This window comes from Iamia sp. SCSIO 61187 (assembly GCF_019443745.1).
Taxonomy (GTDB): Bacteria; Actinomycetota; Acidimicrobiia; order Acidimicrobiales; family Iamiaceae; genus Iamia.
On the sequence record NZ_CP050948.1, the window covers coordinates 3,681,215 to 3,736,788 of the forward strand.

A 55,574-nucleotide genomic window follows, 5' to 3' on the forward strand; every position below is an offset into this window, starting at 1 on the left:
CCGACGTTGCCGGCGGCGAAGCCGCCCGAGGCCAGCACCAGGTAGCGGACGAACTCCCGCCGGGTGACCTCGTCCTCGCCGGCCGAGGTCAGGGGGAAGTCCTGGCGCCAGACGGGGTCGGGCACGGGTGTCCACCCGTCGCGGTCGCCGGAGGCCGCAGGACGATCGGTCATGGCCGGGCCCTCACGACGGCCCCTCCTCGTCGAGGCCGAAGGGGTCGTCCTGCCAGGGCCGGGCGCCGCTGGCCGCCACGACGTCGATGGGTCCGGGCCCGTCGGCGACGGTGCGGACCTTCGTGGCCACGGGCTGGCGGCCGAACCAGAACTCGTTGACGAGGGTGCCGGTGCGGGTGGCGGCGAACTCGTCGGGCGTGCCGAACCACAGGGCCTCGCTGGGGCAGACCGATGCGCACATCGGCTTCTGCCCCACCGACGTGCGGTCGTAGCACATGTCGCACTTCATCATCTGGTCGATGGCCGACAGGTACTTGGGCACCCCGAACGGGCAGGCGAGCACGCAGTTCGAGCAGCCGATGCAGCGGGGCTTGAGGGCCGACTGCACGACCCCGTCCTCGTTCTGCTTGATGGCGTCGGCCGGGCACACCTCGGCGCACGTCGGGTCCTCGCAGTGCATGCACACCATCGGCGCCGTCTGCGTGGTGGTGGCCCGGTCGATCTCCTCGAGGTGGATCATCGTCGTGCCCCGGTGCGTGCCGCACTCCTCGCACGCCTGCACGCACGAGCGGCACCCGATGCACCGGCTCTGGTCGATGACGAAGATGCTGTCGCCGAAGGCACCGGCCGTGGTGTGCGTGGCCGGGGACCGCTTGACGCCGATCGAGACGGGGACCGAGACGCCGCCGCTCACCCTCCTCCCTCCTCGGGCTCGGACGGTGGCGTGCGGGGGGCGTCGCCCCCGGTGGCCCCGCCGACGAGGTCGACGTCCCGGTCGTCGACGACCACCGTGCCCGCCGGCCCGACGCGCTCGAGCCGCACGGCGGAGACCTTGTACTCCGGGATCTTGGAGAGCGGGTCGAGGGCCCGGTTGGTGAGCTGGTTGGCGGCCTGGCGCCCGGCCCAGTGGTACGGGATGAAGACGGTGTCGGGCCGGATGGTCGACACGACGGTCGCCGGCAGCGTCATGGTCCCCCGCCGGGAGGTCACCCGGACCACGTCGCCGGTGACGATCCCGTGCTGGTCCGCCAGGCGGGGGTGGATCTCGCAGAGCGGCTCCGGGTACTGGGCGACGAGCGGGCCGATCCGCCGGGTCTGCGTGCCCGACAGGTACTGGCTGACCACCCGGCCCGTCGTCAGCCACACCGGGTAGTCGTCGTCGACGACCTCGGCGGGCGGCCGGTACCGGACCGGGTTGAAGCGGCCCCGCCCGTCGTCGGTGTAGAAGCGACCGCCCTCGAACAGGCGCGGCGTGCCCGGGTGCCCCTCCGACGGGCAGGGCCAGAACACGCCCATCTCGTCCTCCACCCGGTCCCAGGTGATGCCCGAGTAGTCGGCGCTGCCGCCCTTGGAGGCGACGCGCAGCTCCTCGAAGATCTGCTCGGCGTCGGTGTACGGGAAGTAGTGGCCCTTGCCGAGGCGGCGGGCGATGTCGCAGAGGATCTCCCAGTCCAGCCGGGCCTGGCCCGGCGGCGTCTTCGACGGGTTGAGCTTGATGACGCGCCCCTCGACGCTCGTCGAGGTGCCCTCGTCCTCCTCGTGCAGCGAGCCGGGCAGTACGACGTCGGCGTGGAACGCCGTCTCCGAGAGGAAGAAGTCGATGACCGAGTAGAACTCGAGCTTGTCCAGGGCCTCCTTGGTGAAGGTGGTGTCGGGCAGCGAGACGACCGGGTTGAAGCAGATCGACAGGAGGCCCTTGATCTCGCCCCGGTGGATCGCCTCGACGATCTCCTCGGCGGTGAGGCCCTTGCCCGGGATCTCGCTCTCGGCGCAGCCCCACACCGAGGCGACGTACTCCCGGTGCTCGGGGTTGGTGATGTCGCGGTTGCCGGGCAGCTGGTCGCACTTGTGGCCGTGCTCGCGGCCCCCCTGGCCGTTGCCCTGGCCGGTGATGGTGGTGACGCCGCAGCCGGGCTTGCCGTACTTGCCGGTGGCCAGGCCCAGGTTGATGCAGGCCCACACGTTCTCGACGCCCTTGGTGTGGTGCTCGAGCCCCCGGGCGTGCATCAGCATCCCGGTCTCGGCCGTGCCCCACAGCTCGGCGGCCTGCTCGATGCGCGCCGCCGGCACGCCGGTGACGTCGCTGGCCCACGCCGGCGTGTGGTCGGCCACCGCCTCGGCCGCCGCCTCGAACCCGGTGGTGTGGTCGCGGATGAAGTCGTGGTCGAGCCAGTCCCGCTCGATCAGCACGTGCAGCATGGCGCCGAGGAGGGCGGAGTCGGTGCCGGGCCGCAGCCCGAGGAACAGGTCGGCGGTGCGGGCGGTCGGCGTGACGCGGGGGTCGGCCACGATGAGCTTGGCCCCGTGGTCGCGGGCCCGCCAGATCCAGCTCGTCGTGATCGGGGCGCACTCGGCGATGTTGGCGCCGATCACGAAGACGACCTCGGCCTGCGGGATGTCGCTCCACGGGTTCGACGCCCGGTCGATCCCCAGCGCCCGCTTGTTGGCGACGCCCGCCGAGACCATGCAGAGCCGGCCGTTGTAGTCGAGGTTGGCCGTCCCCAGGGCGAGGCGGGCGAACTTCCCGATCATGTAGGACTTCTCGTTGTCGAGCGAGACGCCCGAGAGCATGGCGAAGGAGTCCGGGCCGTGCTCGGCCTGGATGCGCCGGATCTCCGAGACGGTCCGGTCGAGGGCGTGGTCCCACGAGACCGGTCGGAACCCCTCGGGCCGCGAGGCGTCCCTCTCGAGCGGCTCGACCAGGCGGTCGGGGTGGGCGTTCTGGAGGTACCGCTTCACGCCCTTGGGGCAGAGCTTGCCCTCGTTGAAGGGGAACTCGTACCAGGGCTCGAAGCCGACCACCTCGTCGTCCTTGACCTTGAGGACGATCCCGCACTGCTGGCCGCAGAAGCAGCAGTGGGTCTTGACCTCGCGGTCCGCCTCGACGCCGGCGTCCCACCCGCCGACGGGGGTCTCGTTGAGGTGGGGGCCGTACCGGGCGACCAGCTCCTCCTCGGTGATGGGCGGGCGGGCCATCAGCCGAACCCGCCGACGGCGCGCGACTGCGCCAGCGCCACCAGCTTCCGCCGGCACATCGGGCAGGTGTCCTGGTAGCTGCCGCCACCGGCGGCGAGCGAGTAGTCGAACCCCATCTGCGGGAGGACCTCCTTGAGATCGGTCATCTGCAGGGCGGACGCGAAGTCCTCGCCGCAGCGCGTGCACGTCTGCTGGGCCCCCTCGGCGCCCTCACGCTTGTAGTAGGCGACCCCGAGGTTCGCCGGGCGCTGGAAGATGTGGAACAGCTTCCCGAACGGGATGTACATCAGCCCGAGGATCACGGTCAGGGCGTGGACCGTGTTGAGGAAGACGTAGAAGCGGCCCTCCATCCAGATGTTCGACGCCGTCAGCGACAGGCCGGTGACCGACACGGCGAACAGCCCGGCCAGGGCCAGGAAGTCGTTGGACCGCTCCGTCGCCAGCGCCCCCGGGTCGCGGAGCCGGCGGGACAGGAAGATGAACACCCCGGCGAGGACGAGGACCGCCGAGATGTCGAGCAGGTGGAAGGTGATCCAGCCGAGCACGCTGCGGCTGTCGAAGCTGAACGTCGACACCTCGCCGACGACCGTGCGGTACTCCCGCCCGTCCTGGCCCACCGACTCGAAGTGGAGCAGGCCGAACACGAGGGGGAACGTCACCAGGCCGGCCAGGATGCAGCCCCAGAACACGAGCTGGTGGGCGAGCCACCGGCTGCGGGACCGGCTGCGGATGAACGACTGCACCAGCAGGTTGGTGACGACGAGGCCCGGCAGGGCGCCGGCGTTGCGGGCCCGCTGGCCGGGCCGGCGGAAGGCGTCCCACCCCCGCCGGTTGAGCCGGGCCGTCGGCGGGCGACGCAGCCAGATCAGGTAGCGGTAGACGATGGCGAAGATGGCGAAGAGGGTGCCGAACAGGTAGCCCACCAGGGCGGCGTCGAACCACCGCAGGTTCCCGCTCCCCAGCACGGCGATGGCCAGGGCGACGACCACCGCCAGGACGCCCCACGTCGCCGCCCGGCGATCGATCGTGGCGAGCTGGCTCATGCGGCGGTCCCTGGTCGCGGCCGGGGCGCCCACCCGGAGGTGGGCGCCCCATGCCTACACGGCCAGGACCGACCGCGCTGGGCGACGGTCGCGTCACCCGATGGTGAGGTCGGTCTCCATGCCGGACTCCCGGTGGCCGGGGATGCTGCAGAAGAGCGTGTACGAGCCCGGAGCCAGGGCGCTGACGTCCAGCTCGGCCTCGCCGCCGGCGTCGAGCGCCGGGGTGGCCAGGTCCTGGTCCTCGACCGTGAGGTCGTGGGCCGCGGTCCCCTCGTTGGTGACCGTCAGCGACCCGCCCTCGGCCACCGTCACCGGCGCCGGGTCGATGGTGAACTCGGCCAGCGACACCGCGACCGCACCGCCCCCTCCGCCGGACCCGCCGGCGGGGATTGCCCGGTGCTCGTCGATCGAGCGGGCGGCGAGGCCCATGGCGAACACGGCGATGATGGCCGCCGCGAAGGCCAGGACGAGGGCGATGACGGCGATGGCCTCGAAGGTGAGCCCGGGGCCGCGTCCGTCCGGTCGGGCGGGCGGGCCGCCCGGCGCCGCAGGGGCCGCGGTGGCGGCCTGCTCCTCGGTGGGTGGGGTGATGGTGCTCATGCGGGCTCCTCGGAGACGACGAAGACGGAGACCATGCCGAACATCCCGTGGGGGCTCTCGGCGTGGGTGAGGATGTGGCAGTGGAACGCCCACGTCCCCGGGTTGTCGGCGACGACGGTGGCGTCCCACCGCTCGCCGGGGGCGACGGTGATGGTGTCGCACAGGAACGGCTGCGGGAGGGGGTAGCCGTCGCGGGCGAACACCTCGAAGGTGAGCCCGTGGAGGTGGACGGGGTGGACCATCGTCCCCTCGTTCATGAACCGGAACCGCACCCGCTCGCCCAGGTTGGCCGTGTAGGCGTCGGTGGCGGGGAAGCCCTTGCCGTTGATCGTGAACCCGCCGAGGGCGTCGTTCAGGATGTAGAGGTAGTCCCGGTCGTGGGTCGGCTCGTCGGCCGGGTCCTTGGGCTCGACGATCAGGGCGCCGAGGAGCCCGGCCGAGACCTGCTCGGCGGCGTTGTGGTGCGAGTGGTACATGTGCGACCCGTAGGGGCCGGGGACGAACTCGTAGGTGTAGGTCTCGCCCGGCTTGATCGGGGGCTGGGTGAGGAACGGCACGCCGTCCTGGTCGTTCGGGACGCGCTGGCCGTGCCAGTGGACGCCGGTGCTCTGGGGCAGCTCGTTGGTGACCACGATGCGGGTGCGCTGGCCCTCGACCATGCGCAGGGTCGGCCCGGGGACCATCTCGTTGTAGGCCATCGCCTTCTCGATCTGGCCGGGCGTGACCTCCCAGTCGATCTCCGAGCACGTGAGCTCGAAGACCCGGGTGTTGCCGTCCATCGTCCACTCGGCGTCGACGGCGCCCTTGCCCTCGGTGATGGGGCTCTCGATGTTGGCGAGGAACTGGTTGATGCCGTCCTCGTGCATGGCGTCCATCTCGTCGACGTTCGCCGGGGCCTCGGTGCTGTCCGTCTGGTCGCCCATGTCCATGCCGGCGTGGGCGTCGGCCGCGCCCGCCGAGGTGGTGGCGTCGCGGGGCCAGGCCGCCAGGGCGGTGCTGCCGACGATGGTGGCTCCCCCCACCCCACCGGCGACGAGCCCCATGAACAAGCGGCGGTCGACCGTCCTCTCGCCGGCGGTCTCGCTCTCCGTCACATCGTCTCCTTTGGTCCTGCGCCACCGAGGGGTGGCGATCACGGGGCCCATCGTCACGGACGGCGTCCGGCGCTGCTCAGGGCCAAAGGTCCCGAGCGGACGTGACTTCGGCCGCATCGGTCGCGGGGCCGCCGGGGCCGCGCCGCTGGTCGTCGGGCGGGACCGGCGTCGGGTCCCGGGGCTCAGGCGGGCAGCCGGCCCGGGAGGGGCCGGGGCGCGACCTCGCTCGCCGACCACCGGAACGAGAACACGTGCTTGGCCATCCCGGCCATCACCGCGGCGGCGTGGGCCTTGGCCCGCTCGGCGAGGGGACCGGCCCAGCGCTCGTCGACGCACCCCACCCAGAGCGAGTACCAGCGGTCGCAGTGCTCGCGCTCGATGGCCGCGAGGCCGTGGAGGTGCCGGTGGACGCCCATGAGGGAGCCGCGGGGGCCGTCGACCCCCAGCAGGATCGCCACCCAGTAGTCGATGAGCACCGGGATGTGCCGGGGCCAGTCGACCTCGGCGACCTCGCCGAAGACGGGCTCGAGCAGGTCGTCGAAGACGATCTCCCGGTAGAACGACGTCACCAGGTCGCTGATGGCGCCCCGCGTCGCCAGGTCCGGCGTCTCTCCCCTCAGCGCTCCCCCGTCCGGCACCACCGCACCTTATCTAGCAGACGCTAGAGAAAGCGAGGGTCGGGCCCGGCGACCCCCCGTTCACCACGGCTCGGTCCCGGCGACGGCCCGTCCGGCGGCCAGCAGGTAGGCGGGGTCGGGTCGCAGGGCGTGCTCCTGGAGGCACGCCTCGGTCATCTTGACGGCGTGGGGCGCCCGGTTCTCGACCGCCCGGGCCACGAGCTCGGGGGGCGCCAGGGGCTCGCCCGCGGGGCTGCGGGTCACGTCCACCGGCCGGTCCGGGGTGAAGCAGGCGAGGATGCCCGCCCCGACCTGCCAGGCCGCGGCGTACACGTGGGCGACGGTCCGGGCCGGGACGTGGGGCAGCAGGGTGCGCGCCGCGACGATCGGCGTGACCGTGTGGACCAGGGCGTCGGTCGGCGCTTCGGGGTGGGCCACGAGGGCGCGGGCGAAGGCGAGGGTCAGGTCGCCGAGCGGGTCCGGGGTCCAGGGCGGGCCGAGGGACTCGACCGCGGGGGCGAAGCCCTCGAGGCCGGCGAGGGGCTCGAAGAAAGCGCGCTCGACCGGCCCCCACGGGCCCGTGGCTCGGGGGATCCGGGCCATGGCCTCGGCGAGGGAGGCGTCGCCGTCGAGGCGGATCCGCCCCGGCAGGGGCTGGTAGGTGCCGGCCCAGAACGCCAGGCCCATCGCCAGCTCGTGGAGGGCCACCCGCGGTGGGTCGACGGCCGGCAGGGCCTCGAGGATCCGCACCGCGTGCGCCGTGCGGAGGAGGCCGTGGGTCAGGAAGCCGCCGTAGCCGTCGACCAGCCGGGGGACCCAGGTGGCCACGACCTCGGACCAGGGTGCCTCGGCCAGCTCGGCGTCGAACAGGTCGCGCCAGTCGCCCAGGCGGGACCGGTCGCCGAGGGCGGCCCGCCACGTGTCGGGGGCGTCGGCGTCGAGCCGGGCGACCCGGGGCGGGGCGGAGTGGGGCCGGTGCCGCTGGCGGTAGGCCTCCACCCACGCCACCACGAGGTCGTCGTGGCCCAGCCCGCTGAGGGCCTCGGCGCCCATGGGGCCGTGCACGGCCATCCCGGGGCCGTCGAGGAAGGCGTCCCCGGGCAGCAGCTCGAGGGCGGCCTCGAGGGCGGCGGGACGGCTGATCCCGGTCGGGTCCGCCGCCGCACGGGGGCGGGGCGGGGCGGCGGGAGAGGTGCGGGGGGCGGGCATCGGGACCTCCAAGGGGGATGGCGCCCACAGGTCGTGAACGCTGGTTCACGACGCACTCTACCGTGAACCTGCGTTCACGCAAGGGGGTCCTCAGGTGCTGATGCGCCGGCCGACCTCGTCGAGCACCTGGGCCAGCCGGCGCCGCGTCGGGCGGGGGTAGCCCGGACCCGACGCGACCAGGTTGTGGACCGCCCCGGCGACGAGGAACCCGTAGGCGCCCTCGTCGAGGTCGGCGGCGACCCGGCCGAGGTCCTTCTCGGCCCGCAGGTACGCGACCACCGTGGCCTCCAGGGCGGCGACGATGCCGGTCTCCCCCGCCGCTGCCTCGATGGCCCGGTCCAGCTCCTCCTGGCCGTGGTCGTCGTGGGCGAGGGCGATGGCGGGCGACGCCAGGAGGACCTCGGCCCACCGCCCCAGGTTCCCCCCCACCGTGCCCGTCCCCGCCGCCGCCACGACCGCCTCCAGCTCGTCGCGCAGGCGGGCCATCTCGCGCGCGATCACGGCCGCCACCAGGTCCGTGCGATCGGCGAAGACCTTGTAGGCCAGCCCCACCGAGCACCCCGCCTCCCGGGCCAGGGCCCGCATGGTCAAGGCGGCGGCGCCGTCGCGCCGGACGATGGCCTCGGCGTGGTCGACGAACCCGGCCCGCGCCGCGGCGACCTCCTCGGGGCTGCGTCGGGCCGGGCTCATTGCCCGCACCCTACCGTGAACCTCAGTTCACGGCCCTGACGGCGCGATGCGGGGACGTCGGGCCCGCCGGAGGAGGCACCACCGGTCAGGGGCAGGCGGGACCGACCTGGGGGACCGGGGAGGCGCATGCCGCCCCCGAGGCGCGGTAGCCGTCGGGGCTGGCGTGCAGAGCGATGCGCAGGTCGAGGTAGCTGGTGCCGGTGCGCAGGCGCTCAGCCCAGTAGTCGCGGCTGGCGACGTCGACGGTCACGAGGATCTCGTTGTGGTACGCCCAGCGCACCCGCACCCGCCGCCCCTCGATCGACCCGCCGATCTGGGCGACGACCCGGTTGCGGGTGCTCTGGCTGATCCGGGTGGTCCAGTAGCGGCGGTCCGGGTCCGAAGGGGTGCGCCCCAGCAGCAGCGCGTAGGCGGCGTCGACCAGCTCGGCGTCGGTGGTGGGGCTGTTGGCGAGCAGGGCGGCCTCGAGCCGGCGGAGACCGTTGACCAGCAGGATCTGCTCCCGCCAGTAGGCGAGGTCGCCGGCCGTCGGCGTGAAGCCGCCGAAGCGCTCGTAGTAGGCCAGCACCGTCGCGTCCCGGGACTCGACGCCGCGGGCGAGGCCGGCGACGAACGAGGTCCGTCGGGCCGGGAGCTGCGGGGCCCACGTGTCCACCTCGGCCGTCGTGGCCGGGCGGCGGGCGAAGGACGCGTGGGCCCGGCAGACGAACGCCGCCGCGTCGCTGGCGGCACACGCCTCGGGCTCGGCCGCGGCAGCGGACGGCCCGGTCCCGGTCCCCAGCAGCGCGCTGACGGTGAGGACGACGCACAGCGCCGCGGTCCACCTGCGGGTCACGTGTCCTCCGTTCGCCCGGGTCGCTCGCCGGATCGACCGTACCCGACCACCCCCTCGCCCCGGAGCCGGCGGGCGCCGTTGGTACTGTCCCGGGGTGCTGAAGGTGGGGACGCGCCCGACGATCGCGCTCAGGCTGCTGGTCGCGGGTGCGGTCCTGACCGGGCTGGTGGGCTGCCAGCCGGAGGCGCAGCTGCCCGGGCGCCACGGCGCCGCGACCCCGCCCCTCGTGTACGTCTACGGCGACAGCCTCACCCCGCTCACCGACTACCGCCAGCAGGCGGCCGCCTCCGGCTACGCCCTCGTCGGGGACAGCCAGGGCGGCTCGTGGATGTGCGGTGGCCACACCATCCCGCAGTCGGACGGAACCCGCTGGTGGCCCCGGATCGTCGAGACGATCACCGAGGTGAAGCCCGACTTCGTCGTCCTCCAGTACCAGGCCTGGGCGAACTACGAGCTCCGCTGCGGCGGGCGGCCCGAGCAGTTCCCGTTCGACCCCGCCGACCCCGGCCGGGCCTGGCGCGTCTACCTGCAGATGTTCGTCGACGCCGCCGCGGCCGCCGGTGCCCCGACCCGGCTCGTGGTGGTCGAGTCGCCGTCGGCCCCGGCGTCGATGCCGGAGTGGGGCGAGCCCATGCGGATCATGGACCAGGCCTCCCGGGTCATGGCGGCTCGGCGACCTGAGCGCATCACCTTCGTCCCCATCCGCCACGAGACGACCATCGACGGTCGGTGGACGCCCTACGTCCCGTGCCAGCCCTACGACCCCGGCTACCGGACCGACCCGAGCGTGTCGTGCTGGGACTCCCACCGGTCCGCCGACTGGCCCGCCGGCCAGGTCCGGATCCGGTCCGGTGATCGCATCCACCACTGGTGCCCGTCGGGCAACGGGATCTGCGACGTGTCCTCCCCCGCCGGGCTGCGCATCCGCCGGGCCGTCTTCACGACCCTGAACGACCTGGTGGCCGGGCGCCGCTGACCGGGGCGGCCGCCTTCGTCGACGGCTGGCCCGGTCGGGCAAGATCGGCGCGGACGGAGGAGAGCTGGACATGGCCGTATCGGGTGAGGACGAGGCCCATCGGGCCCGGGTCGGGAAGGGCACCGAGCGCCCCGAGGACCTCCCGCCGGCGGGTGGGCCCATCGGGGTCGACCGCACCTTCGCGTTCGTCGACCTCTCGGGGTTCACCGCCTTCATCGAGGAGGAGGGGATCGCCGCCGCGGTCCACCTGCTCGCCCTGTTCCGCCTCGGGGCGTCCGAGGTCACCGCCCGGCGCGGCGTCCGCGTCGCCAAGTGGCTCGGCGACGGGGCCATGATCGTCGGCGTGCAGACCGGGCCCACGGTGGCGGCCGTGGCCGAGCTGATGGCGCGGGTCGGTGCCACCTCCCGCCTCCAGCTGCGGGCCGGGGTCTCCCGGGGCGACGTGATCCTCTTCCAGGGCGACGACTACATCGGCCGCGCCGTCAACATCGCCGCCCGCCTGTGCGACGTGGCCGGCCCCGGCGAGATGCTGGCCACCGAGGCCGTCGCCGACGAGGCGCCCGGCTGGGTGTGCGAGCTCGACACCCGCAGCGTGGAGCTCCGCGGCGTGGGCCAGGTCGACGGCGTCCGTGCCCTGTGCCTGGCCGAGGACGTCACCCTCCCGCCCGTGCCGGTGACCGACGGCGCCCCGGGCTGACCGCCCGCCGGGCGGTGGGACCGGACACGACAGCGTCACGTCGGGGCAACATCACCGAAACGACGACCCGCGACCATCGTCGGATGCTGGCGCCCCTGGCCGGGTTCACGGTCGGGGTGACCGCCGACCGTCGGGCCGACGAGCAGGTCGAGCTCCTGCGCCGCCGGGGGGCCGAGGTCGTCCACGGTCCGGTGATCCGCACCCTCGCCCTGACCGACGGGGCCGCCCTGGCGGCCGCCACCGAGGCGGTCGTCGCCGACCCCCCTGACACGCTGGTCGCCCTGACCGGCGTGGGGGTCCGCTCGTGGTTCGAGGCGGCCGACGGCCACGACCGCGGCGACGCCCTGCGCGCCGCCCTGGCCGGCACGACCGTCATCGCACGGGGTCCCAAGGCGGCCGGCGCGCTGGCGACGGTCGGTCTCGACACCACCTGGCGTGCACCCGACGAGAGCAGCGCCGAGGTCGCCGTCCACCTCGGCACGGCCCTCGGCGGACGCCGGATCGCCGTCCAGCGCGACGGGGCGGCCGAGCCCCACCTCGCTCGGGAGCTGGCCCGAGCGGGCGCCGACGTGATCGACGTCCCCGTGTACCGCTGGGTCCTCCCCGACGACCTCCAGCCGGCCCGCTCGCTCGTCTCGGCCCTGGCCGACGGCGGCCTCGACGCGGTGACCTTCACCTCGGCCGCCGCCATCTCCAACCTGTTCGCCATCGCCGCCGAGGCCGGGGGCGACGCCCTCGTGGGCGCGGTGCGGGCCGCTCTCCTGGGGCCGGTCCTGCCGATCTGCGTCGGGCCGGTCAGTGCCGCCCGCCTCGCCGCCCACGGCGTCGACCGCCGGGTGCACCCGGCCCGCTGGCGCCTCGGTCCCATGGTGCGGTGCCTGGCCGAGCACCTGTCCGTGCGCCGACGGACGGTGCGCATCGGCGGCCGGGACGCCGTCGTCCAGGGGACGTCGCTCGCGCTGGACGGGCTGCTGCTGGATCTCAGCCGACGTGAGGCCCAGGTGCTCACCGCCCTCGTCGACGCCGGCGGGGCGGTGGTGCCCAAGGAGCGCCTCGCTCGCACCGTGTGGGACGCCGGCACCGATCCCCACGTGGTGGAGGTGACCGTGGCCCGGCTCCGCCGCCGGATGGGACCAGCCGGGGCCGCCCTCCAGACGGTCCCCCGCCGGGGCTACCGCATCGCCGGCTGACCCCACGCGCCGAACCGGTGGTCGGACCCCCATCCGGGGTGGGGTCCGACCACCGGTCCGCGACGGCGGGCGGGGGACTAGGCGGGGACGGGTTCGGCCGCCGTCGCCGCGACCGGCTCGGCGACGGCCTCGGCGGGAGCGGGGACGGTCGCGGGGCGGCCGATCCAGGCGTAGCCGAGCCCGACGATCAGCCCGCCCCCGACGACGTTGCCCGGCACGGTCCACGCCAGGTTGCGGGCCAGCTCGCCGGCGGTCGCGCTGCCCTCGAGGATGCCGAGGCCGAAGATGGTCATGTTGGCGATCGAGTGCTCGAAGCCGGACCCGATGAAGGCGAGCAGCGCCCACCACAGCACGATCGCCTTGGCCGCGTCGGACTGGACCCGGCTGGCCATCCACAGGCCGAGGCACACGAGCATGTTGCAGAGGACCGACCGCCAGAACAGCTGGGGACCGGCGGCCGCCGCCTTGGCGGCGGCGACCGTGGCGATGAGGTCGGCGCCGGGCCCGGTCAGGGTGCCGCCGCCGTGGACGACGGCCGCCAGGCCCAACGAGCCGACCAGGTTGCCGACGAGCGATGCGACCCAGACGCCGCCTAGGTCGACGGCGGAGACCGTCTTGGCCCGCAGCCCCTGCAGCATCACCATGGCGTTGCCCGTGAACAGCTCGGCGCCGGCGAAGACGACCAGGGTCAGCGCCACGCCGAACACGGTGGCCTGCACGATCTTGGTGGCGGCCGAGCCGGTGGCGGCCAGCGGGGCCGAGAGGCTGATCAGCAGCACGACCGCGATCCCGACGTAGGCGCCGGCCAGCGCCGACGACGCCAGGTAGCGGAGCGGGCTCGACCGGAGCAGCGAGGTCTTCGATGACGCCAGGGCACCGGCGTCGTCGAGGGCGACGGGAAGGGGGATGGGCACGGTGGTCTCCTCAGGGGTGGGGGTCTCAGGCGACGGCAGGGACGGCGGGGCGGGCGGACGGGACGGGCACGTCGGTGTCGGAGGGCTCGGGGCCGGTGGCCCAACGGTCCTCGAGCACGGCCTCGAGGGTGGCGGCGAAGGCCTCGATCCCGAGGCGGGCGACCGTCGCCGACAGCGGCTCGCTGCCGTGGCGGTGCGCCTCCCACGTGCCGATCACGGCGTCGACCACGGCCGGGGCGTCGTCGGCGGCCATGCGGCCCACGACCTCGCCCACCCGCCCGACGGAGAGGTCGGCCCCGAGGTAGAGGTGGTAGCCGAGGCGCGTGGCCCCGCCCATCCGGACCTTCGTGCCCGACAGGCCGATGTCGCCGGCCTGGTGCTGGGCACAGCTGTTGGGGCAGCCCGACACGTGGACCCGCAGCGAGCTGTTCCGACGGAGCCCGGGGGTCGCCAGCAGCATCCGACCGGAGTCGGGCGCCGGGGAGATCCCGAGGGCGCAGACCGAGGACCCGGTGCAGGCCCGGATGGCGGCCTCGGCGCTCTCGCCGAGGAACGACAGGCCGCGTGGCGCCAGGGCGGCGCGGATCGCGGCGACCTCGTCGACGGGGACGTTCCGCAGCACCACGTCCTGGTCCCGCCCGAGGATCAGGTGGCCGTCGCCGTGGCGGTCGGCCAGGTCGGCGATGAGCTCGAGCTCGGACCGGTTCGTGTCGCCGAGCGGCAGGGCGATGGTCACCGACGCCAGGCCCGGCACCCGTTGGGGGCGCACCCCTGACGACCAACCGCCCGCCGGGCGGCGGCGGATGGCGGCGGCCCGGTCCCCGGGGGCGAGGAGGTCGACCGGCACCGGGTCGGGGTGGGGCTTCTCCCGCTCGACGGCGAAGGCCGCGGCCCAGGCGGCGCGGAAGGCGTCGGCGCCCATGGCCTCGATGCAGAACTTCATGCGGCCCTTGGTCGGCGTGGCCAGGTCGCCGTGGGCGACGAACACCTCGGCCAGGGCGAGGGCGGCCGCCAGCGCGTCGGTCCGGGGCACGAACTCCGACAGCTCGATGGCCAGGCTGGGGGCCTTGCCCAGGCTGCCACCGGCGAAGACCCGGTAGCCGGGCACGCCGTCGACCACCTCGGACACGAAGGCGGCATCGTTGATGAGGGCGTCCTCGCGGCACCGGGGCGACCCGCCGAAGGCCATGTTGATGCGGCTGGGGAGGGTGCAGTTGAGCTCGGCCGAGCGGGCGACGATGGCGTCGCTGGCCGCCACCGCGTCCGGGAGGCAGTCGAAGGGCTCGTCGAGGGCGACGCCGGCGTCCTCGGAGCACATGACGTTGCGGAGGGTGTGGCCGCACGCCGAGCGGGTCGACAGCCCGGCCTGCTCGAGCTCCCCCAGGAGGTCCCGCACGGCCCGGTCGGCGACCCAGTGGAGCTCGATGTTCTGACGGGTGGTGAGGTGGAGCCAGTCGGACCCGTGCCGGGCGCCGAGGCGGGCGATGGCCCGGGCCTGCGCCGTCGGCAGCACGCCGCCCGGGATGCGGACGCGCACCATGAAGACGTGGTCCTGCAGCTGGGTGCACACCCCCCAGGTCTTCAGCGAGTAGCGGTCCTCCGGCGTCAGCCACCCGTCGCCCTCCGCCGCGAGGCGGTCGAGGTCGACGGGCAGGCCGGCGGCCTTCGCGGCAGGGATGTTCGGAGCGGCCATGGCGGCGACGGTACGGACGCTCCGTTGCCGGAGGCCGTCCGGGCCGTTGCGACCCGGTCACGCCTCGCTCACGCTGCCGCGACCCCCCTGTGAGCGTTCTGGGGTGCATCTCCCCTCCCGACGGGGGAGAATGGGCGGATGCCGTCCACCGCCTGGTCAGGGGCCATCAGCTTCGGGCTCGTCTCGATCCCCGTGAAGCTCTACTCGGCCGTCACCCGCAAGACCGTCCGGTTCCACCAGGTCGACACCCGCACCGGGGCCCGGGTGAAGCAGAAGCGGGTCTCGGCCGCCGACGGGTCCGAGGTCGCCTGGGACGACATCGCCAAGGGCTACGAGCAGGCCGACGGGGAGTACGTGCTCCTCACCGACTCGGACCTCTCGGCCCTCGACGCCAAGGCCACCAAGACCATCGAGATCGAGCAGTTCGTCGACCTGGCCGAGATCGACCCGATCATGTACGACTCCCCGTACAACGTCGTGCCCGACCCGTCGACGCCGAAGCCCTACGCCCTCCTGCTCGAGGCCATGGAGGAGTCGGGCAAGGTCGCCATCGCCCGGTTCGTCATGCGGACCAAGGAGCACATCTGCGCCCTGCGCCCGCTCGACGGGCGGCTGGTGCTGTCGACGATGGTCTACCCCGACGAGGTGAACGACCCGGCCGAGCTCGAGGCCCTCGACGCCGTCTCCGACGTCACCATCTCGGCCAAGGAGCGCAAGGTCGCCGAGGCCCTGATCGAGTCGCTCACCGAGCCCTTCGAGCCCAGCGAGTACAAGGACGAGTACCGGGAGAAGGTCCTGGACCTGATCGAGGCCCGGGCCAGCGGGGCCACCGAGGTCGTCGAGGGGGCGCCCGAGGAGGAGGACGACAAGGTCGTCGACATCATGGCCGCCCTCGAGGCCAGCATCGCCGAGGCCAAGAAGGCCCGGAAGCGCCACCCCAGCGGCAAGGACGAGGCCGCCGCCGAGGAGGCCCCGGCCAAGCCCGCGGCCAAGCCCCGCAAGGCCGCCAAGGCGACGAAGAAGGCGGCCAAGAAGGCCAGCTGAACCGTCACCCCGAGCACTCCCACGGATGGTGCCAGGCACCATCCGTGTCCTCCCACGGATGGTGCCAGGCACCATCCGTCCCCCCGACTGCGCCCGCGCCGACGACGACGTAGCGCGCCATCAGCGGCGCCGGTCCCAGAGGTCGACGACGGTGGTGAGGATGTGCTTCCCGGCGCCCAGCCCGCCGAGGTGGCTCTCGCCGGCGAGGACGTGGAGCTCGGCGTCGGGCAGCAGCCGGACCATGTGCTCGCCGTGGGCGAAGGGGACGATGTGGTCGGCGTCGCCGTGCCACCACCGCACCGGAACGGTGACGTCGCCGACCCGGAACCCCCAGTCCCGGGTGAAGAGGAGGACGTCGGCGAGCGGGGCGCCGAGCTGCTTGCGGCTGCCGTTGAGCAGGTCGTCGAGGAACATGGCCTTGAACTCCGGCCGCCGGAGCAGGGCTCGATCACCGGCGGGCGACAGGCGGGCGTAGAGGTCGAGCACCGGTGACGCCACCGGGCGGGCCAGGCGGACGGCGCCGGTGAGGAGCACGCCGGTGGGGACGTGGGTCAGGGCGACCAGCGGCGCCATGCGGACCCCGAGGTCGACGAGCCCGCCGCCGATGGCGTCGGGCCCCTTCGTGGGGGCCACGCCCCCGAGGACGGCGGCGGCGACCACCCGGTCGCCCATGGCGTGGGCGCCGGCGAGGGCGTAGGGACCGCCGCCGGAGAGGCCGACCAGCGCCATCTCGTCGACGCCGAGGCTGTCGGCGACGATGGCCAGGTCGGCGGCGAAGCCGAGCACGTTCGGGTACACGTGGGCCGTCGACGACCCGATGCCGGGCCGGTCGATGCCGATGATCCGCAGCCCGAGGTCGTGGGCCAGGGCCCGCGCCTCCTGGGGGATCTGGCGCCGGGCGCCGGGGGTGCCGTGCAGCCAGACGACGGCCCGACCGTCGGGCGGCCCGAACTCGGCGAAGCCGAGCCGGCGCCGGCGCCCGACCTCGACCGTGCCCTCCAACCGCGGTGGTGTGACCGTCCCCATGGCCGACAGCGTGGCACCTCCGGCCGGCCTGCGAAGGTTGGGCCATGGCAGACGACGTGTTCCCGGACCGCGACATGAGCCATCGGGACAAGGTCCTCTTCATGCTCGAGCGCGAGGGGTGGGCCATGGACGCCGTCCCCGCCCGGGCCGACACCGACCCGCCGTTCCCCCGCTACGCCTTCACCATCGGGTTCGAGGACCGCTTCGGCTTCCCCGAGCTCTGCCTCTTCGGCCTGGCGCCGGTGGCGTGCCGGGGCCTGTTCGGGCTGGTGGCCGACGCCCTCGCCGGGGGCACCGAGCTGCCGGTCGGGGCACCGTTCATCGGCCTGCTCGACGGGGGCCAGCCGTGCGCCCTGCTCCCGGTGGACGCCCCGTCGTGCGTCAGCCTCTTCCCGTCGCTGGCCGAGCACCACCGCCTCGCCGGCCACGCCGAGGACGACTTCCGCATGGTCCAGCTGACGTGGCCCGACCCCGCCGGTGTCCTCCCCTGGGAGCCCGGTTTCGCCCCCGACCTGGCCCCCATCCAGCTCCTGATCGCCGACCCGCCCTGACCCGCCCTGACCCGATCGTCGCCGGTCACTGGGGGTCAGACCCCAAGTAACCGGGTGATCCTCAGCTCACGCGCCGTCGCAGGGTGACATGGGGTCGGACCCCGGCTGGTCAGGAGCGGTGGACCTCGGCGAGCCAGCCGCCCGTGGTGGCGATGGGGCACAGCAGGGTCCCGGCCCGGAGGGCCCAGGTGAGGGCCCGGTCGACGTCGGGCGGGTCGTCGAGGCGGACGACCAGGCCCCGGCGGACGTGGTCCTGGACCACCTTCCACCCGTCGGGCAGGGCCAGGCCCTCGGCGGCGAGGCGCCGGACGACCATGCTGCCCACGCCGTGGGTCATCCCCAGCTGGGCCGGCTTCCGCCCCCGCCGCCCCTCGGTCGGGGCGATCAGGGTCGCCTGCGGGATGGGCGGTCCGGGGGCCCGGAAGATCGACGCCACCGCCGAGGGGGTGACGGCGGCGGCCTCGTCCTCGTCGACCTCGGGGTACAGGTTGACCCACCCGCCCCGGGCGTCGACGAGCTCGCCGATGGCCTCGATGACGGCGGCCGGGTCGGTGACGGTGAACTCGATCTGCTCGGGGCGCGGGCGACGGGCCACCCGGTCAGCCTCGCACCCGGGGGCGGGCGGTCACGATGCGGCCAGGACCTCGGTGGCCGCCCTCTCCCCCGAGCGCACCGCCCCGTCCATGTAGCCGTTCCACACCGCCGCCGTCTCGGTGCCGGCCCAGTGCACCCGCCCCCAGGGGGCGCGGAGGAGGTCGCCGAAGGAGGTCCACACCCCCGGGGCCAGGTGGGCGCCGTAGCACCCGCGGGTCCACTCCTCGGCCGCCCAGTCGCGCTCGGCGTAGTCCGTGGGCCGCTGGGCCTGGGGACCGAAGAAGCGGGTGAGGGCGTCGACGACCTCGGCCCGCCGCGCCCGCGCCGACATCTCCGAGGCCCGCCGGGCGTGGTCGCCCTCCAGGAAGGCGACGAGCACGCCGGGTCCGTCGTCGTCGGGCGGGGAGTTGTCGAAGGTGATGGTGACGGCCGAGTCGAGGGCGGCGGCCTGCCCGCACAGCCCGTCCTCGCGCCAGAAGGGGCGGTCGTAGCGGACCAGGCACTTGATCACCGAGCCCATCGGCATCTTCTGGAGCAGCTGGTCGCGCCGGGCCGGCAGCAGCGGCGACCAGGCGATGCGCCCGGCGAGGGCCGGGGGCACGGCCACGATCGCCCGGTCGGCGCGCACCTCGCCGCCGTCGTGGCGGACGACGACGCCCTCCTCGCCCTGCTCGACCGCCCGGACGGGTGCGCCGAGGCGGACCTCGACGCCCTGGTCGCGCAGCTCGGCGAGGGCGCGGTCGGCGACGACGGCGCTGCCCCCGACGAAGCGGTCCTGCTGGGCGCCCCGGCGGGTGCCGAGCAGCCGCTCCAGCGACCCGCCCGAGTGCAGGTAGAAGGCGACGTGCAGCAGGGAGATGTCACGGGGCTCGGCCGCGAACACGGCCTCGATGGCCAGCCGCCAGAAGCCCCGGGCCGCGGCCGTGGCGTGGTGGCGGCGGATCCAGGTCTCGAAGGTCGTGCTGTCCAGGCGCTCGGCGCCGCGGGTCGCCCACGGCTCGTCGAGGTCGACCCGGGCGGCCAGCCGGTCGAGCAGGGGCTGCGAGGCGGCGATCTCGACCACGGCCGCGCCCGGCAGGCCGAAGGTCGGGCTGCGGTGCCGGACGATCTTGCCGTCGCGGGCGGTGACCAGGTCGCCGGTGTCGTAGGTCGGGAACGTCTCGACGCCCAGCGCCGAGGCCAGGGCCAGGATGCGGTCCTGGGTCGGGCCGACCCACTGGCCGCCGATCTCCACCTCGAGGTCGTCGTCGAAGCGGTGGTTGACGATGCGCCCGCCGACGCGGTCGCGGGCCTCGACCACGGTGACGGGGCGCCCGGCCCGGGTCAGGTCGCGCGCCGCGGCCAGGCCGGCCAGCCCGGCGCCGACGATCACGACCGAGGGGGTGTCAGGCATCGGGGCTCCTCGTGCCGGGCGGGGCCTCGGCCGCCCCGCCGGAGCGGCGCACCCGCTCGACGAGGCGCTTCAGCGGGCCGGGCAGGCGGTCGCGGAAGCGGGTCGTGGCGACCGGCTTCTCGCCGTGGACGGCCTCCATGTACACGGCCTTGATCGTGCCGCACAGAGGGGTGGCGGCCAGGGCCCCCGGCACCCCGGCGGCGGCCCCGCCGACGAGGGCGGCGAGCATCGTCACCGGGGGCGACAGGTCGACGGCCTCGCCCACGATGGCGGGGGTGATGATGTAGTTCTCGAGGTTCATGTAGGCGACCACGAGGACCAGCACGACGAGGGCGGGCACGACCCCCTGGGTGATGGCCAGGATCGTCACGAAGGAGGTGCCGAGGAAGCCTCCGATCTGGGGGATGAGGCTGACGACCGCGTACCAGACCGCGGCCACGGGCGCGAGGGGGACGCCGACGGAGAGGCCCACGATCAGCACCCACGTCCCCCCGATCGAGGCCACGAGCAGCGACCCGGCGAAGTAGGTGCCGACGACGCGGTAGAAGACGCGCCCCACCGAGTCGGCCCGGTCGCGGTAGCGGGCGGGCACGACCAACCGGGTCCGGGCGACGAGGGACGGACCGTCGAGGAGGGCGACGAGGGCGACGAGCACCACGCCGAGCCCGTTGAGGGCGCCGTTCAGGACGTTGCGGGCGGCGGACTCGACGCCGTCGGCGTCGACCCGGCCGGGCAGGTCCTCGACCCAGCGCTCGACCCGGTCGGCGAAGTCGGCGTCGGCCAGACGGGGTCCGACGACGGGCAGGCCCTCGATGTCGGAGAGCGTCTGGGGGAGCTCGTCGCCGAAGTCCTGGGCCTGGCGGACCGCGGCCGGTCCGACGACGACGGCGAGGGCGGCGAAGGCGAGGAGGAGCCCGGTGCCGACGGCGCCGACGGCCGCCCCGCGCGAGCAACCGGTGCGGCGCTGCACGGCCAGCACCAGGGGTTCGATGGCGAAGGCCAGCAGGATGCCGACGCCCACCACGGTCACCGACCGCTGGGTGACGTCGAAGAAGGCGGCGACCACCGACATGGCGATGATGCCCCCGGCGATCCAGATCGCCGAGCGAGGATCGATCTCGACGGTGAGCTGCTCGGCGCTGGCGTCGGGCACCACCTCGCCGTGGAGGGCCACGGCATCGTCGCGAGCATCGGCCACGCTCGGTACGGTACGCCGCTGTGGACCGCCGGGTGCGCCTCACCGTCGGTCCGGCGGCGATCGCCGTCGTGTTCGGCGCCATCGTCTTCGCCATGGTGGCCGACAGCGTCCTGATCAAGGGTCGGCGGCCGCTCGGGTGGGCGCTGGCGGCGGTGGTGGCGGCGGCGGCGGTCGAGCCCCTCATCGGCCGGGCCAGCAAGTACATGCGCCGCGGCCTCGCGCTGGTGGTCGTGCTGGTGCCGGTGCTGGCGTTCGTGGGTCTGGTGACGTGGGGCGTCGTCGGGGACCTCGACGCCCAGGTCCGCCGGCTCCAGCGGGACATCCCCGAGGTCGCCGCCGACATCGAGGCGGGCGAGCAGATGGGCGGCGCGGCCCGGGAGTTCGAGCTCACCGAGAAGGCCGAGCAGTTCGCCGAGAGCCTGCGCCGGCCGTCGAGCCGGGTCGGGCAGGAGGCCGCCGGGGGGGCGTCCACGTGGGCCCTGACCCTGATCCTCACCATCTTCGCCCTGGGGTGGGGACCGCGGTTCGCCGACGCCGCCCTGAAGCAGGTCCCCGAGGGGCGTCGGCGCGACCGGGCCGCCCGGGTGGTGGGCCGGGCGTTCCTCCAGAGCCAGACCTACATCGAGGTCGCCGTCCTCATGGCCGTCGTCACCGGCTTCCTCGCCTTCGGCGTGTTCCGGCTGATCGACCTCCCCGCCCCGACCCCGCTCGCCCTCGTCGTCGGCGTCGGCACCCTCGTCCCGTCGATCGGCGTCGTCGTGGCCACCGTGCCGGCCGCCCTGCTCGCCGGCGGTCTCGTCTCCCCCTCCACCGGCATCGCCCTGGTGCTCGGCGCCATCGCCGCCCAGATCGTCCACGCCATCGTGCTCCGGCGGGCCACGCGGGGCGCCGCCCACCCCGGCGCCGCCCTCATCGTCATCTCGTTCGTCGTCGGCTACGAGCTCTACGGCGTGGGCGGCTCGGTCGTCGGCTCGTGCGTCACCGTCTTCGTCGCCGCCCTCCTCGACTCGCTCGCCCAGGAGGAGCGCGAGGACGTCCCCATCCCCGCATCGATGACCACCCTGGAGGAGACGACATGACCACCGAGGTCCGCCGGGCCGACGGCCGCTACGAGATCGTCGTGGACGGCGTCGGGGCCGGGCACACCACCTTCCGGGAGGACGACGGCGCCCTCGCCTTCCCCCACACCGTCGTCGAGGACGAGTTCGAGGGCCGGGGCCTGGCCAGCCGGCTGGTGCGGGAGGCCCTCGACGACGTCCGGGCCCGGGACCGGACGGTCCACCCGTACTGCCCCTACGTGCGCAGCTGGATCCAGAAGCACGAGGAGTACCGGGACCTCGTCGACGACCCGGAGCGGTTCGGGCTGTAGGCGTCGCGCCCGCCGCGGTGGGCAGGGAGGCAGCCATGAGCATCGAGGTGACGGAGCACGAGGCCGCCGGGCGCTACGAGGTACGGGTCGACGGCGAGGTCGCCGGGTTCGCCGACCGCACCGTGCGGGACGGCGTGATGGTCCTCCCCCACACGGTGGTGGACAGGCGGTTCCGGGGTCGGGGCCTGGCGGCCGAGCTGGTGCGACGGGCCCTCGACGACGCCCGGGCCCGGGGCCTCAGCGTCGCCCCTCAGTGCTGGTACGTCGCCGAGTACATCGGCCGCCACCCCGAGGACCGAGACCTCGTCCCCGAGGACCAGCGCGCCCGCTACGGCCTCTGACCGGTCGGAGTGGGTCAGACCCACTCCGACCGGTCAGGCGCTGGGCTCGGTGCCGACGATGCCGACGAAGCTGACCATCTCGCCCGGGTAGCCGCCCAGGTTGTGGGTGAGGGCGAGGCTGCGCCCCTGGGCCACGGTGGCGACCTGACGCTCGACGGGGGCCTCGGAGCGCAGCTGGAGCCAGGCCTCGTACATCATCCGCAGCCCGCTGGCGCCGACGGGGTGGCCGAACGACTTGAGCCCCCCGTCGGGGTTGACGGGCAGCTCGCCGTCGAGGTCGTACACGCCGGACTCGCAGTCCTCCCACGCCTGGCCCCGGGCCGAGAAGCCGAGGTCCTCCATGAGGACCAGCTCGGTCGGCGTGAAGCAGTCGTGCACCTCGGCCAGGGCCAGCTCGGACCGGGGGTCGGTGATCCCGGCCTGGGCGTAGGCGTCGGCCCCGGCGGCGGCGATCTCGGGGAAGGTGGTGTAGTCGTACTCCGGGTCGATCAGGCCCGAGCCGTTGCCGGCGACGAGCGACAGCGCCTTCACGTACAGCGGCGTGTCGGTGTAGCGGTGGGCGTCCTCGGCCCGGCACACGACGGCGACGGCCGCCCCGTCGGCCACGCCGGCGCAGTCGAACACGCCCAGCTGCCCGGCCACGGCGGGCATGGCGCAGATCGCGTCGACCGACATCTCCTTGCGGAACTGGGCCTTGGGGTTCTTGGCCCCGTTGCTGTGGTTCTTGCTGGCGATGCGGGCCACGACCCGGCGGAGCTGGTCGGGCTCGACCCCGTAGCGCTCGGCGTAGGCCGGCAGGACCATGGAGAACATGGCGGCCGCGGTGAGGGTCCGGTTCGTCCCGTCGGTGGGGATGGGGAAGGCGTTGAGACCCTGGTAGCCGGAGTCCTTGACCTTCTCGACGCCGACGGCGACGGCCAGGTCGTAGGCCCCCGAGGCGACGGCGTAGCTGGCGGCGCGCAGGGCCTCGGAGCCGGTGGCGCACATGTTCTCGACCCGGGTGACGGGCTTGCCCTCGAGCTGGAGGGCCTTGGCCAGCATGATCCCGCTCATGCCCGACTGGGCCGTCCCGACCCACCAGGCGTCGGCGTCGGCCCGCTCGATGCCGGCCGAGGCCAGGGCCTCGGTCGTGGCGTCGACCATGAGGTCGTCGAGACCCCGGTCGAAGTGCTCGGCGAAGGGCGTGCAGCCCATGCCGACGATGGCGACCCGGTCGCGGATGCCGTGCGATCCCATGGTGTGCTCCTCTCGACCCGGCCTCAGCCGGCCTGCTCGGCGGCGACCCGGACCACCGTGCCGTCGGCCGACCGCAGCGGTCGGGCCTTCCAGAAGTAGTTGGCGATGCCGTCGGCGGTGAACAGGCGGCGGAAGGTCATCTCGACCCGGACGCCGATGCCGATCTCGTCGGCGTCGCAGTCGGTGAGCTCGACCGGCAGCCGGCCGCCACCGTCGAAGTCGACGACGGCGAACACGATCGGCGGGCTGGGTGAGTAGGCCAGGCGATCGACGGTGGAGGTCACGACGGTGCCGGCCACGTCGGCCATGGGCCGGGCCTCCATGTCGTCGATGGCCCCGCCGTGCATGGCCGCCCGGGCCGGCGGCATGTGCACGCCGCCGGAGGTGCGGTCCTCGGAAGCGACGAAGCCGAACTTCCAGTCGGCGTTGCGGGACGCGGCCGACGCCGAGGGCCGGGCCGGCTCGGGGCGTCGGGGCGGCTCGGTGGCGAGCAGGCCCCGCCAGCGCAGGAACGTCGGGTACGGGAGCGGTGCGCCGGCGGCGACCTGGTCGGCGATGGGACGGGCCGGCTCGTGGGCCGCCAGGGCGTCGGTGGCCCGGAAGACGAGGGCGTCGGCGCCGTCGGCGAGCGAGAGGAGGACGACCACGTCGCCCGGGGCGGCCTGCTCGAGGGCGGCGGCCAGCAGCAGCAGCGGCTGGGTCGCGCCGGGGTTGCCGACCGTCGCGCCGAGGTCGTCGGCCAGCGCCTCCTTCGCCACGCCGAGGCCGCGGACCACGGCCTTGGCCGCCCGGGCGTGGGGGCTGGCGATGACGAGGCGGGTGACGTCGTCGGCGGTGAGGCCGGCGTCGGCGAGGGCGGCGGCGAAGGCGGCGGTCCCGAGGGGGACGTAGCGCTTCTCGCCGAAGCGCTCCTCCCACTGCCGGGTGCGCCCGTCGCCCGGGGTGCGCCAGCGGTCGAGGAACTCCTCGGTGCGGGCGGCCCGCCCCACCAGCTCGGCCAGGACGGGTGCGACGGCGGTGTCGTCGCCCACGAGCAGCGCCGCACCGGCGTCGGCCCCGGCGGCCTCGTCGGCGCTGCCGGGCAGCCCGGGGCGCACGTCGCCGGCGACCACGAGGGTCGGCCCGCCGCCGGCGAGGCCGGCCACCAGGGCGGCCACCGACGAGCGGGCGGCGCCGACCATGTCGGCGGCCATCGTCTGCGGTGGGAGCCGGAGGGCGGCGTGGATGGCGGTGGCGTTGGTCTTGTCGGCGTAGGTCGGGGTGGTGGTGGCGAACCAGAGGGCGGCGGGCACGACCGGCGACGAGCGCACCACGCCCCGGGCCGCCTCCACCGCCAAGGTGGTGGCGTCCTCGTCGTAGCCGGCGACGGTGCGGGTGCCCTTGCCGCCCCCGCCGCCGGCCACCGCCGCGATGGTCGAGCGGTCGAGGCGACGGTGGGGCAGGTGGCCGCCGAAGGCGAGGATGCCGCGCATGGGTCGAGCCTACGAGGAGATCTGACGACCCGTCAGATCGACTCCGGGGAGGCTGGCGCCCACCCCTCTGTCGTCGATCTGACCGTGGGCCCCTACGGTGGGCGAGCCGTGCCCTCCCCCGACACCGCACCCCCTGACCCGTCGCGCCCCGACGAGGCCGCCATCGCGGCCGAGGCCGCCCGGCTCCGACGGGCCGATCGGGCCCGTCAGGCGTTCGTGGCCCCCTGGTCGCGGCGACGGGCCCGGCGGGTGGGGGTCGTCGCCCTGGTGCTCGGCATCCTGGGGCCGCTGGCCGGCACCGCCGTCGCCTTGCTCCTCGTCCCCGCCCAGGCGGGCGACGTCTTGCCGCCCGACGAGGACCGCACCGCCCTGCTCGACGTCCGGGCGACGGTGCGCACGGTGGACGCCACGAGCGGGGAGATGCTCGTCCGCCTCGTCGTGGAGCGGAGCGCGACCACGCCCGAGGAGGAGAACGACCTGTTCGCCTCGGGCGCGCTGACCGAGGAGGTGGTGCTGGTCGTCAACGACGACGCCGGCCAGAGCGCGATCACGCTCCCGGCCGGGCAGCCGCCGGGCACGGCGACGGCGACCATCCCCCTCGCCGAGTCCCGGGCCACGCGCTACCCGGTCGACCGGTACCGCGCCACCCTGCTCGTGGCCGCCCTCCGGGACGGCGACCAGGATCGACCCATCCCCGTCCGCCTCTCGGTGCGGTCGAGCGACACCGGCTTCACCCTGGACGTCGCCGAGGAGGCCCTGACCGACGACGCCGCCATCGTCGAGCTCGCCGTCGCCCGGCGCGGGACGGTCATCGGCTGGGCCGGGTTCTTCGTGCTCGTCTGCTGGCTGCTCGCCATCGCCTCGGCCTCGCTGGGGTGGACCACCGTCGTCCACGGCATCGGCTCGCCCGCCTGGTCCTGGGGCTTCCTCATCGGTGTGCTGTTCGCCCTGCCGCCCCTGCGGAACGCGCTGCCCGGCAACCCGCCGTCGGGGTCGCTGGTCGACCTGGCCGCGTTCTACTGGGCGGTCGGCATCGTCGCCCTCACGCTGGTGGCCATGGTCGGCTCCTGGAACATCCGCGTCCGGCGAGCCCCGCAGGAACCCGACTCGCCCACGCCTCGCACCTGACCCGACCCAGCGACCTGACGGGCCGTCAGATCCGGCGGCTACGGTCCGCGTGGTGAAGCTCGGTGACGTGGTGGACCCCGACGACCTGGTGCACGGACGGCCCCTCGACGGGGTGCGCATCCTCGCCCTCGAGCAGATGCAGGCCCTCCCGTGGGCGACCCAGCTGCTGACCCGGCTCGGGGCCGAGGTGGTGAAGGTCGAGGCGGTCGGCACCGGCGACCAGGGTCGTGGGTCGCTACCCGCCATGACCGACCCCGAGGGCCGCCGGGTCGGGGCCACCTTCCTGCGGACCAACCTGAACAAGCGCTCGATGTGCGTCGACCTCAAGTCGGACCGGGGCCGGCAGCTGGTGCTCGACCTGGCGCGCCGCTTCGACGTGGTCGCCGAGAACTTCAAGGGCGGCGCCCTGGCCCGGCTGGGCCTGGCCTACGACGACGTGGCCGCCGTCCACCCCGCGGTCGTCTACCTGAGCGTGAGCGGCTTCGGGAGCAGCGGCTCGCCCTACGCCGACATGCCCGCCTTCGCCCCCATCGTCGAGGCCATGTCCGGCATCTACGAGATGAAGCGCCAGGGCGACGACCCGCCGGTCGTCGCCCCGGTCGGCGCCCTCGGCGACATCGGGACCGCCCTGTTCGGGGTCATCGGCGTGCTGGCGGCGCTCCGCCACCGCGACCAGACGGGCCGGGGCAGCCACGTCGACGTCGCCATGCTCGACGCCATGGTCGCCATGACCGACATCGTCACCAACTTCTGGTCGATGGGGCTGCGGGGCGGCGAGCTGGGCCCGCTCCTGATGCACGGGTTCCGGGCGCGCGACGGCTGGTTCGTCGTCCAGGTCGGCCGCGAGCACCAGTTCGCCCGGCTGGTCGAGGCCATCGGACGCCCCGAGTGGGCCGCCGACGAGCGCTTCGCCACCCGGCAGGGCTGGCTCGACCACCTCGACGTCCTCCGGGACGGCATCGAGACGTGGGCGGCCGACAAGACGTCGATGGAAGCGGCCCGGGCCCTCGGCGCCGTCGGGGTGGCCTCGGGGCCGTGCCTGTCCGACGAGCAGGTCGTCGCCGACCCCCACGTCGCCGCCCGCAACATGCTCGTGGAGGTGCCGCGCACCGACGGCGTCGAGCAGCCGGTCCTGGTGCCGGGCAACCCGGTGAAGATCAGCGGGGTGGCCGAGGGGCCCGAGACCCGCGTGCCGTGGCTGGGCGAGCACACCGACGCCATCCTGGCCGAGGAGCTGGGCCTCGACGCCGACTCGATCGCCGCCCTCCGCGCCGACGGCGTGGTCGGCTGAGAGGGGGACCCCTCCCCGCCGGGAGTCCGCCCGTCCTCGGCCAACTCTCAGGTCGGCGCCGTACCGTCCGACGGAGGAGTGATCATGCACGTCTTCCGCACCACCACCGCCAGCCGGATCGGGTCGGGCCGGTCGAGCAACCAGGACCGGGTCGCCACGAGCGCGTCCCGGGTCGTGCTGGCCGACGGGATGGGCGGGCGCCAGGGCGGCGAGGTGGCGGCCCAGGTCGCGGTGGACACGCTGAACGAGCGGCGGGGCGGACGGCTGGAGGAGCCCCGGCGGGCGATCCTGCGGGCCAACGCCCGCATCCGGGCCCGGGCCGAGGACGGCGGACCGTCCGGCATGGGCACCACGGTCGTGGTCGTCGACCAGCCCGACCCCGAGACCCCCAACGTCGTGGTCGCGTGGGTCGGCGACAGCCGCGTCTACCGGGTCCGCGACGGCGTGGCCGGGGTGGTCACGACCGACCACACCTGGGAGGCCCTGCTCCTCGAGCTGGGGAGCGACCCGGTCGACGCCGCCGAGCGGCGGCACGTCCTGACCCGGGCGCTGGGCACCCACGCCCAGGTGGAGGTGGAGATGTGCACGTTCGAGGTGCGCCCCGGCGACCGCCTCGTCCTCTGCAGCGACGGCGTGCACGGCGCCCTGGGCCCCGAGGTCATCGCCGCCCGCTCCGGGCTCGGTGCGGCCGCCCTCGTCGACGCCGCCGCCGCGGCCGGCACCCGCGACGACGCCACCGCCGCCGTGGTCGAGCTCGTCCCCGCCCACGTCGCCACCGACGACACCGGCCAGCTGCCGGTGCTCACCCCCGCCGGCTGACCCCTCAGGCGGGCGCGACCGCCGTGCCCCGGATCATGGGACGGATCACGGTGGGGGCCTTGCGGGCGCTCTCGCGGGTGATCGACGTGATGCGGAACCCGGCGTCGACGATGGCGGCCTCGGTCCGCCGGGTCAGGCGGCAGCCCCCGGCCAGGTGGGGCCAGAACGGGTCGAGCATCCGCTGGCGCCGCAGCCGCTCGGGCCGGTCGTCGGCGGCGACGTGCTCGAGGAACACCAGCCGGCCGCCGGGGCGCAGGACCCGCCGGGCCTCGGCGAGGACGGCGTCGGGCTCCGGGACGGTGCACAGCACGAGGGTGGCGACGACGGCGTCGGCCTCGCCCTCCCCCAGCGGCAGCGACGACGCCGTGGCCCGCCGGGCGGTGACGTCGACGCCGGCGGGCGCCCGGTCGACCCGGTCGCGCAGCTGGCGCAGCATGAGCGGCTCGGGCTCGGTGAGCACCAGCCGGTCGACGGCCGCCGGGTAGTGGGGCAGGTTGGCGCCGGTCCCCGCGCCGATCTCGACCACGGTGCCGGAGAGGTCGGCGAGCAGCTCGGCCCGCCACGTCTGCAGCCCCGCCTCCTCGAGGGGAGCCAGCACCCGGTCGTAGACGCGGGCGAAGATCCGGTCGCGCAGGGCCATCGCGCCAGTGCACCACAGATCGCCGCCCTGCCATGATCCGACGATGCCCGAGGTCGCCGGCGATCCCCGATCCGCGTTCCACCTCCCCCCCGACGTCACCTACCTCAACTGCGCCTACATGGGCCCGCTGCCCCGCAGCGCCGTCGAGGCGGGCTGGTCGGCGCTGGACCGCAAGGCCCGCCCGTGGACGATCGCGGCGGACGACTTCTTCGTCCCGGCCGAGACCTACCGGAGCCTGGTGGCCGAGCTCCTCGGCGCCGACGCCGACGGGGTGGCCGTCACCCCGGCGGTGAGCTACGGCCTGTCGACCTTCGCCGCCAACCTCCCCCTGACCGCGGGCCAGGTCGTGCTCGTGCCCGCCGACGAGTTCCCGTCCGCCCTGCTGCCCTGGACCGAGGCCGCCGCCCGGGCCGGGGCCGAGGTGGTGCGGGTCCCGGCCGACGGCCCCGACCGCTGCGGCCCGCTCCTGGCCGAGGTGGAGCGGCGGGGCGAGCAGGTCGCCCTGGTCTCGGCGCCCGCCTGCCACTGGACCGACGGCACCCCATTCGACCTCGTCGCCCTCCGCGCCGCGACGCGCGCCGTCGGCGCCCTGCTGGCGGTCGACGTGGCCCAGTCGCTCGGCGTGGTGCCCTTCGACGCCGCCGCCGTCGCCCCCGACGTGGTCGCCGGGGCGACGTACAAGTGGCTGCTCGGCCCGTACTCGCTCGGGTTCGCCTGGTTCGCCCCGGCGTGGCGGGAGGGCCGGCCCCTGGAGCACTCGTGGATCGGGCGGGCCGGCGCCGAGGACTTCGCCGCCCTGACCTCGCCCTCCGACGGGTACCGGCCCGGGGCGCGCCGCTACGACATGGGCGAGGGCTCCCAGCACAGCCTGATGGGCGTGGCCCTGGCCGGCCTCCAGCTGGTGCGGGACTGGGGCCCGGCCGCCACCGCGGCCCACGCCCGACCCCTGATCGACCGGGTCGCCGCCGGCGCCACCGAGCTGGGCCTCACCGCCCCGCCGCCCGAGCAGCGATCGCCCCACCTGGTCGGCCTGTCGCTGGCCGAGACCGGGATCGACGCCGCCGAGCTGGCCTCCCGCCTGGCCGACGACCGGGTCCACGTCAGCGTGCGGGGGACGTCGATCCGGGTGTCGGCCCACCGCTTCAACACCGACGAGGACGTCGACCGGCTGCTGGCCTCGCTCACCCGGGCCGTGGGGCGGGGCTGATGGCGAAGGCGTGCGTGTTCTGCGCCATCGTCGCCGGCGACGAGCCCGCCCACCTCGTGCTCGACGACGACGCGGCCGTGGCGTTCCTCGACGTGCGCCCGCTGTTCCCCGGCCACGTCCTCCTCGTCCCCCGAGAGCACCACGAGACCCTGACCGACCTCCCTCCCGACCAGGTCGAGCCGCTCTTCGCCCGGGCCCGGGCCCTGGCCGGCGCGGTGGAGGAGGCCATGGGGGCCAAGGGGACGTTCGTGGCCATGAACAACCGGGTGAGCCAGAGCGTCCCGCACCTGCACGTCCACGTGGTGCCCCGCACCAAGGGCGACGGCCTCCGGGGCTTCTTCTGGCCCCGCTCCCGCTACGACGGCGACGCCCAGATGGTCGAGGCGGCGGCGCGCATCAGCGCCGCCCTCGCGGTCTAGGGCACGATCCCCCGGCAGGCCGAGGTCCCGCACCGGCACCGCATCGACGGCGCTCCGGGGCCGGAGATCAGGGCGTAGTCCGTGGTGAGCTCCTCCCCCGCCGGGACCGGGCGCCGGGTCACGAGCTCGCCGGTCGTCAGGTCGACGCGGACGGTGGGATCGCACGAGTGGTTGAGGTGGTGGAGCGGCGTCGCCGGCGGGAGCACCAGGTGGGCGTCGGGTCCGACGGTGACGTTGTCGACGTAGGGCCGCGAGGGATCAGCCCCGCGGGCGGCGATCAGCGCGTCCCGATCGGCGGTCGAGACCACCGTCCCGCCCAGGCGGGCGATCACCGTCCCCGCCGGCAGGTCCCGACCCGCGACGGCGCCCGACCCCTCGATGGGCGACGGGCCGATCCGGATGGCGGCCGAGGCCCAGACCTCCGACGGCCAGCCCGCCGGCGAACGGTCACCCACGACCGCAGCCTGCCGCACCCGGCCGCGGCCCGCATCCGCGCCGCCCTGGGCGCGGCGGACCGGTGATCGGGCCCCCCACCTGAGGTCACCCCACCACCGGTCCGGACGTGAGAGCCCGACGGGCCGGGCGACGTTCCGCCGCCGGGGCGGGTGGCCCCTCCCCGGCCGGCGTCGGTCGCCCCGCCGTCCGCCGCGAGACGGCGATGTGACGGCTCGGTGAACTCCCCCGCCGACGGCCCCACCATCCCCCCGGCGGGCGGGCGGGGGGTGTTGCATGGGCGGCGGTGACCGACCATCCCCGTCGGCGGGGGCTCCCGTCCTCCGTCGACGCCACCGACGCCCACCGCCGGGAGGGCCCGTGCCCGATCTGACCTCTGCCTCGACGCGCCCGCGCACCCACGTGCTGGACACCTCCGTGCTGCTCGCCGACCCCGCCTGCCTGGCGCGGTTCGCCGAGCACGAGGTGGTCCTGCCCGTGGTGGTGCTGAGCGAGCTCGAGGCCAAGCGCAACCACCCCGAGCTGGGGTGGGCCGCCCGGGAGGCGCTGCGCGCCCTCGAGCGGCTGCGCCTGGCCCACGGCTCGCTGATCGAGGCGCTCCCCGTGAACGACGCCGGCGGCACCCTGCGGGTCGAGCTGAACCACCAGGACACCCGGTCGCTGCCGCCGGCGCTCACCGCCGACAACAACGACCACCGCATCCTCGCCGTGGCCCGGAACCTGGCCGACGAGGGCCGCGACGTCGTCGTCGTCACCAAGGACCTGCCCCTCCGGCTCAAGGCGAGCATCGTGGGCCTCGACGCCGACGAGTACCGCAACGAGCAGGCCCGCGACACCGGCTGGACCGGGTTCGTCGAGCTCGACGCCGGCGCCGACGCCATCGACGAGCTCTTCGAGGAGAAGGTGGTCGACCTGGCCGCGGCCCGAGACCTCCCGTGCCACGCCGGGGTGGCCCTGACCAACGGGTCGCAGTCGGCGCTGGGCCGGGTCCACCCCGACAAGCGGGTCCACCTCATCACCGGCGACCGCTCCGTGTTCGACGTCCGGGGCCGCAGCGCCGAGCAGCGGGTCGCCATCGACCTCCTGGCCGACCCCGACGTGGGCATCGTCAGCCTCGGGGGTCGGGCCGGCACCGGCAAGAGCGTGCTGGCCCTGGCCGCGGGGCTCGAGGCGGTGCTCGAGCAGGGCACCCACACGCGGGTGATGGTCTTCCGGCCCCTGTACGCCGTCGGTGGCCAGGACCTCGGCTTCCTCCCCGGTGACCGCGACGAGAAGATGGGCCCGTGGGGGGCCGCCGTGGTCGACGCCCTCCACGCCCTCGCCGGCCGTGAGGTCGTCGAGGAGGTGCTGGCCCGCGACCTGCTCGAGGTCCTCCCCCTCACCCACATCCGGGGCCGGAGCCTCACCGACGCCTTCGTCGTGATCGACGAGGCCCAGAACCTCGAGCGGGGTGTCCTCCTGACCGCCCTGTCCCGTCTGGGCGAGGGCAGCCGGGTCGTGCTGACCCACGACGTGGGCCAGCGCGACAACCTCCGGGTGGGCCGCCACGACGGCATCACGTCGGTGATCGAGCGGCTCACCGGCCACCCCCTCTTCGCCCACGTGACCCTGGCCCGGGCCGAGCGCAGCGCGGTCGCCGCCCTGGTCACGAGCGTGCTGGAGGGCAGCGGCGACTGACGTCGGGCCGGCGGTCCCCGCGGCGGGCCCGCCGGCCATCTCTCCTGGCGATCAGAGGTATTCCCACAATCTCTTGCAGAGTGCAGGACAGGGCGAGGGGCCATCCGTACCCTGGGTGTTCGACGCCCACCAGGGAGCCCACAGCCGTGATCGTGACCACGCACGACCGCTCGGACACCGCACTCGACATCCCGGAGACGGCCGATCGCCCGCGGTGGATGGCCGAGGCCATCTGCTCCGGCCACACCGAGCTGTTCTTCGCCCCCCACGCCGAGCGCCCCCCCGCCCGCCTGCGGCGCGAGGCCGCCGCCCGGCAGGTCTGCATGCGCTGCCCGGTGCGGATCGACTGCCGGGACCACGCCCGCGCCCACCTCGAGTACGGGCTCTGGGGCGGCGAGAGCGAGGCCGAGCGGGCCGCCGCCGGCTACGCCGTCCCCGCCCCCATCGGCGGCCGGGTCGCCGAGGCGGTCTGACCCACCGCCACCTGCGGTCGCGCGCATCGCGGTGAGGTGACCGGGACCATCCCCCACCTGGTGACGGATGGCTCGTAGCCTTTCGACTCGATGACACGGCGACCTGTCGTCTACGGACTCGACATCGAGACCGACACGACTGCGGACGGGCTCGACCCCCGAGTCGCCCGTGTGGTGACCGTCGCCCTCTCCCTCCCGGGTCACGACGAGATCTTCAGCGGGCGGGAGTCGACGATCCTGTTCGACCTCGACGAACGGCTGCGGGCGCTGGCCCCCGGCGTGCTGGCCACCTGGAACGGGGCCGCCTTCGACCTGCCGTTCCTCGCCCACCGGGCCGGCGTCCACCAGCTCGACCTCGGCCTGCGGCTGCTGCGGGACCCGACGATCCGGATCCGCGACCCGCTCCCCGGCCTGGCCGGCGGGTTCCGGGGGGCCTGGCACCGCCACGCCCACCTCGACGCCTACCGGATGTACCGGGGCGACGTCGGGCCGGTGCTGCGGGTGTCGTGCTCGCTCAAGTCGATCGCCCGCCTCGTCGGCCTGGCCCCGGTCGAGGTCGACCGGACGCGGATCCACGACCTCTCCCGCGAGGCGCTCCACGCCTACGCCTCCTCCGACGCCCGGCTCGCCCGCGTGCTGACCGAGCGCCGCATGCCCGGTGCCGCCCGCTTCATCGACCGGCTCGACCCTCCCGAGAGCGGCACGACGGCCATCGCCTGACGCGGCCCCCGAGGTCTCGCTGTCACAGGGGGTGGGCATGATGGGCTCGAGGGTCGCGGCCGCCCTCCCCGCCCACCCCCCGAGGCCCACGACCGTCTCGGGGGTCTCGAGGGTCGGGACCACCGACCGCCGGATGCCCATCTTCGTCCGGAGGTCGCCGTGCCCCAGCCCACCTGCTCCACCCCCCGTCCCCTCCCCCCTGCCCTCGTCGACGAGCTGGCCCGCCAGATCGCCGGCGCCCACGTCGACGCCGCCCACGCCAGCCTCGTGCGCCTCCGGCCCGGGGCCGACGGCGTCGAGGTCGGGCTGTGCGCCCTGCCCGACGGCGTGCACCCGGCCGACGCCCTCGTCGGCCAGGTCGTCCCCGCGCCCTGGACGGCGTCGGGCGTGGTGGCCCCGGCCCGGGCCCGATCGCTCGACGGGCCCGACGAGGGCGGCACCCGCACCGTCGTGGCCATGCTCGTCACCCGCGACGGCCACCTCACCAGCCACGCCGTCGACCTCGACGGCGCCGACCTCGCCGGGCTCGCCGCCGGCGGCGAGGCGCCGGTCGGCCGCCTCCCGGACCTGCTGCGGCGCACGCTGGGCCTCCCCACCACGCCCCCGCGGGTCCCCGCCGCCGAGTGGTGGCGGGTCTGCTGGCTCGACGCCGTGGTCACCGCCGCCGCCGGCGCCGGTGGGACGGTCGACGCCGACCACCCGCTGACCAGCACCCTCCCGTCTCCCCTGGTACGGGCTCTGGTCGACGATCCGACCCTCTGCGCCGTCGAGGGCTGGGGCCGGATCCGGGCCCTCGCCGCCGCCCCCGAGCCCCCCAGCGACCCGGCGGCGGCCGCCGTCCGGCGGTCGGTGGCCCCGTTCGTCGACCCCCCGGCGGCGGCGTGGATGGACGACGGGTGCTTCGCCCGCTGGCTGCTGGCCGCCCTCCCCTCGGTCGACGAGCTGCTCGCCCTGGCCGACGACCTGGTGCCGGCCGACGTGGCTGCCCAGCTGCGCGCCGTGGCCCGCCCGGCGGAGGCCGAGCCGTGAACGAAGGGCGGGGGTCCTCCTGGTGGCGCGCCGGATGGCGTCTCGTCGTGTCGGTAGTCTCCGACCTCCATGCCTGGTGCGGACACCGTGGAGATCCCCGGCTACGACGACCTCGTCGAGATCGGTCGTGGCGGGTTCGCCGTGGTCTACCGGGCCCGCCAGGTCCGCCTGCAGCGGCTGGTGGCGGTGAAGGTCCTCACCGGCACCGACACCAGCGACGCCGCCCTCGAGCGCTTCGAGCGGGAGTGCGGGGCCGTCGGCGCCCTGTCGGGGCACCCCAACGTGGTGGCGGTGCACGACGCCGGCACGACCGCCGACGGGCGGCCCTACCTGGCCATGGAGCTGGTGGCCGGGGGCACCCTGGCCCACCGCCTGGCCGAGGGCCCCCTGCCGGTCGACGAGGTGCTCGCCGTCGGCGCCCGCCTGGCCGACGCGCTGGCCGCGGCCCACGCCGCCGGCGTGCTCCACCGGGACGTGAAGCCCGAGAACGTCCTCCTGAGCGACGACGGCACACCCAAGCTGGCCGACTTCGGCATCGCCATGGTCGCCGACACCAACAACACCGCCACCGGCGTCGTGCTGGGCACCGTCCTGCACGCTGCTCCCGAGGTCCTCACCGGGGCCCGGGCCACGCCGGCCTCCGACGTGTACTCCCTGGCCTCCACCATGGACGCCCTCCTCCGCGGCCGGGCCGCCTTCGCCGGCGCCGCGGGCGAGGGGCCCATCCCGGTCATGTACCGCGCCGTGCACGAGCGGGCTCCCGACCTGCGCCAGCACGGCATCCCCGACGAGGTCGCCCGCCTCGTCGAGGCGGGGATGGCCAAGGACCCCGCCGCCCGGGTGCCCGACGCCCGCACCTTCGGCCAGCGCATCCAGGCGGTGCGCGACCACCGGGCCGGCGGTCAGGCCCCGACCCCGATGCCGCACGTGGTGGTCCCGGCGCCGGCGGTGGCGGGCGCGACGGTCGCGGCCGCCCCGCCCGCGGCCGTCACCCGGACCGACGCAGGGCCCGACCGGGGTCGGGCCGGTCTGGTGGTGGGGCTGGTCGCCGCCCTCCTCGTCCTGGCCGCGGTGGTGGCGGGCATCGTCGTCGTGCTCACCGACGGCGACGACGACCAGGCCACCCCGACCACCACCACACCGGTCGCCAGCTCGACCGAGGCGTCCTCCACGGCGTCGTCGTCCAGCTCGTCCACCACCACGACCACGACCACCGCGCCGACCACGACCACCACCTCCACGACGACCTCCACCACCGCGCCGACGACGACCACCGCGCCGGTGGCGAGCGACGAGGCCGAGGCGGCGGCGCTGATCGGCGCTCGCTACCCGAGCTGGACCGTCGTCGACTCCACCGGGTTCCGGGCCAGCGGGGCCGGCGCCGTCGTCGGCGAGGACGGCGCCGGCAGGCGCATCGTGTTCCTCTTCGGGGGTGGCCGGCTGATCGGCACCGACACCAGCGAGCCGAGCCTCGGCCTGGTGGTGGTCGGCGTCGGGGGGAACGACGTCCGCATCGGCTACGACACCTGGCCCGCCGGCTCGGGTCCGCCCGATCCGCCCACGGGGTACGCCGAGGTCCTGCTCCGCTGGCCCGGCACCGACCAGTTCCTGCTCCAGGAGGGCGTGTTCCCGCCCACCGACCCCGCGACGGCCGACCACCGGTAGCCCCGTCGGGCGCCGCCGCATCCCCGATCGGCGAGGGGGCCGTCGGTAGCCTCGGACCCATGACCGCGCCGCTGCTCGACCGGCCGATGCCAGCGCCGGCCACCACGTCGATCCCGGGAGCGAGCGAGGCCGAGATGTTGGCCGAGGGACCGAACCGCCAGCTCGAGCTGGCCCTGACCGACCTGGCCGAGGTGCTGGCCGTCTACCCGTTCCGGTCCTCGATGCCGGTGTGCGACCACTGCGTCGACCCCTACGAGCTGCGGATGCTCGGGCGCCAGCCCGGCCGGATCCCGTCGTCGGTGCTGGACCGTTACGTGACCAAGGCGCTCATCACCTGGGGCGAGGACGTCGACTTCAAGCGCCTCCTGCCCGAGATCCTGACCCGCGCCTGCCGCGGCGACCTCGGCGCCCCCGAGACCCTCGTCGGGGCCCGGATGCGCCGGGCCGGCTGGCTGGACTGGCCGGCGGCCGAGGCGCCCGCCGTGCGCCGCACGCTCCGGGCGGCGTGGCTGAGGACCCTCTCCACCGCGCCCGGCCCGGGGCGCCCACCGGCGATGGCCCGCCTGGGGCTCATCGTCACCGCCGAGGACGACCTCAGCCCCTACCTCGACCTGTGGGAGGACCGGCTCGAGGCACCGGGGAACCCGGCGGCCCGGCTCCACGCCGTGCTCCACCTGGCCGACCTCCTCGCCCCCCTGGCCAACGGGGGCCGGCGCCGCCTGGCCCGGAGCTTCCCCCTCGCCCGGCGGGGCGTGGTGGGCCAGCTCGACCAGTGGCTGCGCCTCCCGGTCGTGATCCGCCGCCTGGCCCACGCCGCCGACGCCCTCGAGCACACCCCCCAGGGCACGCTCGTCACCCAGGCCCGCTCCGGCCTGTCCCGCCTCCGGACCGAGCGCTAGCCGGGGTCGGACGACAGGTCGCAGCGCCGACACCGGGGCCGGCAGGGGCCTACGGGATCTCGTGGTCGCCGGGCCAGAACTCCCGGAGGTGGGCGGCGAACTCGGCGCGAGAACCCCCCTCGCCCGCCAGGGCGTCGAGGAGGGCACCGACCAGCAGCCAGTAGAACGGCGCCGCCGGGGCGGGGACGATCGAGCCCCCGGCCTCGTCGGTGACGTCCTTGGCCACCCGGTAGAACGCGTAGACGAGGTACTCGGCCAGCTCCGGTTCGACGTCGGTGGCCCAGGTGACCTCGCCGTCGTGGGCGGCCAGGCCCTCCCACTCGTCGAGGTAGGTGTCGAAGGCGGAGGCGGCGTCGGAGGGGACGTCGGCGCCGGGGCCGGCGGAGTGCAGCAGCCGCCGCCCGAACTCGACCCACGCCCCCATGCTCGCGGCGGTGACGGGACCGACGACGACCTCCACGGGCACGACCCTACCCAGGGCGCCGGAGCGTCAGGCCCCGGTGCCGCCCACGGCGACCTGGCCGTGGACCTTGCAGCGGGCCCGGTGGCCGGCGGGGCTGACGACGACGGCGAGCCGCAGCCCGCAGGTGGGGCAGAAGCGGGGCGGGTCGTACTCCCACCGGCAGCCGGCGCACACCGTCGACGGGCGCCCGCACCCGTCGCAGTGGGCGGCCCCGGCTCCGGCGGCGGGCACGGCTAGATGACCTTGCCGAGGATCCCGATCGGCATGCGGAGGTCGTCGAGCATCTTGAGGTCGTCGGCCGGGCTGCGCCCCAGGTACGTGAGGTAGTTGCCGATGATGAGGGCGTTGATGCCCGAGGTCATGCCCATGGCCTGGAGATCGCCGAGGGTGAACTCGCGGCCCCCGGCGTAGCGCAGGATCACCTCGGGCAGGCCCAGCCGGAACAGGGCGATCCAGCGCAGCGCCTCCAGCGGCTCGACCGCGGGGCGGTCGGCGAACGGCGTGCCGGCCATGGGCTTGAGGAAGTTCACCGGCACCTCGGCGGGGCCGACGGTGCGGAGCTCGGCCAGCAGCTCGAGGCGCTGGTCCACCGTCTCGCCCATGCCCAGCAGCACGCCGCAGCACAGCTCCATGCCGTTGTCGCGCACGAGCCGGCAGGTGGCGACCCGCTCGTCGAAGGAGTGGCTGGTGACGACCGACGGGAAGTAGGAGCGGGCCGTCTCCAGGTTGTGGTTGTAGCGGTGGACCCCGCCCTCGGCCAGACGGCGGGCCTGGTCGGCGTCGAGGATGCCGGCCGAGACGGCGACGTTGAGCCCCGTCTCCTCCCGCACGATCGGCACCAGGTCGAGGATGCGCTGCATGATCCGCTCGTCGGGGCCGCGCACGGCCAGCACGATGCAGAACTCGCTGGCGCCCAGGGCCGCCGTCTCCCGGGCCGCGGCCAGCACCTCCTCGGTGTCGAGGAAGGGCGTGGCCTTCACCGGCGTGTCGAACTTCGACGACTGGCTGCAGAAGTGGCAGTCCTCGGGGCAGCCACCGGTCTTGGCCGAGAGGATGCCCTCGACCTCCACCTCGGGCCCGCACCACGCCAGCCGCACGTCGTGGGCCAGCGAGGCCAGCGACGGCACCGAGGCGTCGGGGACGTGGGCCAGGGCGGCCAGCTCGTCGGGGGTGAGCATCCTCCGCTCGTCGAGCAGGGCGCCCTCGGCGGCGCGGATGGCCCGGCGGGCCTCCTCGGCGGTGAGCTCCGGGCGCGAGGTGGCGGCGGGGCCCGGCTTCCGCCCGATGGCGACCGGCTGCAGCGTGTCGGACATGGCGGCGAGGTTACGGACCCCGCCGTTCCCGGCACGAAAGTGCACCGCGACGGTGCGCCTCCGTGCGGGGTTCGGAGCAGGACGGGCCCCACCCTTGACCGACTACTCGGAACAGAGTACTCATGTCCGAGTGGCTCCCTGGCGCCGGTCGAACCCCCTGGCCCTGGCCGTGCTGTGCTGCCTCTACGAGCGGCCCATGCACCCCTACGAGGTGGCCCAGACGCTCCGGAGCCGGCAGAAGCACGAGAGCATCCGGCTCAACTACGGGTCCCTGTACGGGATCGTCGAGAACCTCGAGCGGGGCCGGCTCATCGCGGCGCGGGAGACCGTGCGGGAGGGCAAGCGACCCGAGCGCACGGTCTACGCCATCACCGAGCGCGGGGTCCGCGAGCTCGTCGACTGGATGTCGGAGCTGGTGGCCACCCCGGTCAAGGAGTACCCGCAGTTCGAGGCGGCGCTGTCGCTCATCCACGCCCTCCCGCCCGACGTGGCCGGCGACCTGCTGGCCCAGCGGGTCGTGAACCTGGACCTGATCCTCACCCAGAAGCGGGCCGCCCTCGCCGCCACCGCGGCCCAGGGCCTGCCCCGCCTGTTCGTGCTGGAGACCGAGTACGCCATCGCCATGCTCGCCGCCGAGCGGGACCTCACCGACGAGATCGCCCGCGCCGTGGCCGACGGGACGCTCGACGGGATCGACGAGTGGCGGAGCTGGTTCGCGTCCGACTCGACGGCGTTCGACCCCGAGGGCGCCCACGTCGACGATGCCGACGGGGGACCGGCCCGCTCGGGCGTGCGGGCGCCGTGGTCCGACGCCGCCGCCGACCGCCGCCAGGCCCTGGCCCAGGTCGAAGATGCCGTCGCCCGGACCCGAGAGGAGGCCGACGAGCTGCGGGTCCAGGCCAAGCGGACCAAGGCCGCGGCCAAGGACGTCAAGGCGGCGGCCAAGGCAGCCGTTCCCCGACGCAGCCGGAGGCGCCCCTCGGACGCCTAGCCCCACCCCTCGGCGGGACCGGGTCGCGCGGCAACGCGGCCCGGTCCCACCTCACGACACCAAAGCGATCCCGGTCGTCGACCGGCACCACCTCGGTCCGTTGCACCCCCGATGGTAGGTCGGCCCCCGGCCCGGATCGCCCGTCCCTCCACGGGAGATCCATGACACCCACCCACGCCCCCCTCATCGAGGCCCGCGGCCTCACCACCCGCTTCGGCGCCGTCACCGCCCTCGACCACCTGGACCTGGTGGCCGAGCCCGGTCGGGTCGTCGCCCTGCTCGGCCCCAACGGGGCCGGCAAGACGACCTTCGTCCGCCACGTCGCCACCCTGGCCCGGCCGGATGCGGGCACCTTGCACGTCGCCGGCATCGACGCCCTCGCCCACCCCGCCCGGGTCCGCCGGTGCATCGGCCTGGCCGGCCAGTCCGCCTCGGTGGAGCCGGCGATGACCGGCCGGGAGAACCTCCGCATGGTCGGCCACCTCTTCGGCCTCGACCGGGGCGAGGCCGCCCGCCGGGCCGACGCCGTCCTCGACGAGCTCGCCCTGACCGAGGCGGGTGGCCGCCTCGTCCGCACCTACTCCGGGGGCATGCGCCGGCGGCTCGACCTGGGCGCCAGCCTCGTCGGCCGACCCCGGCTCCTGCTGCTCGACGAGCCGACCACCGGGCTGGACCCCCGCAGTCGCAGCGAGCTCTGGGCCGCCATCCGGACCCTCGTCGCCGGCGGCACCGACGTCCTCCTCACCACGCAGTACCTCGAGGAGGCCGACCAGCTCGCCCGCGACGTCGTCATCCTCGACCACGGTCGGGTCGTGGCCAGCGGCACGCCCGACGACCTCAAGCGTCGGGCCGGCGCCGACGTGGTCGAGGTCCGGCCCCACGACCCCGCCGACATCCCCCGCGTCCTCGACCTCCTGGGCCGGGTCGGCGAGAGCGAGGCCCGGGCCGACGACGACGGCACCCGCGCCGCCGTCAACGCCGGGCGCGGCGCCGACGACCTGACCGAGGCGGTCCTCGCCCTGGCCCACGAGGGCATCACCGTCGACGACGTCGGGCTCCGCCGCCCCACCCTCGACGAGGTCTTCCTCGCCCTCACCGGCCACACGTCCACCACCCCCGACCTGATCGAGGAGCCCACCCCGTGACCACGACCCTCTCCCCCGCACCCCCCACGACCGACGGCCCCGCCGCGTCACCTGGCGCCGGCCTCGTCACCGCCACGCTCACCGTCGCCGGGCGGACCGTGCGGCAGTTCGCCCGCACCCCGCAGCTGGTGGTCGTCAGCACCGTCCAGGGCGCCATGTTCCTGCTCATCTTCCGGTACGTGTTCGGCGGCGCCATCCAGGCCGGCGGGCTGGACTACGTCGACTTCCTCGTCCCCGGCTTCCTCGTCTCGAGCATCCTCTTCACCGGTGCCGGCACCGCCGCCGGGGTCGCCGAGGACACCGAGACCGGGGTCTACGACCGGCTCCGGTCGCTGCCCATCCCCCGGGTGGCCATCGTGGCCGGGCGCTCCCTGGCCGATGCCGGGCTGCTCGTCTGGGGGCTCGGGATCACCGCCGCGCTGGGCTACGCCGTCGGGTTCCGCACCGGCGGCGAGGCCGTCGACGTGATCGTCGCCTACGCCCTGATCGTGCTGTTCGGGGTGGCCTTCGGGTGGCTGTTCATCACCCTGGGCCTGGTGGCCGGGAGCGCCCAGGCGGCACAGGGGATGGCCCTCCTGGTGTTCCCCTTCACCTTCGTGTCGAGCGCCTACGTGCCGGTCGACTCGATGCCGGGGTGGATGCAGGCCTTCGCGGACCACCAGCCGGTCACGGCCATGACCAACGCCGTCCGCTCGCTCATGCACGGCGGCCCGCAGGCCGTCGGGCTCGACCACACGACGGGGCACTGGGTCGTGCTGGCGCTGGTGTGGTCGGCCGCCCTGCTGGCGGTGTTCGTACCCCTGGCGTCGTGGCGCTCGGCGACCCGCTGACCAGTCCGAACCGGGGGGTCAGCCGCGGACGAGGTCGGCGATCGTCCTCATCTGCTGGGGCGGGCCGGCCACGAGGAGGGTGGTGATGCACGTCTCGCGCCAGCGCTCGAGGTCCTCGCGGATCTTGTCGGCGGGGCCGATGAGGGCGACGTCCTCGACGAGCGCGAGGGGGACCGAGGCGATGGCCTCCTCCTTGCGCCCCGACAGGAACAGCCCCTGGATCTCCTCCACGGCGTCGGCGTGGCCCATGCGGCTGAACAGGTCGGCGTGGAAGTTGACCTCCTTGGCGCCCATGCCCCCGATGTAGAAGCCGAGCGACATGCGGACCTGGTCCGCCGCCTTCTCCACGTCGTCGTCGATGACGATCTGGACCAGGTTGGCCACCTCGAAGTCGTCGGGCCCGCGCCGGGCGCCGGGCCGGCCCCACCCCTCCTCCAGGCTCGTCCGGTACAGGGGGTCGAGACCGGGCGACATGAACATGGGCAGCCAGCCGTCGGCGATCTCGGCCGCCAGGGCCACGTTCTTGGGCCCCTCGGCCCCGAGGTAGATCGGCAGGTCCGCCCGCAGCGGGTGGGTGATCGACTTGAGCGGCTTGCCCAGCCCCGTCGTCCCCTCGCCGGTGCGGGGCAGCTGGTAGTGCTTGCCGTCGATCTGGACGGGCTCCTCGCGCGCCAGGACGTCGCGGACGACCGAGATGTACTCCCGCGTCCGCTCCAGCGGCCGGGGGTAGGGCTGTCCGTACCAGCCCTCGACGACCTGGGGGCCCGACGCCCCGAGCCCGAGGATGAAGCGCCCGCCGGTCAGGTGGTCGAGCGTCAGGGCGCTCATGGCCGTGGCCACCGGGGTGCGGGCCGCCATCTGGCACACGGCCGTGCCCAGCTGCAGCCGGGTGGTCTGCGAGCCGTACCACGCCAGCGGGGTGAAGCAGTCGGAGCCGTAGGCCTCGGCCGACCACACCGAGTCGAAGCCCAGGTCCTCGGCGGTGGCGATCTGCTCGGCGACCCCTGACGGGGGCTGGGCGAACCAGTACCCGAGGACGAGTCCGAGCTTGAGGTCAGCAGCCATGGGCAGGACCGTACCGCCCCCGCCCCGTGTAGGGTAGAACGCGTTCTCGTTTTCGCCCGTCGGAGTCCCCCCGCATGAGCCGCTACCCCTTCCCCATCCCCTTCGGCTGGTTCCAGGTCGGCCTGCCCGAGGACGTGCCGGCGAAGGCCAGCAAGGCGCTCTACTACTTCGACCGCCACCTCGTCGCCTGGCGCGACGAGGACGAGGTCCTCCACGTCATGGACGCCTTCTGCCCGCACCTCGGCGCCCACCTCGGCCACGGGGGCACCGTCGACGGGTGCCGCATCCAGTGCCCGTTCCACGGCTGGGAGTTCGACGGCGAGGGCACCAACGTCGACATCCCCTACTCCACCCGCACCAACAAGCGGGCCCGGATCCGGACCTACCCCACCCTCGAGGTGAACGGGAAGTCGCTGGTGTGGTTCCACCCCGACCCCGAGGTCGGCCCGCTGTGGGACATCCCGCCGTTGCCCGAGCTCGAGAGCGGTGAGTTCTGGGGCCCGATCCGCACCGAGCACACCGTGCTGGCCCACGCCCAGGAGCTGGGCGAGAACGCCGTCGACTCGGCCCACTTCCGCTACGTCCACAACGTGGCCGAGGTCCCCGAGATCACCGCCTACGTCACCGAGGGCCCGGTGGCCGAGATGAGGTCGCTCCAGAAGTTCCCGACGCCCCGCGGCGTCGTGGAGGGCACGATCGAGTCGCTGGGCTACGGGCCGGGGGTCTCGATCGTCCGCTTCTCCGGGATCATCGACACCCTCGCCGTCAGCTCCACGACGCCGATCGACGCCGGCAGCTGCATCACCCGGTTCGACTTCTACACCCGGTCCCTCGGCGATGCCGAGACCAACTCGAACGTGGCCCAGGCCTTCGTGCGCGAGGTCGACCGGCAGTTCATGGAGGACATGCCGGTGTGGGAGCACAAGGCCCACATCGCCCGCCCGGCGCTGGCCGACACCGACGGGCCGTTCATGACCTTCCGCAAGTGGTACCAGCAGTTCTACGCCGAGGTGGAGCCGGACACGGCGGTCGACCCGAACCTGTACCCGCCGCCCCACTGGCCCGACAAGATGGACGAGACGCCGGCCAAGGCCACCGCCTCGGCCAAGCACGGCGCCAAGGCCGACAAGAGGGTGGCCGAGGCCGAGGCCGGCGCCGTCGCCCAGCAGCTGACCTAGCCCTCGCCGAGGCCCACCCCGGAGCTCGGGTGGTAGGCGACGGCGGTCGACGCGAACGTGGTCGGGTCGAGGCGCTCGAGGGTCTGGTCGGTGAGGAGCATCGGTGTCCCCGACACCACCAGCACCCGCGCCACCGTCGGGGCCGGGGCGGGTGAGCAGGCGAAGATCGAGCCGTTGAACTCCTCGCCGGGGGCGAACCGGGCGACGAGCGAGGCGTCGACGCGGAAGCACCCGTAGCGGGGCCACTCGACGGTCCGGCGGTCGGGGTCGTCGCAGCGCAGGGCGACCCCGCCGGGCCCCAGCGCGGCGCGCGCCTCGGGGTCGGTGACCTCGACCGCGGGGCACGGCGGCGGCTCCTCGGGGGGCTCGCTCGCCGCGGGCACGGCCACCTCGGTCACGCCCCCGCCGACGTCGAGCACCACGGCGTGGTTCGGCCCCCGCTCGGCCGACCACCGGGCGTCGTGCACCCCCCACAGCGCCAGCCCGCGATCGGGCCAGTAGGTGAAGGCGTGGTGGTCCGCTCGGACGCTGTCGGTCGACCAGGGTCGCTCCCAGCTGCCGACGATGGCCGGCGCGTCGGGGTCGCTCACGTCGAGCAGCTGGGCCACGACCCAGCTCCGGGTCTGGCGATCGTCGCCCTCACCGACCTCGTCGCTGCGGGCGCCGACCATGAGGGCGCGCCCCTCCGGCAGCGGGTGGAAGTAGCCGACGTCGCCCGGGACGGTGACGGCCCCCGCCCGGCGGGGTGCGGCGGGGTCGGTGACGTCGATGACCGAGACGGTCCGGCCGAAGAAGCCGGCCGAGACCAGCACCCGGCCCTCGACGAAGCGCACCGCGGCGACGGCGCCGTCCCCCTCGGCCAGGTCCTCGACCTGGGAGGCCACGTCGAGGGCACCCTCCCCGTCCGGGGTCAGGACCGTCAGGTCGACGACGGCGTCGGGCTGCTGCTGCCAGGGCGTGCCCTCGGTGGTCACCACGGCCAGCGAGTCGCCGATCTCGCCGAAGGCGAACTGCCCGACCGTGGACCCGTCGACAATGCCCGACCCGTCGTAGGACGGCGGCTCCTCGTCGGTGAAGCTGAACTCGTGGACGGCGGTCTGCCAGTCGTCGAAGGTGAGGGTCTCCCGGTCGATCGGGTCGACCCACACCTCGGAGCTGATCGCCACCCGGTCGAGCCCGGCGTAGAGGGTCCGGCCGGGCGCCAGGATCGACGTGCCGGTGGGCGCGAACCGGCCGGTGCCGAGCGGGAAGGTCACCATCGAGGTCATGGCCACGCCCGAGAAGGTGTCGGGCACGTGGACCCGCTCGCAGGGAACCAGGCGCTGGCCGTCCTCGCCGTCCCGCTGCCACTCGGGGATCCAGTCGTCGGCGCTCGACCCGGCCACGATGCGGCGGTTCTGGTCGAGCGCGGTCGCCACCGACGGCGGTGTGGTCGGCATCACGAACCCGAGGTCGGCCAGGTCCGACGTGGTCACCAGCCGGATCTCCCCGTCGACGAGCCGGGCCGCCACCAGCCGGCCCTCGACCCGGACGCGGTCGGTGACGGTCGGCGCCGCCGGGTCGGTCGCGTCGACGAAGGTCACCGTCAGGAAGTCGACCGACGCCCGGGTGGCCGAGGGATCGCCCTCCACGGGCTCGGACACCTCGACCTCGGAGCCGAAGACGGCGACCTTCCCGTCGGCGACCAGCAGCTCGCTCACCTGGGCCGGGGGGTCGTCCTCGCCCGCCGGCCCGGGGGTGACGTCGAGGGACGCGAGCACCTCGAGGGTCGTGGCCTCGGTGATGCGGAGGTTCCCGCGCCCGTCGAGGTCGTAGATCAGGTCCCCCTCCGCCTTCACCAGGTCGAGCTCGTCGACCCCGGTGACCTGCACGTTGGTCCCCAGCGTCTCGCCGCCCGCGGTTCCCGCGCCGTCGGCCGGCGCGGCGGCGTCGTCGAACCCCTCCGTGGAGGCCTGCCGCTCCTGGAGCTCCATCCCGACGGCGCCGAAGCCACCGCCGAAGGCCCCGAACCCCCGGCTGCCGACGTGCTCGGCCCCGACCCGGCGGAGGTCGGTGATCAGGGCGTCGCAGTCGGGGAAGGTCGACACCGAGCTGACCAACTGCACCTCGGTGGGGTCGACGGGCTCGTCGTCGAGCGCGGCGACCAGGCGGTCGACGTCCTCCCCGCCGGGGGCGCCGGCCGGCCCACCACCGTCGCCGTCGCCGTCGTCGGCGGCCTGCACGCCGATTAGCACCCCGCCCAGCAGGGCGACGACCACCGCGACGGCGGCCACGCCGCCCATCCGGCGGAGCCGGCGACGCTGGATCGCCCGCTCGACGCCGGACGGCGTGACGGGAGCGACCCGCTGGCGGAGGCGGGCCCCGGCAGCGGCGAGGGCCGCGTCCTCCTGGTCGCCGACCGGGGCGTCACCGAGATCGTCGTTCGGGTCCTCGGGCTGGGGGTGGTCGTTCATGGTGCGCTCTGTCCTTCCGCGTACGGCTGGAGGGCGGGCGCGCTCCGCAGGGCGGCGCGCCCCCGGTGCAGGAGCGACTTCACCGCCGGCACGGAGAGCTGCAGCGTCGCCGCGATCTCGTCGATGCCCACGTCGGCGCCGTAGCGCAGGGCGATGGCGGCGGCCTGGTCGTCGGGCAGAGCCCGGACGGCGGCCCAGACGTCCTCGTCGTCGAGCGCGCCCAGCGGGTCGCCGACCACGGCTCCGTCCCGGTCGACGAGGGCGCCGAGCCGTTGGACGGCCCGCCGCTCGTTCGAGGAGCGCCGGGCCGAGGAGATGGCGGCGTTGATCGCCACCCGGCGGACCCACGCCCCGGGACGATCGAGCCGCGACACCCGGCGCCAGCGCCGGTAGCACCGCTCGAAGGCGTCCTGGACGATCTCCTCGGACCGGTGCCGGTCGCCGACGATGGCGTACACGGCCGCGACCAGGCCCCGGCTCTCGCTCTCCACGAGATGGGCGAAGTCGACCATGCGCACCCGTCCTCCGCCGCACACACGCACGAGACCCGTCGGAGGTCGCGCTCGCCGCGGCGGTCGGCGTCGGGGACGACGGTAGGCGCCCGGTGGACGGGCGGTGCGTCAGGTGCGCACCGGGTGCGTCAGGACCCCGGGATCTGCGTGAGCACGGTGGCGTCGCCGGCGAGGTGGCCGCCGTCGACGACGTACTCGGCGCCGGTCACGTAGCCGGCCTCGTCGGAGCAGAGGAACAGGACCACCGGGGCCACGTCGTCGACCGTGCCCACCCTCTTGATCGGGAGGTTCTGGTAGAAGGCGGCGTCCTCGTTGCTCACGTCGCCGCCGAAGCGGGTCATGGGCGTGTCGATGCCACCGGGGTGGACCGTGTTGACCCGGATGCCACGGCGGCCCAGCTCGATGGCGGCCGAACGGCTGAGCCCCCGGATGGCCCACTTGCTGGTGGAGTACGCGGCCAGGAACGGCAGCCCCTCCATCCCGCCGTTGGACGAGATGTTGACGATCGACCCGTTGCCGCTCTTCTTCATCGAGGGCACGACGGACTTGATGCCGAGGAAGCAGCCCATGACGTTCACGTCGAGGACGGTCCGGAACCGGGCCGCGTCGTACTTGTCGATGGCGTTGAAGTCGAGGATGCCGGCGTTGTTCACCAGCGTCGTGATCGGTCCCCACGCCTCCTCGGTCTCGGCCACGACCTGCTTCCAGGCGTCCTCGTCGGTGACGTCGAGGGTCGCGGCCCGGGCCGCGTCGCCGAGGTCGGCCGCCACCGCGGCGGCCTCGTCGGCCAGGACGTCGGCCACCACGACCCTGGCCCCCTCGGCCGCGAACAGGCGGGCCTCGGCCTCGCCCTGCCCCCGCGCCGCGCCCGTGATGATGGCGATCTTCCCGTCGAGTCGTCCCACTGGGTGCTTCCTCCTGGATCAGGTGCAGCTGGTCGGAGTGGGTCTGACCCACTCCGACCACCTACGGCTTGTCGGCGCCGACGACCCACATGGCGAAGAACTGCGAGCCGCCGCCGTAGGCGTGGCCCACGGCGGTGCGGGCCCCCTCGACCTGGTGGTCGCCGGCGGTGCCCCGGACCTGCATGGCCGCCTCGGCGAAGCGGAGCATGCCCGACGCCCCGATGGGGTTGGTGCAGAGCACGCCGCCGGACATGTTGACCGGCAGGTCGCCGTCGAGGGCGGTGGCGCCCTCCTCGGTCATCTTCCAGCCGTCGCCGGGCTCGGCGAAGCCGAGGTTCTCGAGCCACATGGGCTCGAACCAGCTGAACGGGACGTACATCTCGACGCAGTCGACGTCCTTGCGGGGGTCGGTGATGCCCGCCTGCTTGTAGACGTCGGCCGCGCAGAGGGCGCCGCCCAGCGGCAGGACCGTGTCGCGCTCGGCCGACAGGGTCGGCTCGGACCGCATGGCCGTGCCCTTGATCCACGCCGGCTGGCGCCCCTCGGCGGCCGCCGCCTCGGCCACCTTCTCCGAGCCCAGCACCAGGGCGCAGGCACCGTCGCTCGACGGGCACGTCTCGGCGTAGCGGATCGGGTCCCACAGCATCATCGACTCCTTGATGGAGTCGAAGGTGATGTCGTGCTCGTGCAGGTGGGCGTAGGGGTTCTTGAGCCCGTTCTGGCGGTCCTTCAGGGCCACGAGCATCCCGATGTGGTCGGGTGAGCCCGAGCGGCGGATGTAGCTGCGCACGTGAGGGGCGAAGTAGCCGCCGGCGCCGGCGTGCAGCGGCGGGGTGAACGGGATCGGCAGCGAGAGGGCCCACATGGCCTCGCTCTCGGACTGCTTCTCGAAGGCGACGGTGAGGACCCGCTCGTGGATGCCGGCCTCGATGAGCTGGCTGGCCACGATCGCGGTCGAGCCGCCGACCGAGCCGGCGGTGTGGACCCGGAAGAGCGGCTTGCCGGTGGCGCCGAGGGCGTCGGCCAGGAACAGCTCCGGCATCATCACCCCCTCGAAGAAGTCGGGCGCCTTGCCGATCACGACGGCGTCGACGTCGGCCCACGTCATCTGGGCGTCGTCGAGGGCCCGCGAGGCGGCCTCCCGCACGAGCCCGGCCATGGAGACGTCGCCCCGCGTGGCCTGGTGCTTGGTCTGGCCGATGCCGACGACGGCGACCCTGTCCTTGCCCATCAGGCGTCCCCTTCCAGGACCGTGACCAGGTTCTGCTGCAGGCAGGGCCCGCTGGTGGCGTGGGCGACGCCGCGCTGGGCGTCCCCCGCCGAGATGCGGGTGGCGACCTCGCCGATGCGGATGAGGCCGGCGGCCATCATCACGTTGGCGGCGAGCGCCCCTCCCGACGGGTTGACGCTCACGTCGTCGCCCAGGCCGAGGGCCTCCCGCAGGATCAGCTCCTGGTGGGTGAACGGGGCGTGGAGCTCGGCCACGTCGACCGGGCCGTCGGCGACCCCGGCCTTGTCGGCCGCGATGCGGGTCGACGCGCTGACGGTGAGGTCGCGCAGCCCGAGGTGGATCGGCTCGATGCGGTGGTCGATGCCCCGGATCCAGGCCGGGCGCTCGACCTTCTCCCGGGCGACGTCGCCGGCGGCGAGCACGATGGCGGCGGCGCCATCGGTGATCGGCGGGCAGTCGCCCTTCCGCAGCGGGGCGATGTGGTAGCCGTCAGCCAGGTGGTCGGCTGCGGGCCGGTCCCACGCCAGCTGGGCGTTGGGGTTGTCGAGGGCCGCCTTGCGGCTGCGGACGGCGACCTCGGCCATGTCGTCCTCGGTGCCCTTCCCGGCATCGAGCCAGGCCTGGGCCTGGAGCGCCGCCAGGCTCACCGCGTCGGGCCAGAGCGGGCCGGTGAGGATCGGGTCGAGCTGACGGGTCAGCACCATGGGCAGGTCGCCCGGCGACGACTTCGAGTAGCAGTAGACGAGGGCGGTGTCGAGCTCCCCGAGCTGGAGCTTCACCCAGGCCTCGTAGAGGGCGAAGGCCCCGTCCATCTCGACGTGGCTCTCCTGGATCGGGGGCCAGGGGCCGACCGAGTCGAGCGTCGACACGAAGCTGAAGCCCACGCCGGCGAGGTAGTCGGTCGAGCCCGAGCAGGTGAACCCGATGTCGTCGATGGTCATGTCGACCTGGCCCAGCGCGGTGTGCACCGCGGGCATGAGCATCTCGACCTCGTTGAGCTCGGCCACCCGCCGTCTGGCGGGCGTCTGGGCGAAGCTGATGACGGCGATGTCGCGCATCAGGCCCGACCTCCTTGGCCGGTGCGGGGGTTGCGGACGAGGGCCTCGGTGGGGGCCACGCCTCCGACCCAGGACCCCAGGCCGGTGCCGTGGTCCTCGCCCGGGATCCGGACCGAGGTGTCGTCGGGCTCGCCGTTGGGCTTGAACCACTTGATCGACTCGAGCGTCGGCTCGATGTCGGCGTCGTCGCGCCACACCGCCTCGACCCGCATGCCGATGTGGACCTCGTCGGCCGGCACCTCCTGGATGAGGTGCATGATCGAGAGGTCGGCGCCGTCCAGGAGGATCAGGGCGCTGACGTAGGGGATCTCCATCACCGAGCCGTAGAACTGGACGTTCACGACGCAGAACGAGGTGACGGTGCCGACCTGGGCCACCTCGACCTCGATCGGCGTGGCCTGGCCCAGCTCGGGGTCGGCGCCGCGGGGCGGCACGTAGACCCGGCTGTCGGCGTTCGCCCGCTGGCCGATGATCTTCTTCTGGGTGAGGCCCCGGAGGAAGCGGGTGGTGGCGTCGCCGGCGGTGAACTCGTAGTCGAGCTGGGCCGGCGTGCGGACGCTCTTGACCGGTTCGACGTCGCGGAGGGACTCGGGGAGGCTGACCTCGGGCGGCATCAGGCGCTCCCCTCCCCGGACGAGACCTCGAAGCAGGCGATGTCGGTGATGTGGCCCTCGCGCTCGTCGGCCCACCGGGGCACCACGCGGGTCCCCGGACCGACGGCGTCGGGGCCGCTGGCGGCGACGGCGTGGAGCATCGGGGTGTCGGCCCCGTCGAGGGTGATCAGGGCCCAGGCGAAGGGCTCGTCGAGCGGGTGCTTGTCGTGCGGCGCCGTCACCCACGCCGCCGTCTGCACGGTGCCGCCGGGCCCGACCTCGACCAGCTCGGTCAGGTCCTCGCCCGTCACCGGGTCGAACTCGGCGGGCGGCACGATGACCCGTCCGTCGGCGGCCTTCGAGCCCACCAGCACCTGCTCGCGCAGGCCGGTGAGGAAGGCGCCGACGACGGGCCCCGTCGTCCGCTTGAACGGGTACTCGATGACCAGCGGAGCCGACAGGACCTCGGCAGCATTGACCTGGTCAGGCACTGAGCTCTCCTCGGCTGGCGCCTCGGAGGGAGGGCGCTGTGCTTGCTGGGTCGCTGGCGCTCCAGGTGAGCACCTCAGAGGGTTCCGTCGGTGGGGCCACGGCCGGAGACTAGAACACGTTCTCGTTCGGCGGGCAAGCACCAGGCCCGATGCCGCGACGGCTTCGATGGCGTGCCCCGATGACGTCGTCACAGACCCGGTGGACCGTCCCCGTCGAAGAGGCTGACCCATGCGTACATCTCCCCGCCCATGACCCAGGCAGTGTCGTGCGGTCCCACGCCCTGCCAGCCCAGCCGCAGGGCGGTGGCGAGGGCCTCGTCAGCCCAGAGGGCCCGGTGCTCGGACGACCGGGCCACGTGCCACACCAGCTTCCACAGCGGCAGCCCGGATCGCAGCCGGCCGATCCAGTAGGCCCGTCCGTCGGGCTCGGCCGGGCGCTCGAGGGCGGTGGCGTAGAGGTGGTCGACGATCTGGTCCGGTGTCATCCCCGCGTAGGTCGCCCGGGCTTCGGCCGATGCGCCGAAGAGGCGGGCCATGCGGTCGCCGGCGAGCCCACCCTGGAGCCGGTCGGCCCAGTACCGGAGCCCCCCCGTGTCGGGCGGGCGGCCGAAGAAGGCGACGTACTGCCGGGTCGCCTCGCCCACCGATGCGTCGACCTGCGGCTCGCGCACCATGCGCAGCACCATCTCCCGGTTGGGAGTCTCCCCGGCGACGAGCTCGGCCACGAGGTCGTCGTGCTCGGCCGGGCCCACCGGTCGCCGCGGCAGCGGCGCCAGCACCTCGTCGACGAACTGGTCGGGCGAGCCCCACGGCTCCCACTCGGACCCGAACGAGAGCGGCACCCGATCGCTCATCAGGCCCTCGTAGACCAGGGACAGGGTGCAGGGCGACGTGCGGCAGTCGTGGAGGCCCGTCGGCAGGGGCAGGTACCGGTGGACGCGCGTGGTGTCCACGTTCGAATGGATGTGCTGGCTGGCGGCCTCGAACTCCGACCAGACCGGCACGTCCGTCCTCGACGGGCCCACGACGCAGTCCCGCTCCAGGTCGGGCTCCGCCACCTCCCGGCAGGTGGTCACCAGCAGCGGCTGCTCGCTTCCCGGGACGCCCTCGGGCCAGCCCTCGGTGGACAGGTGGACGTCACTGCCCTCGTGGAGCTGCGTCGTCGGCGACGCCACCAGGGTCGGGCGGGCCTGCGCCGCCGCTGGCGCACCGCCGGTGGGCAGCGACAGAGCCGCCGCGATCGCACCCAGGGCCAGGACGCGCCGCCATCGCTCCGTCATCCTCCGCCATCGGCGCTCGGCGTCCCGGCTTGAGAGGGTGCCGCATGCTCCTCGAGCCGTTCGTCAGTAGAGGGCGGGGATGAAGCGCTGGGAGGTCTTCGGGGGGCGGATGTGGGACCCCTTCTGCGGCGGCCGGGGCGGCAGCTCCAGGGGCGGCGGGGTCAGGTCCTCGTAGGGGACCAGCGAGAGCAGGTGGCTGATGCAGTTCAGGCGGGCCAGGCGCTTGTCGTCGGCGTCGACGACCCACCACGGGCTGCCGTCGGTGTCGGTGCGGGCGAACATCAGGTCCTTGGCCCGGGAGTAGTCCTGCCACCGGTTGCGGGACTCGATGTCCATCGGCGACAGCTTCCAGCGCTTGGTCGGCGTCGTCAGCCGCTTCTGGAACCGCCGCTCCTGCTCGTCGTCGCTGACCGAGAACCAGTATTTCACCAGCTGGATGCCGTCCCGCTGGAGCATGTCCTCGAACAACGGGGCGGCGCGGAGGAACTCCTCGACCTCGTTCTCGTCGGCGAAGCCCATCACCCGCTCGACACCGGCCCGGTTGTACCAGGAGCGGTCGAACAGCACGATCTCCCCCGCCGCCGGCAGCTGCTCGACGTAGCGCTGGAAGTACCACTGCGTCCGCTCGCGGTCGCTCGGGGTGCCGAGGGCGACGACGCGCACGAGGCGCGGGTTCGTGACCTCGGTGATCCGGGTGATCACGCCGCCCTTGCCGGCGGCGTCGCGGCCCTCGAACAAGACGACGACCCGGTGCCCCTCGGCCCGCACCCACTCCTGGAGCTTCACCAGCTCGACCTGGAGCCGGCCCAGCTCCTCCTCGTAGGCCGCCTTCTTCAGGCTCCCGTCCTCCTTGTAGGCGTCGGGGCCGAGGACCTTGGTCACGGGCCCCGTCCTACCACCGTCGCCGAGCACGGCGCGGCCTCAGCCCGTGAACCGGGCGACGGCGCCGACCGGGACGGCGGGCGGCGCCGGGCCGCTCACCGGCGGGATCGGGGTGTCGACGTCGGGATCGATGCCGGGAGGGACGACGGCGGGCTCACAGGAGTCGAAGACCTCGGGGGCCTCCCCGATCCAGTCCACCTCGCGTGCGGGCGGGGCGCCGGCCAGCACGCCCAGCAGCCAGGTGGCCCGGTCGGGCGCCGACTCGTCGCTCACCTCGACGTGCCCCTCGTCGTCGTACATCCACACCCGCAGGTCGGTGCCGAGGTCGGTGAGGCCAGCGCAGATGGTCTCGGTGAGGAACCGGGCGACGGTGCCGTCGCCCTCGCTGGCGACCATCAGGACGGGGACGTCGATCGGGTCGGACCCGGGCTCGTTGGCGACGAGGGCGTCGCGCCACGCCGGCAGCGTCAGCGGGTCGGCGGCGACGAAGTCCTCGATGTCGCCGCCGTCGAAGGCGCTGTAGGCGCAGCGGTCGGGGTCGGAGTCCCGGGCGGCGAAGTCCTCGTAGGCCGCCTCCCCCTCCGGCGTGAGCAGCTGGGTGCGGTCGAGGTCGGGGCGGGCGGCCACGATGCCGGTCAGGCCGATCCCCAGGTAGGCGCGGGCGCTGGGCAGGGCGTCGCGCGCGGCGTAGATGGCGCTGAGCAGGGTGGGGGCGGCGACGGGGGCGATGCCGCGCAGGTCGACGTCGGGGGCGTACCCGGCGGCGTGCTCCGACCCGGCGTAGAGCGTGGCGTGGCCACCCTGGGACATGCCGCTCACGGCCGCCGGGCCGGTGCCCCCGAAGGCGCGGGCGGCCCGGATCGAGTCCAGCACCGCCCGGCCGGCGCTGATGCCATCGAGGTAGGGGTGCACGCCCGGGGTCCCCAGGCCGGCGTAGTCGGTCGCCACCACGATGGCGCCCCCGGCCAGCAGGGCCGAGACGTCGTCGTAGACGATGGAGCCGTCGGACTGGACGGACACCGACGGTGCGCAGCCGTCGCTGATCCCCACCGTCCCGTGGGGCACCGCCACCACCGGGCGTCCGCCGGCGGGGGCGGGCACGCCGGTCGGCACCAGGAGCGCGCCGGACACGGCGATGGAGCCGCCGAAGCGGTCCGTCGAGCGGTAGAGCAGCTGATGGCCGTCGACGGCGAAGGCGTAGGTGGCGACGGGGAACGGGGCGGAGTCGATGACCGACCCGGGCGGTCCCGATGGAAGCGGGTCGGGCACCGGCAGGAGACCGACCGGCGGGGCCGGGAACCCCGGGTCCTGGGCCGCCACCGCGCCGGGGGCGAGGAGCCCGCAGACAAGGGCCAGGGCGACCGCCGTCGCTCGTCGTCGTCCTCGCACCGTGCCTCCCCCGATCGTCCGCCGGCAGCGAGCCTACGACGTGGCCGTCACGTGCACAGGCCGTCGTCGGTGACGCCGCGGGCGCACAGGGCGGTGGCCTCGACGGTCTTCAGTCCGAAGCCCTCGCCGCTGGGGTCGGGGGTGGCGAAGACGTGCAGCCGCTCGCCCCGGAGGGAGTCGTCGGCCAGGCCGAGCACGTCGACGGTGATCTCGCCGAGGTCGCCGACGGTGGGACCGTCGACGACGGTGACCGTCGGCTGCGGCCCCTCCCCGGCCGGCGCCCGGGCGGCGGCGACGGCCTCCCCGATGGCGAGCATCGTCTCGCCGGCGATGCCCTGGCCGACCTCGGACGTGACGTCGGTGGTGCCGCCCAGCTGGGCCACGTACTGGCCGTTGACCCAGCCGGTGGTGCCCTCGGCCTCGAGCTCGACCCACAGCGAGTCG

58 protein-coding genes (2 of these 58 running past the window's edge) are annotated in these 55,574 nt (G+C 74.5%); 23 read left to right on the forward strand and 35 right to left on the reverse strand.

The window, feature by feature from the left end; genetic code table 11:
- The 10 genes from HC251_RS17555 to HC251_RS17600 form a co-directional block, all read right to left on the reverse strand.
- Positions 1–173, reverse strand: the start of a protein-coding gene (locus HC251_RS17555; RefSeq protein WP_219941906.1) for a ubiquinol-cytochrome c reductase iron-sulfur subunit. The gene continues 379 nt to the left of window position 1, outside the view; 173 of the gene's 552 nt are visible here — the first part of the coding sequence; its start codon is at positions 171–173; the stop codon falls past the left edge of the window.
- Between the two features lie 10 nt (positions 174–183).
- Complete coding sequence (locus HC251_RS17560; protein WP_370651306.1) at positions 184–780, reverse strand: 4Fe-4S dicluster domain-containing protein; 597 nt, start codon at positions 778–780, stop codon at positions 184–186.
- 83 nt (positions 781–863) lie between these two features.
- Positions 864–3,149, reverse strand: coding sequence for a molybdopterin oxidoreductase family protein (locus HC251_RS17565; RefSeq protein WP_219941907.1), 2,286 nt, complete (start codon positions 3,147–3,149; stop codon positions 864–866).
- Positions 3,149–4,192, reverse strand: coding sequence for a hypothetical protein (locus HC251_RS17570; RefSeq protein WP_219941908.1), 1,044 nt, complete (start codon positions 4,190–4,192; stop codon positions 3,149–3,151). The genes HC251_RS17565 and HC251_RS17570 overlap by 1 nt, the downstream gene beginning before the upstream one ends.
- Before the next feature lie 93 nt (positions 4,193–4,285).
- Positions 4,286–4,792 (reverse strand): cupredoxin domain-containing protein, encoded by a 507-nt coding sequence (locus tag HC251_RS17575; RefSeq protein WP_219941909.1) that lies wholly within the window; start codon positions 4,790–4,792, stop codon positions 4,286–4,288.
- The gene (locus HC251_RS17580) at positions 4,789–5,886 is read right to left on the reverse strand and encodes a multicopper oxidase family protein (RefSeq protein WP_219941910.1); all 1,098 of its coding nucleotides are present in this window, start codon (positions 5,884–5,886) and stop codon (positions 4,789–4,791) included. The genes HC251_RS17575 and HC251_RS17580 overlap by 4 nt, the downstream gene beginning before the upstream one ends.
- Before the next feature lie 182 nt (positions 5,887–6,068).
- The gene (locus HC251_RS17585; RefSeq protein ID WP_219941911.1) at positions 6,069–6,524 is read right to left on the reverse strand and encodes a group III truncated hemoglobin; all 456 of its coding nucleotides are present in this window, start codon (positions 6,522–6,524) and stop codon (positions 6,069–6,071) included.
- 60 nt (positions 6,525–6,584) lie between these two features.
- Complete coding sequence (locus HC251_RS17590) at positions 6,585–7,712, reverse strand: hypothetical protein (RefSeq protein WP_219941912.1); 1,128 nt, start codon at positions 7,710–7,712, stop codon at positions 6,585–6,587.
- A 90-nt stretch (positions 7,713–7,802) separates the two neighbouring features.
- Positions 7,803–8,402, reverse strand: a complete 600-nt coding sequence (locus HC251_RS17595; RefSeq protein ID WP_219941913.1) for a TetR/AcrR family transcriptional regulator — start codon at positions 8,400–8,402, stop codon at positions 7,803–7,805.
- Between the two features lie 85 nt (positions 8,403–8,487).
- On the reverse strand, positions 8,488–9,237 hold the full coding sequence (locus HC251_RS17600; protein WP_219941914.1) for a hypothetical protein: 750 nt from the start codon (positions 9,235–9,237) through the stop codon (positions 8,488–8,490).
- Between the two features lie 94 nt (positions 9,238–9,331).
- Between HC251_RS17600 and HC251_RS17605 the strand changes: the two genes are divergently transcribed.
- From HC251_RS17605 to HC251_RS17615, 3 genes are all read left to right on the forward strand, one after another.
- The gene (locus tag HC251_RS17605; protein WP_219941915.1) at positions 9,332–10,213 is read left to right on the forward strand and encodes a hypothetical protein; all 882 of its coding nucleotides are present in this window, start codon (positions 9,332–9,334) and stop codon (positions 10,211–10,213) included.
- A 70-nt stretch (positions 10,214–10,283) separates the two neighbouring features.
- A complete protein-coding gene (locus tag HC251_RS17610) occupies positions 10,284–10,910 on the forward strand; it encodes an adenylate/guanylate cyclase domain-containing protein (RefSeq protein WP_219941916.1) in 627 nt (208 codons plus the stop codon).
- A gap of 83 nt (positions 10,911–10,993) precedes the next feature.
- The gene (locus HC251_RS17615) at positions 10,994–12,100 is read left to right on the forward strand and encodes a uroporphyrinogen-III synthase (protein WP_219941917.1); all 1,107 of its coding nucleotides are present in this window, start codon (positions 10,994–10,996) and stop codon (positions 12,098–12,100) included.
- 77 nt (positions 12,101–12,177) lie between these two features.
- Here the strand turns inward: HC251_RS17615 and HC251_RS17620 are convergent, their stop codons facing one another.
- On the reverse strand, positions 12,178–13,014 hold the full coding sequence (locus HC251_RS17620) for a formate/nitrite transporter family protein (RefSeq protein WP_219941918.1): 837 nt from the start codon (positions 13,012–13,014) through the stop codon (positions 12,178–12,180).
- Positions 13,015–13,039: 25 nt separating this feature from the next.
- Positions 13,040–14,707 carry a nitrite/sulfite reductase gene (locus HC251_RS17625; RefSeq protein ID WP_219941919.1) on the reverse strand — a complete coding sequence of 556 codons (1,668 nt, stop codon included), beginning with the start codon at positions 14,705–14,707 and terminating at the stop codon, positions 13,040–13,042.
- 138 nt (positions 14,708–14,845) lie between these two features.
- Between HC251_RS17625 and HC251_RS17630 the strand changes: the two genes are divergently transcribed.
- Complete coding sequence (locus HC251_RS17630) at positions 14,846–15,751, forward strand: Ku protein (RefSeq protein ID WP_219941920.1); 906 nt, start codon at positions 14,846–14,848, stop codon at positions 15,749–15,751.
- Positions 15,752–15,871: 120 nt separating this feature from the next.
- On the opposite strand, the gene HC251_RS17635 is transcribed toward HC251_RS17630, so the two are convergent.
- Entirely contained in the window at positions 15,872–16,777 is a 906-nt protein-coding gene (locus tag HC251_RS17635) for an alpha/beta fold hydrolase (RefSeq protein ID WP_219941921.1), read from the reverse strand.
- A gap of 44 nt (positions 16,778–16,821) precedes the next feature.
- On the opposite strand from HC251_RS17635, the gene HC251_RS17640 reads away from it, so the two are divergent.
- A complete protein-coding gene (locus tag HC251_RS17640) occupies positions 16,822–17,328 on the forward strand; it encodes a DUF4262 domain-containing protein (protein ID WP_219941922.1) in 507 nt (168 codons plus the stop codon).
- Positions 17,329–17,437: 109 nt separating this feature from the next.
- On the opposite strand, the gene HC251_RS17645 is transcribed toward HC251_RS17640, so the two are convergent.
- From HC251_RS17645 to HC251_RS17655, 3 genes are read right to left on the reverse strand one after another with little or no spacing between them, the layout of a single operon-like run.
- Positions 17,438–17,923 carry a hypothetical protein gene (locus tag HC251_RS17645; RefSeq protein WP_219941923.1) on the reverse strand — a complete coding sequence of 162 codons (486 nt, stop codon included), beginning with the start codon at positions 17,921–17,923 and terminating at the stop codon, positions 17,438–17,440.
- 30 nt (positions 17,924–17,953) lie between these two features.
- On the reverse strand, positions 17,954–19,315 hold the full coding sequence (locus HC251_RS17650) for a flavin monoamine oxidase family protein (protein WP_219941924.1): 1,362 nt from the start codon (positions 19,313–19,315) through the stop codon (positions 17,954–17,956).
- Positions 19,308–20,513, reverse strand: coding sequence for an AI-2E family transporter (locus tag HC251_RS17655; protein ID WP_219941925.1), 1,206 nt, complete (start codon positions 20,511–20,513; stop codon positions 19,308–19,310). Before HC251_RS17655 ends, HC251_RS17650 begins: the two co-directional genes overlap by 8 nt.
- 20 nt (positions 20,514–20,533) lie before the next feature.
- Here HC251_RS17655 and HC251_RS17660 point away from each other — a divergent pair, with 20 nt between their 5' ends.
- Genes HC251_RS17660 through HC251_RS17670 form a run of 3 tightly spaced genes read left to right on the forward strand, consistent with a single transcriptional unit; the run spans position 20,534 to position 22,223 of the window.
- A complete protein-coding gene (locus tag HC251_RS17660) occupies positions 20,534–21,592 on the forward strand; it encodes an AI-2E family transporter (RefSeq protein WP_219941926.1) in 1,059 nt (352 codons plus the stop codon).
- Positions 21,589–21,882 (forward strand): GNAT family N-acetyltransferase, encoded by a 294-nt coding sequence (locus HC251_RS17665; protein WP_219941927.1) that lies wholly within the window; start codon positions 21,589–21,591, stop codon positions 21,880–21,882. Before HC251_RS17660 ends, HC251_RS17665 begins: the two co-directional genes overlap by 4 nt.
- A 35-nt stretch (positions 21,883–21,917) precedes the next feature.
- Positions 21,918–22,223 (forward strand): GNAT family N-acetyltransferase, encoded by a 306-nt coding sequence (locus tag HC251_RS17670; protein WP_219941928.1) that lies wholly within the window; start codon positions 21,918–21,920, stop codon positions 22,221–22,223.
- A 33-nt stretch (positions 22,224–22,256) separates the two neighbouring features.
- On the opposite strand, the gene HC251_RS17675 is transcribed toward HC251_RS17670, so the two are convergent.
- Positions 22,257–23,459, reverse strand: a complete 1,203-nt coding sequence (locus HC251_RS17675) for an acetyl-CoA acetyltransferase (protein ID WP_219941929.1) — start codon at positions 23,457–23,459, stop codon at positions 22,257–22,259.
- Between the two features lie 23 nt (positions 23,460–23,482).
- Positions 23,483–24,931: an OB-fold domain-containing protein gene (locus HC251_RS17680; protein WP_219941930.1), complete on the reverse strand. Its 1,449-nt coding sequence runs from the start codon at positions 24,929–24,931 to the stop codon at positions 23,483–23,485.
- Positions 24,932–25,039: 108 nt separating this feature from the next.
- On the opposite strand from HC251_RS17680, the gene HC251_RS17685 reads away from it, so the two are divergent.
- The 3 genes from HC251_RS17685 (at position 25,040) to HC251_RS17695 (ending at position 28,169) form a co-directional block, all read left to right on the forward strand.
- Positions 25,040–26,059 carry a DUF4436 family protein gene (locus HC251_RS17685; protein ID WP_219941931.1) on the forward strand — a complete coding sequence of 340 codons (1,020 nt, stop codon included), beginning with the start codon at positions 25,040–25,042 and terminating at the stop codon, positions 26,057–26,059.
- Positions 26,060–26,111: 52 nt separating this feature from the next.
- Positions 26,112–27,350, forward strand: coding sequence for a CaiB/BaiF CoA-transferase family protein (locus HC251_RS17690; RefSeq protein WP_255566465.1), 1,239 nt, complete (start codon positions 26,112–26,114; stop codon positions 27,348–27,350).
- A gap of 84 nt (positions 27,351–27,434) precedes the next feature.
- On the forward strand, positions 27,435–28,169 hold the full coding sequence (locus HC251_RS17695) for a PP2C family serine/threonine-protein phosphatase (RefSeq protein ID WP_219941932.1): 735 nt from the start codon (positions 27,435–27,437) through the stop codon (positions 28,167–28,169).
- 4 nt (positions 28,170–28,173) lie between these two features.
- Here HC251_RS17695 and HC251_RS17700 read toward each other — a convergent pair whose 3' ends face one another.
- Positions 28,174–28,809 carry a class I SAM-dependent methyltransferase gene (locus HC251_RS17700; protein WP_219941933.1) on the reverse strand — a complete coding sequence of 212 codons (636 nt, stop codon included), beginning with the start codon at positions 28,807–28,809 and terminating at the stop codon, positions 28,174–28,176.
- 43 nt (positions 28,810–28,852) lie between these two features.
- On the opposite strand from HC251_RS17700, the gene HC251_RS17705 reads away from it, so the two are divergent.
- Together HC251_RS17705 and HC251_RS17710 are read left to right on the forward strand one after the other, a co-directional pair.
- Positions 28,853–30,016 (forward strand): aminotransferase class V-fold PLP-dependent enzyme, encoded by a 1,164-nt coding sequence (locus HC251_RS17705; RefSeq protein WP_219941934.1) that lies wholly within the window; start codon positions 28,853–28,855, stop codon positions 30,014–30,016.
- Positions 30,016–30,435: an HIT family protein gene (locus tag HC251_RS17710; protein WP_219941935.1), complete on the forward strand. Its 420-nt coding sequence runs from the start codon at positions 30,016–30,018 to the stop codon at positions 30,433–30,435. The genes HC251_RS17705 and HC251_RS17710 overlap by 1 nt, the downstream gene beginning before the upstream one ends.
- Here HC251_RS17710 and HC251_RS17715 read toward each other — a convergent pair.
- Positions 30,432–30,890 carry an SET domain-containing protein gene (locus HC251_RS17715; protein ID WP_219941936.1) on the reverse strand — a complete coding sequence of 153 codons (459 nt, stop codon included), beginning with the start codon at positions 30,888–30,890 and terminating at the stop codon, positions 30,432–30,434. The genes HC251_RS17710 and HC251_RS17715 overlap by 4 nt on opposite strands.
- Before the next feature lie 274 nt (positions 30,891–31,164).
- Between HC251_RS17715 and HC251_RS17720 the strand changes: the two genes are divergently transcribed.
- From HC251_RS17720 to HC251_RS17745, 6 genes are all read left to right on the forward strand, one after another.
- A complete protein-coding gene (locus HC251_RS17720; protein ID WP_370651256.1) occupies positions 31,165–32,565 on the forward strand; it encodes a PhoH family protein in 1,401 nt (466 codons plus the stop codon).
- A 152-nt stretch (positions 32,566–32,717) separates the two neighbouring features.
- On the forward strand, positions 32,718–33,038 hold the full coding sequence (locus HC251_RS17725) for a WhiB family transcriptional regulator (protein ID WP_255566466.1): 321 nt from the start codon (positions 32,718–32,720) through the stop codon (positions 33,036–33,038).
- 90 nt (positions 33,039–33,128) lie between these two features.
- Positions 33,129–33,758, forward strand: a complete 630-nt coding sequence (locus HC251_RS17730) for a 3'-5' exonuclease (RefSeq protein WP_219941938.1) — start codon at positions 33,129–33,131, stop codon at positions 33,756–33,758.
- Between the two features lie 159 nt (positions 33,759–33,917).
- Positions 33,918–34,787, forward strand: coding sequence for a hypothetical protein (locus HC251_RS17735; RefSeq protein ID WP_219941939.1), 870 nt, complete (start codon positions 33,918–33,920; stop codon positions 34,785–34,787).
- Positions 34,788–34,856: 69 nt separating this feature from the next.
- Positions 34,857–36,452: a protein kinase gene (locus tag HC251_RS17740; RefSeq protein WP_219941940.1), complete on the forward strand. Its 1,596-nt coding sequence runs from the start codon at positions 34,857–34,859 to the stop codon at positions 36,450–36,452.
- Positions 36,453–36,511: 59 nt separating this feature from the next.
- Positions 36,512–37,351: a hypothetical protein gene (locus tag HC251_RS17745; RefSeq protein WP_219941941.1), complete on the forward strand. Its 840-nt coding sequence runs from the start codon at positions 36,512–36,514 to the stop codon at positions 37,349–37,351.
- 49 nt (positions 37,352–37,400) lie between these two features.
- On the opposite strand, the gene HC251_RS17750 is transcribed toward HC251_RS17745, so the two are convergent.
- From HC251_RS17750 to bioB, 3 genes are read right to left on the reverse strand one after another with little or no spacing between them, the layout of a single operon-like run.
- On the reverse strand, positions 37,401–37,811 hold the full coding sequence (locus HC251_RS17750; RefSeq protein WP_219941942.1) for a hypothetical protein: 411 nt from the start codon (positions 37,809–37,811) through the stop codon (positions 37,401–37,403).
- A 30-nt stretch (positions 37,812–37,841) separates the two neighbouring features.
- Positions 37,842–38,045 (reverse strand): hypothetical protein, encoded by a 204-nt coding sequence (locus HC251_RS17755; protein WP_219941943.1) that lies wholly within the window; start codon positions 38,043–38,045, stop codon positions 37,842–37,844.
- Positions 38,046–38,047: 2 nt separating this feature from the next.
- Entirely contained in the window at positions 38,048–39,127 is a 1,080-nt protein-coding gene (bioB, locus tag HC251_RS17760; protein WP_219941944.1) for a biotin synthase BioB, read from the reverse strand.
- Positions 39,128–39,257: 130 nt separating this feature from the next.
- Here bioB and HC251_RS17765 point away from each other — a divergent pair, with 130 nt between their 5' ends.
- The 3 genes from HC251_RS17765 (at position 39,258) to HC251_RS17775 (ending at position 42,093) form a co-directional block, all read left to right on the forward strand.
- Complete coding sequence (locus HC251_RS17765) at positions 39,258–40,118, forward strand: PadR family transcriptional regulator (protein ID WP_219941945.1); 861 nt, start codon at positions 39,258–39,260, stop codon at positions 40,116–40,118.
- A 161-nt stretch (positions 40,119–40,279) separates the two neighbouring features.
- On the forward strand, positions 40,280–41,263 hold the full coding sequence (locus HC251_RS17770; protein ID WP_219941946.1) for an ATP-binding cassette domain-containing protein: 984 nt from the start codon (positions 40,280–40,282) through the stop codon (positions 41,261–41,263).
- Complete coding sequence (locus HC251_RS17775; protein ID WP_219941947.1) at positions 41,260–42,093, forward strand: ABC transporter permease; 834 nt, start codon at positions 41,260–41,262, stop codon at positions 42,091–42,093. The genes HC251_RS17770 and HC251_RS17775 overlap by 4 nt, the downstream gene beginning before the upstream one ends.
- A gap of 18 nt (positions 42,094–42,111) precedes the next feature.
- Here HC251_RS17775 and HC251_RS17780 read toward each other — a convergent pair whose 3' ends face one another.
- A complete protein-coding gene (locus tag HC251_RS17780; RefSeq protein WP_219941948.1) occupies positions 42,112–43,158 on the reverse strand; it encodes an LLM class F420-dependent oxidoreductase in 1,047 nt (348 codons plus the stop codon).
- 74 nt (positions 43,159–43,232) lie between these two features.
- Here HC251_RS17780 and HC251_RS17785 point away from each other — a divergent pair, with 74 nt between their 5' ends.
- Positions 43,233–44,336, forward strand: a complete 1,104-nt coding sequence (locus tag HC251_RS17785) for a Rieske 2Fe-2S domain-containing protein (protein ID WP_219941949.1) — start codon at positions 43,233–43,235, stop codon at positions 44,334–44,336.
- Here the strand turns inward: HC251_RS17785 and HC251_RS17790 are convergent.
- The 11 genes from HC251_RS17790 to HC251_RS17840 form a co-directional block, all read right to left on the reverse strand.
- On the reverse strand, positions 44,333–46,789 hold the full coding sequence (locus HC251_RS17790) for a beta-propeller domain-containing protein (protein WP_219941950.1): 2,457 nt from the start codon (positions 46,787–46,789) through the stop codon (positions 44,333–44,335). The two genes, HC251_RS17785 and HC251_RS17790, sit on opposite strands and share 4 nt — an antisense overlap.
- A complete protein-coding gene (locus tag HC251_RS17795; RefSeq protein WP_219941951.1) occupies positions 46,786–47,301 on the reverse strand; it encodes an RNA polymerase sigma factor in 516 nt (171 codons plus the stop codon). The genes HC251_RS17790 and HC251_RS17795 overlap by 4 nt, the downstream gene beginning before the upstream one ends.
- A 128-nt stretch (positions 47,302–47,429) precedes the next feature.
- The gene (locus HC251_RS17800) at positions 47,430–48,206 is read right to left on the reverse strand and encodes an SDR family NAD(P)-dependent oxidoreductase (protein ID WP_219941952.1); all 777 of its coding nucleotides are present in this window, start codon (positions 48,204–48,206) and stop codon (positions 47,430–47,432) included.
- A gap of 61 nt (positions 48,207–48,267) precedes the next feature.
- Positions 48,268–49,437 (reverse strand): thiolase domain-containing protein, encoded by a 1,170-nt coding sequence (locus HC251_RS17805; protein WP_219941953.1) that lies wholly within the window; start codon positions 49,435–49,437, stop codon positions 48,268–48,270.
- Positions 49,437–50,495: a thiolase domain-containing protein gene (locus HC251_RS17810; protein WP_219941954.1), complete on the reverse strand. Its 1,059-nt coding sequence runs from the start codon at positions 50,493–50,495 to the stop codon at positions 49,437–49,439. Before HC251_RS17810 ends, HC251_RS17805 begins: the two co-directional genes overlap by 1 nt.
- A complete protein-coding gene (locus tag HC251_RS17815; RefSeq protein ID WP_219941955.1) occupies positions 50,495–51,109 on the reverse strand; it encodes a Zn-ribbon domain-containing OB-fold protein in 615 nt (204 codons plus the stop codon). The genes HC251_RS17810 and HC251_RS17815 overlap by 1 nt, the downstream gene beginning before the upstream one ends.
- On the reverse strand, positions 51,109–51,579 hold the full coding sequence (locus HC251_RS17820; protein WP_255566467.1) for a Zn-ribbon domain-containing OB-fold protein: 471 nt from the start codon (positions 51,577–51,579) through the stop codon (positions 51,109–51,111). The genes HC251_RS17815 and HC251_RS17820 overlap by 1 nt, the downstream gene beginning before the upstream one ends.
- A gap of 188 nt (positions 51,580–51,767) precedes the next feature.
- Entirely contained in the window at positions 51,768–52,859 is a 1,092-nt protein-coding gene (locus HC251_RS17825; protein WP_219941957.1) for a DUF4214 domain-containing protein, read from the reverse strand.
- Positions 52,860–52,922: 63 nt separating this feature from the next.
- Positions 52,923–53,741 (reverse strand): polyphosphate kinase 2, encoded by an 819-nt coding sequence (ppk2, locus tag HC251_RS17830; RefSeq protein ID WP_255566468.1) that lies wholly within the window; start codon positions 53,739–53,741, stop codon positions 52,923–52,925.
- 39 nt (positions 53,742–53,780) lie between these two features.
- The gene (locus HC251_RS17835) at positions 53,781–55,130 is read right to left on the reverse strand and encodes a lipase family protein (RefSeq protein WP_219941959.1); all 1,350 of its coding nucleotides are present in this window, start codon (positions 55,128–55,130) and stop codon (positions 53,781–53,783) included.
- Between the two features lie 47 nt (positions 55,131–55,177).
- A protein-coding gene (locus HC251_RS17840; protein WP_219941960.1) for an SH3 domain-containing protein crosses the window boundary here: on the reverse strand, positions 55,178–55,574 show its end. Its footprint extends 410 nt past the window's final position; only the last 397 of its 807 coding nucleotides appear in the window; its start codon lies beyond the right edge, outside the window — the gene reads right to left on this strand; it ends in the stop codon at positions 55,178–55,180.

Excerpts from the sequence above, each read along its gene's own strand:
- HC251_RS17575 (WP_219941909.1), bottom strand. The coding sequence starts at position 4,792 with ATGAGCACCATCACCCCACCCACCGAGGAGCAGGCCGCCACCGCGGCC.
- HC251_RS17705 (WP_219941934.1), top strand. The coding sequence starts at position 28,853 with ATGCCCGAGGTCGCCGGCGATCCCCGATCCGCGTTCCACCTCCCCCCC.
- HC251_RS17785 (WP_219941949.1), top strand. The coding sequence starts at position 43,233 with ATGAGCCGCTACCCCTTCCCCATCCCCTTCGGCTGGTTCCAGGTCGGC.
- HC251_RS17720 (WP_370651256.1), top strand. The coding sequence starts at position 31,165 with ATGGGCGGCGGTGACCGACCATCCCCGTCGGCGGGGGCTCCCGTCCTC.
- HC251_RS17635 (WP_219941921.1), bottom strand. The coding sequence starts at position 16,777 with ATGGGGACGGTCACACCACCGCGGTTGGAGGGCACGGTCGAGGTCGGG.
- HC251_RS17615 (WP_219941917.1), top strand. The coding sequence starts at position 10,994 with ATGCTGGCGCCCCTGGCCGGGTTCACGGTCGGGGTGACCGCCGACCGT.
- bioB (WP_219941944.1), bottom strand. The coding sequence starts at position 39,127 with ATGTCCGACACGCTGCAGCCGGTCGCCATCGGGCGGAAGCCGGGCCCC.
- HC251_RS17695 (WP_219941932.1), top strand. The coding sequence starts at position 27,435 with ATGCACGTCTTCCGCACCACCACCGCCAGCCGGATCGGGTCGGGCCGG.
- HC251_RS17570 (WP_219941908.1), bottom strand. The coding sequence starts at position 4,192 with ATGAGCCAGCTCGCCACGATCGATCGCCGGGCGGCGACGTGGGGCGTC.
- HC251_RS17595 (WP_219941913.1), bottom strand. The coding sequence starts at position 8,402 with ATGAGCCCGGCCCGACGCAGCCCCGAGGAGGTCGCCGCGGCGCGGGCC.
- HC251_RS17815 (WP_219941955.1), bottom strand. The coding sequence starts at position 51,109 with ATGCCGCCCGAGGTCAGCCTCCCCGAGTCCCTCCGCGACGTCGAACCG.
- HC251_RS17780 (WP_219941948.1), bottom strand. The coding sequence starts at position 43,158 with ATGGCTGCTGACCTCAAGCTCGGACTCGTCCTCGGGTACTGGTTCGCC.
- HC251_RS17730 (WP_219941938.1), top strand. The coding sequence starts at position 33,129 with ATGACACGGCGACCTGTCGTCTACGGACTCGACATCGAGACCGACACG.
- HC251_RS17565 (WP_219941907.1), bottom strand. The coding sequence starts at position 3,149 with ATGGCCCGCCCGCCCATCACCGAGGAGGAGCTGGTCGCCCGGTACGGC.
- HC251_RS17805 (WP_219941953.1), bottom strand. The coding sequence starts at position 49,437 with ATGGGCAAGGACAGGGTCGCCGTCGTCGGCATCGGCCAGACCAAGCAC.
- HC251_RS17650 (WP_219941924.1), bottom strand. The coding sequence starts at position 19,315 with ATGCCTGACACCCCCTCGGTCGTGATCGTCGGCGCCGGGCTGGCCGGC.
- HC251_RS17790 (WP_219941950.1), bottom strand. The coding sequence starts at position 46,789 with ATGAACGACCACCCCCAGCCCGAGGACCCGAACGACGATCTCGGTGAC.
- HC251_RS17710 (WP_219941935.1), top strand. The coding sequence starts at position 30,016 with ATGGCGAAGGCGTGCGTGTTCTGCGCCATCGTCGCCGGCGACGAGCCC.
- HC251_RS17745 (WP_219941941.1), top strand. The coding sequence starts at position 36,512 with ATGACCGCGCCGCTGCTCGACCGGCCGATGCCAGCGCCGGCCACCACG.
- HC251_RS17625 (WP_219941919.1), bottom strand. The coding sequence starts at position 14,707 with ATGGCCGCTCCGAACATCCCTGCCGCGAAGGCCGCCGGCCTGCCCGTC.
- HC251_RS17670 (WP_219941928.1), top strand. The coding sequence starts at position 21,918 with ATGAGCATCGAGGTGACGGAGCACGAGGCCGCCGGGCGCTACGAGGTA.
- HC251_RS17700 (WP_219941933.1), bottom strand. The coding sequence starts at position 28,809 with ATGGCCCTGCGCGACCGGATCTTCGCCCGCGTCTACGACCGGGTGCTG.
- HC251_RS17825 (WP_219941957.1), bottom strand. The coding sequence starts at position 52,859 with ATGACGGAGCGATGGCGGCGCGTCCTGGCCCTGGGTGCGATCGCGGCG.
- HC251_RS17795 (WP_219941951.1), bottom strand. The coding sequence starts at position 47,301 with ATGGTCGACTTCGCCCATCTCGTGGAGAGCGAGAGCCGGGGCCTGGTC.
- HC251_RS17630 (WP_219941920.1), top strand. The coding sequence starts at position 14,846 with ATGCCGTCCACCGCCTGGTCAGGGGCCATCAGCTTCGGGCTCGTCTCG.
- HC251_RS17640 (WP_219941922.1), top strand. The coding sequence starts at position 16,822 with ATGGCAGACGACGTGTTCCCGGACCGCGACATGAGCCATCGGGACAAG.
- HC251_RS17675 (WP_219941929.1), bottom strand. The coding sequence starts at position 23,459 with ATGGGATCGCACGGCATCCGCGACCGGGTCGCCATCGTCGGCATGGGC.
- HC251_RS17680 (WP_219941930.1), bottom strand. The coding sequence starts at position 24,931 with ATGCGCGGCATCCTCGCCTTCGGCGGCCACCTGCCCCACCGTCGCCTC.
- HC251_RS17590 (WP_219941912.1), bottom strand. The coding sequence starts at position 7,712 with ATGCCCGCCCCCCGCACCTCTCCCGCCGCCCCGCCCCGCCCCCGTGCG.
- HC251_RS17770 (WP_219941946.1), top strand. The coding sequence starts at position 40,280 with ATGACACCCACCCACGCCCCCCTCATCGAGGCCCGCGGCCTCACCACC.
- HC251_RS17665 (WP_219941927.1), top strand. The coding sequence starts at position 21,589 with ATGACCACCGAGGTCCGCCGGGCCGACGGCCGCTACGAGATCGTCGTG.
- HC251_RS17610 (WP_219941916.1), top strand. The coding sequence starts at position 10,284 with ATGGCCGTATCGGGTGAGGACGAGGCCCATCGGGCCCGGGTCGGGAAG.
- HC251_RS17810 (WP_219941954.1), bottom strand. The coding sequence starts at position 50,495 with ATGCGCGACATCGCCGTCATCAGCTTCGCCCAGACGCCCGCCAGACGG.
- HC251_RS17740 (WP_219941940.1), top strand. The coding sequence starts at position 34,857 with ATGCCTGGTGCGGACACCGTGGAGATCCCCGGCTACGACGACCTCGTC.